The organism is Paenibacillus sp. cl141a, assembly GCF_900109305.1.
Lineage (GTDB): Bacteria > Bacillota > Bacilli > Paenibacillales > Paenibacillaceae > Paenibacillus_AQ > Paenibacillus_AQ lautus_A.
Genome location: NZ_FNZO01000006.1, coordinates 1 through 57,671, shown reverse-complemented (window position 1 = coordinate 57,671; position 57,671 = coordinate 1). Strand labels below are relative to the sequence as shown.

Genomic DNA, 57,671 nt, shown 5'->3' with positions numbered 1-57,671 from the left:
ACGGACGAAATGAGAATCCATCAAAAAATAAACATATCCCCAAACAGGAAATGCCCAGAATTTTACATTTCGATCCATATGAAATTGGGTTAGTTAAGAACGACCACCGACATCAAAATCTCTCCTTTAGATAAGAGTATGGGTTAACTATATCCATAAACAAGGTCGGAAGTCAAGATTTAAATGAGGATGCGTTTCCCGTAAAAAACTGTGATAAGATGGAAGGGTGACGCTGCTGCTAATCCTTAAGCCGTGCAGCAGCCAATGATCGCTTATGACAGGAGAGGAGCTGTATCCATGGGGAAATTGCTGACACGAAGTGAGGTTCCAATCGAGGCTACCTGGAATCTGGATGATTTGTTTGTCTCGCAAGAAGATTTTGAAGCGGGTCTCAAAGCGCTTGAATCGCAAGCTGCTCGATTGACGCGTTATAAGGGCAGGCTAGGCGATGGTGCATCTGTACTTCTCGAATGCTTGAATGAACAGGAAGCGTTGATGGAGAGCATCGGCCGAGTCGGGGCGTATGCCAGACTGCGTCAGTCGGAAGACGGAACCAACCCGTCCAACCTGGCGAATTCGGCCAAGACGGGCGATGTGTTGTCCCGCATCCAGTCCTCCTTAACTTTTATTGAAGCGGAGCTGTTGGATCTCCAGGACGGAACCATCGAGCATTACATAACGAAGGAAGAAGGGCTGGCACCTTATGCCCGAAGCTTGACGCTGCTGCTGGAGTCCAAGCCTCACCGCTTGAGTCCTGAGACGGAGAGCGTGCTTGCATCGCTGGGCGAGGTGCTCGGTTCCCCTTACCGCATCTATTTGCGCAGCAAGCTGTCGGATATGACCTTTGATGACATTCAAGTGAATGATGAAACCAAGCCGGTCTCGTTCCGTCTGTACGAGAATTCCTACGAAATGTCCGAGGATACGGAGCTTCGTCGCGAAGCCTATGCGTCTTTTACGAAGTCGCTGCAGGGGGCCCGTCACACTTTTGCCGAGGCGTATGCCACGGAAGTGAAGAAGCAGGTGGTGCTGTCCCGGCTTCGCGGGTATGACACCGTTACGGACATGCTGCTCAAGCCCCAGCAAGTGACAATGGATATGTACACTCATATCCACGATACGATTCTGAAGGAGCTTGCTCCGCATATGCGCAGGCTGATGAAGCTGAAGAAACGCGAGCTTGGTCTGGATCAGATGCTGTTCTGCGATTTGAAAGCGCCGATGGATCCGGATTTCAATCCGAGCGTAACCTATGAAGAAGCTTGTGCCACCATTTCCAGCGCCTTGTCGGTTCTTGGTCCCGAATACGGCGAGATCGTTGAATCTGCGTTCTCCAAGCGCTGGGTGGACTATGCCGATAATATCGGCAAATCTACCGGAGCGTTCTGTTCCTCGGTTTATGGTGTGCATTCCTATATCCTGATGGCATGGGCAGACAATATGCGCAATGCCTTCACGTTAGCACACGAGGTAGGGCATGCGGGCCATTTGATGCTCGCTGCACGCTATCAGCGCATCACCAATGCCCGTCCGTCCATGTATTTTATCGAAGCACCGTCAACGATGAACGAGCTTCTCTTGGCGGATCACTTGCTGAGTCAATCCGCGGATAAGCGGATGCGGCGCTGGATCATTCTCCAGCTGCTGAGCACCTATTACCACAACTTCGTGACGCACCTTCTGGAAGCGGAAATGCAGAGAAGGGTATACCGCCATGCGATGGCCGATGAACCGATTACGGCAGACAAGCTGTCCGAGCTTAAAGGCGTAGTGCTTTCCGATTTCTGGGGAGACGCCGTGGAACTGGACGAAGGCGCGAAGCTTACCTGGATGCGGCAACCGCATTACTATATGGGACTTTACCCTTACACCTATGCGGCAGGTTTGACCGCTTCAACAGCTGCGGCGCAGCTGATCCGCGAGGAGGGCCAACCGGCCGTGGACCGCTGGCTTCAAGTGCTTAAGGCCGGCGGCAGCAGGAACCCGCTGGAATTGATGGCCATGGCGGGCGTCGATATGTCCACGTCGGAGCCGATCTCCAAAGCGGTGGCTTACGTAGGCAGGCTGGTAGACGAACTGGAGTCCCTGTACCAATAGAACGAAACCGACACGCAGTGCGAAAACGAGAAGAAAAGGTGGTCCCCAGCATAAGAAGCTGTGGACCACCTTTTTTTGACGCAGATCAATTGAGAACGAAAAGTGGACCGAATGTCACGGGTCCGTGTGATCATCCTGCAGCGTATGGGTTGGAATAGTAAAATAGAAGGAAGAACCGGCATTTTCACGGCTCTCGACGCCAATGACGCCGCCCATCAGCTCAACCAGCTTTTTACTGATCGCTAGCCCTAATCCGGTACCGCCATATTTACGGTTCAAGGATGGATGCAATTGCGAGAAGGAAGTGAACAGCTGATGCTGGAGCTCAGGCGCTATGCCGATTCCCGTATCCTTTACTTGAAAAGCAATCGTGAACTCCTCGGTGCCCGTCCTGCGAAGTCCTTCCACGCTCAACGTTATGCTGCCCTCATGCGTGAACTTGATGGCATTGCTGATGAGATTCACAAGCACCTGCCGCAGCCTTAGGGCATCGCCGATAATGACGTCGGGGACATTGGCGCTGTTGATGTTATACGATAAGGATAACCCTTTTTCCTTGGCTTTAGCCGAGAATAAATCAACAACGAGTTCGAGCAAGGAGCGCAAATCAATCGGTTCATGATTAAGGGTCATATTGCCGGTCTCGATTTTACTGAAATCGAGAATCTCGTTCAGGATATGCAGCAGCGAGCCGCTGCTCTCCATGAGAATATGGATGTAATTCTGTTGGTCCTCGTCGAGCTCTGTCGTGCTTAACAGCTCGATCATTCCGATAATGCCGTTCATCGGAGTCCGGAGCTCGTGGCTCATCATGGTGAGAAACTCCGTCTTTGCTTGATCCGCCCGTTCGGCGTTCTCCTTGGCGCGAATGATCTCTTTCTCGTCCGTAATATCGCGGAATACCATGACGGCGCCTTTGTGCTCTCCTTGATCCCAAATCGGATTAACCTGGTAATCGGCCAAAAAGCTGGTACCGTCTCCACGCCAGAGTACGATTTCGGCTCTGGACAGGGGTATGCCTTGTTTGACTGCCCGAACGAGAGGAGAATCTTCCCCGCGAAAGAAAGTGCCATCATGGCGGATTTCTTTGATGATCTGGTCGCAAGGTCTTCCAATGGTCGTTGCGGGTTCGTAATCCAGCATGGCTGCCCCGGCCGGATTGATGAAAGCGACTTGCCCGTGAATGTCCAGACCGATAATGCCCTCGGATACCGTGTTCAGCAACAGGGAGAGCTCCCGGCTGAGCTTCTTGATCTCTTCCATCGTCCGGATGCGTTCGGTGATGTCCCGGGTAATGCCGTATACGCCGACGACTTCGTCATCCACAAAAATCGGAATGTTGATGGTATTGATTTCGATGGGACGCCCATCCTTATGAATGATAGTTAGATCATAGCTTTGAGGTATGCCTTCCTTCGCCTGATTAAAATGAAACAGTGTTCGGGCCATGTCCTTTTCTGCTACAATCGGCCCGAAATACATCCCGATGAGCTCATCTAACGTATATCCCGTCAGTTCCTGCAGATTCTGGTTGGCCGTTATATAATCACCGTCCAAATTCATGGAGTATACGGCGGATGGATTGTACTCGAACAGGGAACGGTAGCGCTGCTCGCTTTCCTTCAGCTTAAATTCCATTAATTTTCGCTCGGAGATGTCGCGCGCAATCGAAATAATTTCATTCTTCTGTCCGTCCTGGGTGCTGATGTACTTGCAATTGACCTCAAACCAGATGTGCCTGCCATCCTTATGTATATATCGGAAGGTGATCGGCGCGAGCATTTTGCCTTCCAGGCAATTCTCTAAATACTCCTGCAGCGGCGCAATATCTTCAGCGTAAACGTAGTCAAAAGTACTAGTGCCGAGCATCTCCTCGGGGCGATACCCGAGCAGTGCGTAGCAGGAAGGCGAGCAGTAAAGAAACGTAAAGCAGTCGATGGTGCTTCGCGATATGAAATCGAGCGAATTTTCGGTGATGAGCTTGTACTTATTCTCATTCTCCAGCGACTGCTGCTCGATCATCACCTGTTCGGTAATATCCTGTGCCATGCCGACCATCTCCATGGGCCTTCCTTCGTTCGTAACGGAGACTTCCCACTGGGCCCTGATGGTACGGATTTGTCCGTCTTTAAGCAAGATCCGGTATATGATTTCGTCTGCTTTGCCCTGTATGGCCGTTCGCACAACCTGTTCAAGCCGCTCGCGATCCTCCGGAATGACTAGGGACATCAGTGTGTCATGATTTGGCTCGGTGGCATTGATCTGATATCCGTAAATTCGCCTCATTTCATCGCTATAGGTAAGCGTATGCGTGATCAGGTCCCAGCGCCAGGAACCGATCTTGGCAATCCGCTGCGCATGGGCCAGCGTATCCTCATCCGTTTTTCGTTTGGTTATGTTTCGTCCTATGGCCAGTACCTTGTCAACTTCACCTTGAGATCCCAGAATGAGCTGAAACGACGTTTCAAACCACAAATAATGTCCTTCTTTGTGGCGAATGCGTCGAACGAAACTATCTTTCTCCGAATATAGTTTGCCTGGTTCCTTCATTTGCTCGGAATCGACTTGATGGTAATATTTACTGCGATGTTGACCGATCATTTCCTCTTGGGTGTACCCCAGTATGTCAGTGGCAGAAGGTGAGATGTATTCGATAATGCCGTCAGCGCTGCTGATGGATATGAGGTCTTGTCCGCTTTTTGAAATCAGTGCCAGCAGCTCGTCATTCTTGATGATCGGCGGCAAAGTCGACTCCACCTGCACGGTCCCGGATTCCAGGCAGCACATGATCCACGGCGCCCTGTCTTGGGTGGGGGGCTCAAGCAGGGAGATACTCAAGGTGACATGTACTCGGCGTCCGTCATGGCGGATAAAATATGAATCTCTCGAGAGAGTGGACGTTGGGTCATATATGAATGATTCTAAAGTTTGTTGAATAGGTAGGTTGGATAGAACTTGGATTTCGGAAGGTTTGAGCTGAAGAAGGTCAGAACGATTGGTTTCCGTTATTTCGCAGAATCGGTCGTTCACCATCGCAACAGGCACGTCAACCGCAGAAATCAGGATCGCCCCAAAAGGCAATTTGTCAAACATCTGTTCCCAGACCCAATTCTCCGTTGTTTGCATCATGTTCATAATTGCCTCCCTAAACTAAGCTATACCATTTGATCATAGAGGATAGGATTGCTCTATCGCAATAGAAAATACCAAAGTTAAGTATTGACTGGAAATCCGGGCGCGTGAAAGCCAACCGATAAGGGGAGTATTCTTATGGCTGGCCGAGTTTAAGCTAACAGATGCTTCATTTTTGCATGCATGTTTGCGATTGTTGTTTAGCAGCATATTTACTTGTGCAGAAGTACGCGATCGTCGAGGTTTTTATCAAAATAATGCCCGGCATAGGAGCAAGCGGGGATGATTTTCAAGTTTTCTTCCCTGGCGTAGTCGATCACTTTTCGTACGAGCTCATCGGCAATGCCTTGCCCCCGAAGCCCGGGAGAAATATAGGTATGATCGATGCTGATCACTCCGTTCCCTTGTGGGGAGTAGGAAATTTCGGCTACTTTTTTACCGTTGTCTTCAATATAAAAGCTGTTTGACTCCGATTGTATATTTCGTTTGTCCATGATGTTTAACCTCCTTCATCTGGTTGTACTATACCCGTATCGACGGTGCATTAAACGGATTTGCGGATAGGCGAACACCCTTGAGAGGGCATTTGCATACAATGCGGGTAGAAGAGAATGAAGGAGGAGCAAAATGAACCATTATTCAACTCAACCGCAAATGCTGTTTCAATGCGATCACCAGTTGGTACATTCCATGAAGAAACATAGAGAAAGCGCCCATTCGGCCATGAAAAACGTGGTGAATCGCAAGGTAAGAGTGCATACGATGGATGATGAAGCCATTGAAGGTGTCGTCATCAATGTCGATGCAAAGAATGTGTACATTCTTGTAGAACAAGGCAACAGAGGTTTTTACCCGGGATTCTCTCCATTTGTGCCATATGGCCCCAATCCTAATGTCGTATTGCCGTTAGCCTTGTTCAATCTATTGGCAGTCAGCTTGTTGTGGTAGCAAAAAAAGAACCTGCGGTCCGCAGGTTCTTTTTTTATGATAATTATATGCCCAATGCTCCCTGTGCGGACGATGCGTGGTTCGGGGCATGCTTGAATGGCTGTCGACCAAAAAAAAACATTTACATACATACTGTATGTATGTTAAATTGAGATCATTCCATATACAAGGAGATGTTTTCCATATGAAACTACAAGGATTTTATCCCGTCATCATGACAGAACAGATTGCCGAAAGCGCAGACTTTTACACACGGTTGTTTGGTTTTGAGGTTGTTTTTGAAGCGGATTGGTATGTAAGCTTGAAGAAGGGAATCGAGGGACCCAACGCTTACGAGCTGGCGATCCTGTCCAAAGATCACCCGACGGTTCCCTCTGCCTATCAGCAGCGTGTACAGGGGTTGATTCTCAATTTTGAGGTGGAGGATGTGGACGCCGAGTACGAAAGGCTGGTCATCCAGGAAAAGCTGCCGCTTCATCTGGACATTCGTGATGAAGAGTTCGGCCAGCGGCATTTTATTATCAGTGACCCGAATGGGGTGTTGATCGATATGATTAAGATCATTCCACCTTCCCAAGCCTTTATGGAGCAGTATAATGAAGAGGTGTGGTCCACGAAGGATGACGGCGCCGGCGAATGAGTACATGCTCCACGCAGAAGGATTACTTTGGTAAGAGAGCTTGCGGAATTTCTGTCTCATCGAGGCAAGCCGCATGCACCAGAGCTTCCTCGGGGGCATTTATTAAAAGCCGCAAGCCGCTGACTTTTACATTCGGAATCGTCTGATTATACGGTCCATGGGTCCGTCAGCATTCGCTAAGCTTCATGGTGAAGGGTGTAAGACCAGGAAGTGCTGGGGCTTCCGTCGTCCTTGAGAACTGCATCCGAATGATGCATAGGAGAGAATAACGCAATTATGAGAAGAACCAAAAGCGAAGCGAACGAAACCATACAGCTGCTGCTAAAGGTGGCGAGGGCACAGTTTACGGAAAAAGGCTATGCCCATGCGGCTTTAGAAGAGATTGCCGACGAAGCTCATGTTACCCGCGGCGCGCTGTATCATCATTTTAAGAATAAACAAGGGCTGTTTCTCGCCGTGCTCGAACTAGTGCAGACGGAAATCGGGCAGCGCGTGGAGGCGGAAGCGGACCGTTACGTGGATCCTTGGGATCAGCTGTTGTTTGGATGTCGGGCTTTTATTTCGACCGTGGTCGAACCGCAGAATAAGCGCATTATGCTTGTTGACGGCCCGAGTGTCGCAGGCTGGGAGTCATGGCGCGAGATGGACGAGCAGAATTCAATGAGTCACCTGAGGGAACAGTTAGTCTCAATGCAGCTTCAGGGAATGATGAAGACCACTCCGGTGGATGCTTTGACGCGTGCCCTGTCCGGAGCCTTAAACGAATGCTCGCTGTGGGTGGCACAAATGCCGGAAACGGATAAGGGGATCGAGGAAACCATGCATGTGATTGCCGGCATGCTGCAGGGATTCAGGGTTTAAAGCATATGAGAAAGTTAACCCCTAATATGAGCCGGAATACCAGCAAATCTTACAATTTGCATGAATGTTGTAAGCTGGAGAGGTACATCCAAAAATCCATGAAATGGAAAGGGGTTAAATATGAATTCATTGAAACCACTGCAAGCATTTTTGGAAGCACAACAGGACAACCCAATCGAAGCTATCGGAGACTATATTTCCGAACACATTGAACAGAACTGGGAAAAGGTGCTTACCGATAACCGGGAAAAACTGCTAAGAGCATACAACGAGGGTGGGGATATGGCGTACGGGACGTATTTAAACCTGTTGTTCTTGCCGGTACACAGGCAGTTCAAGGAAATGGGAATACGTCCCGCACCGAAATTCCCGGGCGACTTTGACATTTCAAGGGAATGGGGAAGCGAGGAAGGAACCGACCAGCAGCGCTGGATGTGGAGCACCGTTCTGTCGCTGGAGGAAGAGCCGCTAGGTACCATTGTCACGATCATACCCAGTTTCGCGTCCCAAGGCAGCCGCGTATTCTAGCCTTGCATGAGACATGCAAGGAAGACGTCGTTGCGGTCCTATCACTGAAGTCGGCGGACTTTAGCGAGGCGCTCGAATTTACGGCAGAATATGAAGAATATCTGCGGAGTTTGCAGGAGTAGGGGGAACCTGGGAACCACGGATTCATCTATCTGATTACAGAGTCGGTTTCCATGCCTGAGTTGATGAAGTTAAAAAGAAAATAGAAGACGCCTTGAGCCGGATGACGTTATCCTGGCTCAAGGCGTTTTAATCGTTTGGAATCAAGATCTTTGATCAATCGTCAGGTCTAACCAGTCTAATTCTTCCTTAGTTAGGCGGATGTTCGAACCCTCGTCGCAGGATTTCAATTCCTCGGCCGATTGCGCGCCGATCAGCGCGCAAGTAGGGAAGGGCTGGTTCAGTACGTAAGCGAGCGCGATCTGTATGGCAGTCACATTCTTCGAAGCAGCCAGCTGTTTGGCACGCTCTAACCGCTCCCAGTTCGCATCGCTGTAAAATACCCGCACAAGATCCGCGTTGTCCCGAATTTCCGGAGTGAATCGACCAGTGAAGAATCCTCGCGCTTGGGAAGACCAGGAGAGCAGTGGAAACTGCTCGGCTTCGTGCCAGGCCATCGTCTCCGCATCGGCTGAGACGCAGCCTTTCCAGAAAGGTTCGTTCGGTTTGGCCAGGCTGAGGTTCGGACTGCTGAAGGAAAAGCCGACCAAGCCGTTTGCGTCGGCATAGGCATTGGCATCCCGAATGCGTTCCCAGGTCCAATTGGATACCCCGATGGCGCCTACACTGCCGTCCGCAATGTATTCATTCAGAGCCTCGATGACTTCCCCCGCCGGAACCTCAGGGTCGTCACGATGCAATGCGTACAAATCGATGAAATCCGTCTGGAGTCTTTCGAAGCTTATCGTGATATCGTGTTTGATGTCCTTTTTGCTGACGCGAGGGCCGTTTTGGTCATGATGGGCACCCTTTGTCAGAATAACGAGCTGATCCCGGTTCCCCCTTTCCTGCATGTACCTGCCGATGACTTCTTCGCTCTGACCGCCGCAGTAGATATGAGCGGTATCAACGGAATTGCCGCCGATCGCAAGGTAAGCATCCATATTGGCGGCAGCTTTCTCGTACGAATCATGATAGAAATAGTCAGTTCCTTTCATGAGTGCAGAAACGGGTTTGTTTAATCCCTTAATTGATATATATTTCATGTACATCTCCTCCTTGAGTGAATTACAGCACGATTCTCGTACGTTCGTGGGCAGATTGCAGGCAGGCATCGATGACTCTCATGTTGCGAACCGCATCCTCCGTCGAGTAACGGAGAGACTTGCCGTACAGAACGGCTTCTGCTATCCGGTCGCCTTGCTCGCTGTATGCGTTTGCATGAGGAACCTCGATTTCTTTGCGTCCATCGCCGGTCGTTAAGAAGAAGTTTGCGCCGTTCTCAGGCAGGCTGTAGGCGTATGGGACTTCAATCAGGCCATCCGTGCCAACAATTTCAAGGGGATTCCGATTAGCCGCCCACATGCCGCAATCAAAGGTCAGGGAAACATTGCCATCAAATTCGATCAAGCCGGAGGCCATCATGTCGACATGATCATGCTCAGGCGAGAAGAAGGCTTGCACGGTAACCGCTTCCGGTTCTTTATCCAGCAGGATGCGGGCGGCATTGATCGGATAACAGCCGACATCATAAATCGAACCGCCGCCCCAATCTTTGCGAAACCGGACATTTCCATGATTAGCCGAGCTGTTAAAAGTAAACGCGCTGCGAATGCCCCGAATTTCCCCAATGGCCCTGGAGTCGATCATTTCCTTCAGGACATCGTATCGCGGATGATAGCGATACATAAAGGCTTCGGCGAGAATCACGCCCGCTGTCGCGGCCGCGTCAGCCATTTCGGCCGCTTCTGCTTCCGTCAGCGCCAGCGGTTTTTCGCACAGTATATGTTTGCCTGCTTTCGCTGCACGGATGCTCCATTCTTTATGTAGATGGTTAGGCAGCGGGATATAGACAGCATCTATGGAAGAATCCTCAAGCAAGGACTCATAACTGCCGTATGCAGTCGGAATCTTCAGTTCCTCGGCGGTTTCCTCTGCTTTTGCCTGGTCACGGCTGGCAATGGCAACGACCTCATTGAAACGGGATTGCTGCAGACCGGGTATGACCGAACGTTTGGCAATGCTGGCGCATCCAAGTATCCCCCAACGAAGTTTTTGAGTCATGTTCATCAGCTCCTATACAACTTATTAAGATTATATTGCGATTATAAAAGACAAGAAATAAAATTGATATAATATTATTTTGTAGTGTAATACAACAATATTGTCATTGTAGGGGGATGGAGATGAAACGACAAAGCCATCTGCTGACACTTCCGCAAATGCCGTTCTTCTGTCTGCCGGAATCGGTAGGGATCTATCGGGATGAGCCGGATCACACGGTGACACGGGCAGCCGGTTCTTTAAACAATTTCAATATTCACTATGTTGCTTCCGGGAAAGGGCATGTTGAAATCGACAATGTCGTTCATACGCTCGGCCCAGGGGAAGCCGTGCTGTATTTTCCCATGCAAGCTCAGCATTATTACAGCAGCGAGGACGATCCTTGGGATGTCCGCTGGTTCCATTTTTATGGCAGCGGCCTGCAGAATTATTTCATCGAGCGCGGTTTTCATAAAAGCCAGCTTTGGAGCATTCGGCAGCCAGCCGTCTTTGAGGAAGCGCATGAAGCGCTCCTGATTGAGGCGGAAACCCATCGCATGCTGAAGCCTGCGCAATTGTCCACCTTGACGTATTCCTTGTTAGCCGTATTCGTGGAACAGGCGTCCTCCTTATCGGACAATAAATCCAACAATTCGGCGAACCGCATTCACGAGCTGCTGCCCATCATGCAGCAGGAAGCTGCACAACCGTTTATTTTGGAAGAGTGGGCGGCTAGGTTAGGCGTATCCACGTACTATTTTTGTAAATTATTCCGCAACGTCATGGAGATGACGCCGATGGATTTTGTGACGCGCTGCCGTCTTCAGATGGCTAAGCAATGGCTGCTCGATCATAAAGATAAAACGATCGGACAAATTGCAGTGGAAGCAGGTTACCCGAGCGTCAGTTACTTTAACAAGCGATTTATGGAGCACGAAGGCATGACGCCATCTTCCTATCGTCGCTTGTATGGGGTATAGTTATATGGATTACGTCGTCAGGTCAGGTAAGAACTCGACTTAGGTCCAGGTCCTAATCACACCTATAGTCGGTTATGGAAACGGCTTGCCTCAACTACAATGAAATTAACGAAGGATTTGACGAAATCCGGATTCTATGAATAGTTCATCAATGTATGTGGGGGAAAGCCAAATGTCCGATAACAAAAATATATATGTTCTACTGACTGATACGGGAACGATGTTTACGAAATTGATCAAACGAATCACTGCTGCGCCTTATAATCATGCCTCGCTGGCGCTCGACGAGAACTTGAATGAAGTGTTCAGCTTCGGACGAAAGTGCGCCAACAATCCTTGGGTCGGAGGATTCGTGGAGGAGGATGTGTATGAAGGAACTTTTCGCCACTTCCCCGGCACGCGATGCGCTCTGCTTCGTCTCGAAGTCACCCCTCAGCAATATGAGGCGGCAAGACGCGTGATCCGGCATTACCAGGATGAAGAGGAAGCCTATGGCTATAATCTCATCGGCATGTTCGGCGTGCTGATGAGACTCGATATTACGAGGGAACGATCCTATTTCTGTTCGCAATTCGTCGCCGAAGCGATGAAGCAAAGCAGAATCCATTTATGGGATCGGCCTTCCTCGGCAGTAACGCCGAATGATTTTTTTCAGCATCCGGCGTTTGAGGTTATCTATGAAGGGATGTTATATGATTATCCGCTGCTCGATCAATCCAGATTGGCCGGATGCCAATACCCTCTCCAAACGGTTGCTCGATGAATTATAAAATGCAATCTTTATGTTAAACATCGCCCCCTTCTACCCATCGTGGAAGGGGGTTCTTATATCATCGCATTGCCGAAATGTCTCTATATGCTAGGATGGACTCGGTAAAAAGTTACCTTAATTGTGCATTAGCGCGCGCGATGACGGACTCGATTTTTTGTTCGTAAGTATGGATGCTTTTCTTTTTGGCCAAGATCTCCCCTGAGAGCGTCAGCAGCCTGGACAGGGCATCGCTGGTTCTGGCGGATTCATTGGCCTTTACGGCGGCTTTGAAATTTTTCCACTCGGTTGTCATTAGTTTATTTGGCGTAGTAATAGCGCTTTTATCGCCTTTGATCTTGCTTTTGTACGGATCGATTTCGGACAGGATGGAACGGACTTTAGCCGCTTTGGAAGTTCTCTCTTTTTTGGCCGCCGTAAGCGCAGCCTGCTTGTTTCGTATATCCTCACGTCCCAAGGCAACCAGGAGCTTCATGCCGCCGGCCTGCGACTGCAGCATTTTGGATAGCGATTTGTCCTTCAGTTTTTTGGCTGCGGCGATCTGTTTATTGAGCGCGGAATAGGCATCAAACAGCGGCTGGTATTTGGATTTGGCTGTTTGGAGCTGATCCTCCAGCCTGCGGATTTTGTCCTTGTCGATTTCGCTTATTCGTTTGCGAGTTTCCGAAGCTTTGGCTTCATTGGCATAACGAAGGGAAGAAATTCGATCGTCCCAATCCATGACCTGTTTCCGTTCCGATTTAAAATCATCGTACTGCTTCTTCAGTTTCGAACGAACGGTTCCGCCGGCCCGGTCTGCTGTGGCATTCAATTGAGCTTGAACCGAATCGGTGAACTCAATGGCTGCAGCATTCGCGAAAGGAATGGGGGTAAGGGTGAGTAGCAGTACCATCGCAAGGATAGAAAACCATAATCTTTTCAACATCATAATCGCTCCTTCTCTTATTATCATTCCAGCCCAGAAGATCAAGCTGGGGAGCCTCCGCTAACGACAAAAAACACCCGTTAGAAAGGCGTAATAAACGCCAGACTTACGGGTGCTTCCTTCGTAAGGGTTACTGATATGCTTTTTTGTAAATATACGGGAAAAACCTGGTTTTGTCAAACGTTTATTCCCCTTTCGTGAGCGAAAACCCACCAAGAAGGCTCTTCCACGCATCCGAATTCCCTTCCCAGGTCGCCCCCTTCGGGATTTGTATGATAAGCACCCGATCCGAGAACGAGGGAAGATTTACGATTTGTTCACGGTTGCCAAGCAGGACAAATAACAGGGTTACGTTCGGGTTGGCGTATGTTTCGCGAATAACCTGGTCTATCGTTTCGGCATCCTTTATATGCGGGATGATGCGTACGAGAAGCGTCTTCCGATCCGAATTCAAGCAGCGGTTAAAACGCCCGATTCTTCGATCCAGCCGTTCGCGGAAAGCAGGGTAGTCATATAGCGGCTGCTCCTTCGGGTCGTTCCGGAAGTCGTGGAAGGATAAACAAGAGGATCGTTTGTCGCGTACATAATAACAGTTGACGGATTTACCGTAGATATCCAGGTTTTCCCGGAGCATGAATTCGCTGAATCGATGATGGATGACTTTGCAAAATTCTCGGGTTGAAGCGAAGTTGAACCAGTCCCATGGACCTGCCATGCGACGCAGGTTGTTTCTTCTAAGCTGAGCGGCAACCTGACAGTTGTGCCCCAGGCTGAAAACGGCATCGAACTCCATTTGGGTTGTCATGCTACCAGACCTCCTCCAATCTATCATTTGATATCATATGCAGCTTGATAGAGTTGGTATGGAGTAGTGACCAAGGGAAGGCTTAGGGACCGCCAAATCAGCATTGATGTAAGCCGAGGAGCGGAACACCGCACCCAAAAAACGAAGCGAAAGATGGATGCGCCTCGTTTTTTTCATATATTCATATTTTCCGCGAAAGATGTCATTTGCATCAAAGAGTCCATGGTTTCAACCTCAAGAGTTCAAGCTGTATTTGATATGCAGCTGCCAAATCAATTCCCTGCGGCTGTTGAGGCCGGTTTTAAGAAAGATGGACTTCAGATGATCCTGAACCGTGTAGGGGGATGCAAACAGGGCCTGAGCCATCTCTTTGTTGGAAAAGCCTCGCAGAATTCCGCTGATTACTTCGTTCTCTCGCTCCGTCAAGCCCAGCGAATCCGAGATTAACGGCAGCATATCCGTTGTATGGGCAGGCTCTAAAGTAACGGCCTGTTTCGACCGGGACCGTTCAGACGACATGCCCGAATGGTGGCGTAAGTGTCGTCTCGGAGCCGAACGTGTGTACATGCGCTCGAAGTCAAGTTCGCAGTTCCGTCGCCTTCAGCCAAAGCCCGGAAACAGACAGCGCGTAGCGGGCGGGGGAGCGATTCAGCCTCCAATCCCTCTGCGTCTTGCAGGGATGACAGCCAGTACCTAACCGCATGATTGTACGAAAGACTATCAAGCGTTTCGGACAGCAGCAACAATCCGGTTTCAGTCCATGGACTCGTCCGATTTTCAGTCGATCGCGGAAAGCTTCGATCACGGAGCGCGGCAGCCATAAATGGGACGAGGGAGGAGAGGAGCTGCCGTTCCTCTTCCTTAAAAAATGGTTGGTCACTCCGGCGGAACAGCGTCAGAAATCCCCAACACATGCCACCGGCCAGCAGAGCGGCTCGCATTTCAACATGAAAACCTGCCGGCTGCAGCACGTTCTGATAACGGGGGGCTTCTGCTCAGTTCCCCGTTCGCAGCTCCGCTTAATGTGGCTACCGTATCCCCGGATTTCGCCTATATGATAGTGATTGTACTCGCTGTGCAAATATTCGTATTCGAAGAGGCGATTATAAATCGCCTCAATGCTGTCATCCGTCACAGCGCCCGTCGAGAGCAAGGTGCGAGGATCTACCGTTGTAAAGCAAGCCGAGTCGAAGGGAATCCAACCGCGCAACTGCCGGATCAGTCCGGTTCGATAGGCACGCGAGGTGGATCTAGCTCCGGCAAGCGCCGTTATTCTATCAATGAGGCCGTTAAGCTGTGTGTCCATATACAGTCCCCCGTTTCATCCGTCCGGAAAACCTCACATTTCTGGGCTAGGTCTATGGCTTTCCATCCTTATAATTGAGAATGATTCTTATTATGTCATGTTTGCGAAACGAATGAAAGAACGAGCAGATTTTCACCGTGAAGAAAAAGGGAGGCTTGAGCATGGACGAAATGAAGACTGAGCTTATTCCGCTCGATTGGAATCAAGCTCATACCGGACGATACCTGGAGACGATCGCCCGGAAAATACCGGGATATTCCTTGATCTATGACATGGCAGAACGACTGATTACAGCTCAATTAGGAGATGGTTACGGCGAAGCGCACCTTATGGTCGTTGGAGCAGGCGGAGGGGAAGAAATCGTGTGTTTTGGCTGCGACCATAAAGAGTGGCGCTTTCAGGGCGTGGATCCCGCATCATCCATGCTGGAGATGATGCGGCAGCGTGTAGAACAGAACCGAATGGCCAAGCGAGTTGCATTCTTCAGAGCACGGTTCACGAGCTTGCACAGGAGAAGATTTATGGCGCAGCTTCATGTTTACTTGTGCTTTCTTTTTGTGGAAGAACTTTCCTAAAAAAGAGAACTACTGCTACAAATCGCATCTCGCTTGAAACCGGCCGCTCCCTTCGTGCTTGCGCTCATTAGCGGTGAAACAGATTCGCTCGCTCGGATCCAAATGGAGGCATGGCGAAAACATATGCGGAGTAACGGCATCCCGGAGGAAGAATGGGAGCGTTTCTCGCATTCGATGGGGGACGGCTCCCGTCCCGGATTACGTTTTGCGGGAGCTGCTCCAAGCGGCCGGTTTTCAGGAAGTTACCCGCTATATCGGCGCTTTTCTGGTCGAGGGATGGTTTGCAGTCAAGGCTTAGCTTAGCCTTCTATAATTGTCGCCTTAAGATCCTAGAGACTTTCCAGTTCGAGTTGGCTCTACTATGTACTAGAATTTTATAAAGTTGGTGATGAAGCATCATGAAGGAACGGATTGTGGTTGTAGGCGGATACGGACATGTCGGGAGTATGATATGCAGGGAGCTCGGAGAGAAATATCCAGGGTTTGTGTACGCTACAGGCAGAAGTTTGGAAAGAGCGGAGCGTTTCAGCCGTGAGACAGGCGGGAATGTGCTGCCGATGCGATTGGATTTGGATCAGCCGGTCATGGAATGTGAATGGGAACGGATAAAACTTGTGGTCATGTGCCTTGATCACTTGGGTAGCGGCTTGCCTCCGGAGCGGGACGCATTATGTGGATATATCGGCAAAGGCAGAATTTCTGTGTCAAGTGGCGAAGTGGCGGAGGATTCCTGATCGACCGCGGTTCTGAGTGTTGGCCTGGCCCCTGGATTAACGAATCTCATGGCGAGCTTGGCGGGTCAAAGTTTGGATGTGACGAAGTCGGTTGATATTTCCATCATGCTCGGTTTAGGGGACCGCCACGGCAAGGCCGCCGTGGAGTGGACCGTGGATAATCTTCTGTCCACCTATCAGGTGATGGAGAACCATTGCCTGCGGACGGTCGCGAGTTTCTCCGCTGGAAGCTCGGTTCCTTTTGGCCGCAAAATAGGACGTAAAAAGGTGTATCGATTTCCTTTTTCGGATCAATCTACACTGTCGCACACCATGGGTGTATCCACCGTGTCCACGCGGCTGGGCTTTGATTCTATCCCTCTAACTTCCATCTCTAGCAAGATGCCGTGCATCCGGATTGCACCGCCTGCTGAAAGTCAAATGGATACGGAATGCTGCGGTTCGGGCGGGATCAGTCCCGGTTGACGGCTAAGGTGGCGATCATGGTTGCGGAGGCTGTGTATAACGGGAATTTGTCGTCCGGGGTATTCCATATTGAACAATTATTTGAGTTAGCGGACAACAAGGATTGCATGGAGAAGGAGGTCAGCTTGGAGGTAAGGAGGGATGGTGAGAGTAATGCATGTGCAGTCTAATTTAGATAGTCGAAAAAAATACCCTTAAGAGAGTCATATCTCTTAAGGGTATTTTTTAGCCAAATTTAATATAGGAATGAATCCGGATTACGGTTATCTTCTTATCTCTTATCGAGCAAACCGGCACGGTACAGGACTGTAATCAAAGAGTAAAAATCAGCACTTCTTCCATGTGGAGTATCAATGACTGGACTGCCGTACTGATCACGCAGCTGGATTAGGGCGCTAACTGCTTTCTGAGCATATGAAGGAATCTGATTTAATTTTTCGCGGTGTTCCAATGCTTTTACGCGATCACTCGTTTTCTTCAGTGAAGATCCTTGTTCGTGGACTCCTTTTTTCAAAATATTTTTACTATGGGTGAGAGCTTTAATTTCAGATTTTAGTATCGAAACCGATTGCTTTAGCTGTTCAAATTGTTGTTTCTCGCTTGGCGTCATTGGTTCATCATCCTTTGCTGTAAAATTGTTGAAGTTCTCTTGAATAAGAGGAATAAAGTATTTCTGAGCGTGCAGAACGGTATTGCCTTTAAAGAAATTAGACCCTGGACAAGATTTTGCAGACAAGCCAGGTAGGTTGGAACCGGATTTGAAATTATATATTCTAGTACCGTTCGGGCTGTACCAATGATGGTATACGATATGTTCCGTATCGATGGGAAGATTGAATGTCTCGCACAGAGCAGCATTAACAAAGGTAATTGTCTGTTGGTGTTCTGGTACCATTACGTCTCCGTTCATATCGAAGTTGCCTATATGTTCTAGGCACAAGGCGCCGTTATTGGCTCCTTTAATGCCGGCAGGCGTGGTGTCAAAAGGACGGCAGACGGCTATTAATCCGTCCGGAAATGTAGTGATGTTCTGTCCGATATCTGACCAACCGTTGGTTTTGACATGATAATTCTTCATCGCCTCTAAACGAACAAAATGATTCTTGCCATTGAACGAGGTATAATTAGGAGCCCATGTGTGGTGATTTTGAATGATGGAGATCTTTCGCGTGAAGGTTTGTTTTTGAAGCCATTCGTAAAATTCGTGACGAGACATGATAATGAATTGACCATTTTTATACATCTTGGTTTCCTTTCATTGGAAGACGAAAATAAAAATAAAGCCACCTAAATTAGGTGACTTAAAAAAATATTTGCTATATAGCTTCAGGAAATTTGCAATTGAACTCAGTTTGACCTAATTCATTAATCAAATAATCCTTTAGATCAAGTAGTGATAGCATATTTGAGATCGTTATCATGGTTTTTAACAATACTTGTAATAATCTGGACGTCATCAACAATAACCCATATCAACCTTCTTTTCGATCACTCTTATTTTTCAATTCACTAATCGCTGTCTTCATTTGTTCAGGCATCGGTAAATCAAGGCGCCCATAATTTTCAATCAAACTAAGTAGCTCGTTACTTATATAGAAAAATATAGCCCCAGTCATTAAACTCAGCGTACCATTTAATCCTAGCAATTTATCCACTTGATAGAGTAGGGCAATAACGGAGAACATTAGAACTTTTTTGAAGATCCCCCAGAATCCCTTATTGGAGTTCCAGCCTTTTGATTTATCCTCTGTTTTTTTTCGACCTTCATAATAAGAAGCAGCCAAACCTGTAAAATAGTCAAATACGACCATTGTTGCTAACACCGTTAAAGGTTGGCTCCAACCCCCGAACAAGAATGTAACAACTGATCCACCTAGGGTATAGGTTAAAAACTTGAATAGTGTAGAATCATACACTGAGTTTCCTCCAAATAATCATAATAAAAGGACTCCAATGAAAGAGTCCCTGAATGCAATTAAATAATAAAATAATAAGCGCCATTTGAAAGACCTTTAACTAAAATAAAACTGTCTAAGTCACTGACGTCTCTTTTCCGCACACTGAGTAAACTATCGAGATCAGTTTCTCCTGGAACTCTTGGATGGAGGAAGCCTCCTAGGTCAGGTACATTCACCGTAATTAGAGCTTCTGTTTCATGTATTTCCTTAGTGGTAATGGTGGCTTCCAGATCATTGATTTGTCTGACATCGATAACGGAGTCCAAGAATTCTTTCTCTTTAATCCATAATGTTGCATCAATTTCGTGCTTATATTTGATCACAATTTCGGAATAGAGGTCTGGAACAGAAGCGGTCATGTTGGCTTCTTTATCCTCATAGAAAGGAATCGTGATTTCTGAATCAAGATCCTCCTCACCCAAAGCCCGAACAACCAGTTCTCCCCCCAAATCTCTTTGTGAGATTAGGATAACGGAGTCTAGGTCTTCATCCTTGGTGTTCTGTACGACCAGTAATCCAAGTAAATCTTCCTGAATCTTCTTGTACTGTGAAACCGTTAAACTGCCCACCATATCTTGTTGAGAAATGATGATTGTGCTGTCGCAATCTTCATTTTTAACAATGGCAACCGTTAGCGTACTCTTGAGTGTCGCATTAGGATCAAGATTTATATATCCATGTAAATCAGGAATACTGGTAACAATGTTAAACTCAAGTTCTTTCGCTAATTTGTTCGCAACAGTAATCGTGGATTCAAGATTTGATTCTTCGCGCCTTGATACAACTAGTTCAGAGCGCATATCTGGTCGATTGACAGTTATGAAGGAAGGAACTTCATAAAATACGGGAACTTCGATTCGGTGAACATAGAGGAAGGAGTCTAAGGATTCAATGCCCACATCACTATGTACTTGCAAATAACCTGTAAATTCCTTATATCCCTTACCATAGATAAACAAAGTCGATTCTAACTCGCTTCGATTTATACTGTAAATCTGCGAAGTGATGTACTTTACAATTAGCAGCGGTGGGATACCGGATTCCTTAGTGAAGAAACTTATCGTTTCATTATTTGAGGTTTTTATCATAAAGCCATAGTTAATTAAATCATAGGATTCCCAGCGCTGTGCGATGTCTAAAACATCGTATTCAATATATCGCTCTCTGGTGTTTAATGTGTATTGATCACTCAATAATTCTAAGGAATATGGTCTATTAGCATGAGTAATCCCCATCTCCCGCCAAAGTGTATGAGGCTGATGAAGCTCAATATTGGCATGTAGAGGTAGGTTAATGTAGTAAAGCCTGAGTTTAACGCTCTCTAGAATTTTTAAGTCGGGGATACGATCCTTAAGTTCTCCAAATGAAACAAAAGACTCGAAATTCTCATCGGTGCCTACACCTGTAAGCATGCTTTTGGTGTCACCATAGTTAATGGTCTGCAGATCATCTCGACTACGGGTAGACGCATCAGCCAAAGGTGGCAATCGGACTTCAACTCTGGGAGCTTCATGCAATTCAAACTTACCAAATAAACGATTATGTGGTCGAACTTCGATGGTAGCATCTAAGAAATTAGAAGAAATGGCTTCGATTACGGAGTCTATCCCATCATTTCCTCTATATTTTACATCTAAAGAGGCATCGATTTGATAATGTTTTTGTGTTCGAACAGATAGCTGCCCGATTATGTTATCGTTGTCCCTAATTTTGATTAAAAGCGATGATTCTAGATCGCTCTCGCCGGAACGATATAGGATAAATCGTCCGGATATTTTATTTTCTAATCGTCTTCGAATGATGACCCCACTTTCAAGGTCATTAAATTCATACAAATCATTCACATCCTATCTCATTGTATTGAGATTATACGGAATCTACTTTAACTCTAATTTCAAACTGCCCGCTTGGAGCAGGAGGAGCAGTTAGAGATGTTGTTATACGAACATAGAACTCCATTTCATCATTGGGGTATATATATTTGTTAAAGAGCAAATAGTCCTCAGGAACAAATACCGGTTTATTGTCATAAGACAACTCCACTTCTACTCCTGGAGGAAGTTGGTCTTTCATGACTTCTAGAATGAGATTCTGTACATCTTGCCCGAGCTGGTTTTTTACGATAACCTTTTGTTCCATGGTAGTTTGTCCAGCGATAACGATGCCAAAATCTAAGTACTTTAAGATGCCTCCAAACGAATTGGAGTAATACTGCCCCGTCTCATCCATAAACATAAGGCCAGAGTATGTTCCAATGAATGTAGTGGACCAAGTGTCTAATTGTCCCCATGCGTCTTGAAACTCAACCGTTAGATCATTATTCTGACCAAATAATATATCTTTTTCTGAGATATTAAGGCTAATATCAATAGGGGAGGGGGCGATAGGGGTAAATTCGCCATTGGAAGGATAGTATGGTTTATTGTTTAGAAACACCCGATATTGGACTTTGCCTTGATCCGCATCTTCAAGTTGACCCATTAATTTATTGCCACCAAAAGTCAGTTGGATCGTGGCGAGTGTGTTCAGTAAGTAGAAAGCAACATCGGTAAACTTAACATCCTCGATTGGAGCATTCGAAACAATTTTCAAGTTGTCTATCTTCGTATATTCCTGTTGCCGAATGTTATCTTCAAGATAATACGCAATCCGTAATTTGTTTTTTCCTTTCTTGTTAAAATCGTTCATCGTTAGGCCAGTTAATGAGTTAATATCCATAGCTTTATTTCGAATCAAATTCTCGTTAGTTATATCGATGGATCGCCATTCATTAAACTTGTAATATTCCCACGTCTTACCCTCATCAAAAGAAAGTAGAACCTTAATTGATCCTTGATCGGATATCTTATTAATGAGTATTTGTTGCAAGTCGCCATAAACCTGAAAATCTTCATCCTGGATAATGAGCTGGGAAAAGGGAAGGGCAGACATATTTATTTTAAACTCGTCAATGTCTTCTTTATCTGTCCATGAAACAATGTCAAAGTCCCGATTTAATTCATCGAGCGGACTATAATTTGCAGTAAGCTCTATATCGGCTTTGGTCTTAAGTGGATCGTCATTAAAGTAAAGTACATCCACATTCCCATTAAATTTATCGTTAAAATAAAAATCCTCGGTTTCAAAATGGACATACGATTGATTTCGAGCAGATTCGTCAGTGTATTCGATGACCTTAACGATCTCATCTTCCCATTCCTCAGCGAGTGTGAATGGCTCTGTTTCAATATTAAATAATAATTCTGTTTTGTTTACAATGTCAGTGAAGTGCGCTATTTCTACATTGCCGAGCAACTGTTTCCATGCATCTTCAGGTAAACTAGAAATATCTTCCATCCCATAATTAACATAATCACTTTCGGTTACGTTGGAGCCCATACTAATCCAGGAATTATTAAAATATTTATAATCCCCTTCATGGAAAGCAAAAGATCGGTTAATGTCGACATAATAATAGAAATCAAAACCAAATGACATTAGATACGTTTTATTATACGATGTTGGGATACTGTCACCACCATTTACATAATATCCGTTTAAAATTGTAAAGGTAGTTTTATTGTCACTTGTTGATAATTTTGTTAAATTAACGTCTGAATATCCACCCTGAGAACCGATTGCGCAAGTGCCATCATAATAGAATAGGATTTTGTATCCTTCATCTTTTTTAATGGAAACTGGATTATCAAGTGTAAACTTGATCCACCCCATATCACGGGTAGTCGAAATACTAGGTGCTGTTCCGATTAGTTGATTACTGGAGTTGTAAATTCTTGGTGCTACATTTACTGTTTGAGATACGTTACTTCTAAACATATACATGGAAGTTATAATGATATCTCTATCAACTTTCATTAAATGTCCCTGTGTGTTATTGACATTACCGAAAGAACTAGCAGACTCGGCACTTTTGTAGCTTACATCAAACCTCACGGTACACACTCCTTTCTAACATTAGTCAATCATTACTCTTTTAATTTTCACACTATTCGTATCGATAGTTCTTTTGAAGACTTTTCCAGTCCCTAGATTGGTTCCATTCTTATCAAGGAATGATTTTGTATCAAGTGTTCTATCCAGATCGATAATTGTAGCTTTATCTATCCCGAATTTAATGAAATCATCTTCATTCGGGGCTTGAGTAACTAGGTCGATTGTTGTCGAATTTGTTTGCATCATTTCTATTTCTGAAATATAGATTTGATACAACCCACCATTATTTTCTGACACATAAATTCTGTAGTACATATAAGCCTTTTTATTATAAAAAACATATTCTCTCGTGGAATACTGAGCCCAATTTGTCTCATCGGTTCTCGTATCAAGGATAGTCCAGTTATTCGCATCGTTAGAGCCCTCAAAGGTCCAGCTTTTAGGAGCAGTATCAACTGATGTATGCGCAAAACTAATAGTATATTTACTAATCACCTTCGGAGTTGGAAATCTATAAGACAACCATTGAGTTTTAGCTTCGCTCCTTAGATTAATTAACCAGCCGTTACCCGTTTTGTTTCCGTCAAATGCTTCCCAGCCAGTTGTAGAAATCGTTGAATGGTTCACTATTCCGATTGATTCTGCATTACTTTTTACTGGAGTAATCACATTTTCCTCAGAATCGGGCATCTTTATTGAGTAATAGTTTCCTGCGCTGGAAACTAAATATTTCTGCTCGAAGACACGCTCGAACATCATGAGTTGCCGAATTCCTACCCAGGACGCATGTCCGTTATTTTCCGAGATATTCAATCGATACTTTAAATATCTCGTGTTGTTAGGGATCGTGCAAATAACAGCGGCTGTCCATACAGTTTGGTTATTCCTGTTATCTAGCATTGTCCAATTAACCCCGTCATTTGAACCCTCAAATGTCCATGACTTTGGGTTGACACCTACTCCACCAGTACCACCGAAAGGGACAATGGTGTATTGACCTATAGCAACTGCTCGTGGGAAATCATATCTTATCCATCCTGATAATTGACCAGCAACCGTTCTCCAATCATTTGTACTGTTGGTAAATGCATTCCATGCAGCACTAGCAGCTGAACTTGCCGTTGAAATGCCCGAAGGCGTGGTATCACTAGTCATCAATGGTATTGCATTATCTTTATTCAAATATGCCAAAACAATCTCCCCAATCTATTGAAACTTAATTTTCTTTAACTTTTGCTTTGAAGTGTCGAATGATTGTTCGAAAGTCTTACCATTGCCTAAGACACTACTTGAATAAGATATCTTTGTATATCGGTCGAATACCCCTCCTATATCTATCGATTCAGAACCATAGGTTAGAAAATCGCTCTCGGTTGCTGTTGATTTATCCAACTCAACAATTGTTCCAAGGTTATAATAGAATAATTCCATTTCCTGAAGAAACACCCTAGTATTATTGCTATCTAGAATATTTAATCGATACATAAAAAAGCCTTTTTTATTGTTAAATGTGAATGTCTTTGTCTCAAGTTCCAACCAGTTAACTTGATCAACTCTCATATCTAACACCTCCCAAGTTGCCCCATCATTTGATCCTTCAAAATTCCATGATTTCGGCATATACCCAGCTCTCGAAGATGTATCACTTGTTAAGCTATACACGTTTATGACTTTCTTAACGGGAAATTGGTAACTAATCCAACACTGAGCGGTTGTAGATTGCCAACTGTTCGTAGCCCCCTTTATTCCGTTAAAAGCTAAATAAGCTGCAAAGTTGGAAGCAGATTCGCTACTTGCATTAACGATTCCTGATGGAGCAATATTACTAGTCATAACTGGAACTAAGTTCTCTGAACGATACGGATTAACTACAGCCTTTATTTTCCCCTCATTTATAAGTAGGATTTTACGGTCATAAATGAGTTCATACATCCCTAACTCGTTTAACGATAAATAGGTGGCATCCCCACTATTTGCTGAAATGTTAAGCCTATAATATTGTTTTTCTTTTGGATTTCTGATTGTAAACTCTTTAGCAACATTTGTTGTCCATCCAGCGATATTAGTTTGTGTATCTAAAACTTCCCACCTTGTACCGTCATCACTACCTTCGAAAGTCCAACTTTTTGGCGCTCTGTTTATTAAATTAGTTTGGGGATATATATCATACTTCGCTATTATCATTTTGTATGGAAACTTATATTGAATCCATCCAGTAGTTCCTCCAGCAGCTGACACCCAAGCACCTGAAGAACCATTCTTATCAAAAGCCATGTATGCAGGATTACTAGAGTTACTGCTACTCGCAGAAGCTTCACCACTTGGCGCAGTGTTCGATGTCATTGTCGGGATCGCATTCACTGTTGATGTATAAGCCATGTTTCCTCACCCTCCATTTCTTGATAAAAGCATTCTTTTTAACAAAACAAAAGAAGTAGAGTGGTATGCTCTACTTCGCATTGATCTTCTTAATATCGATATATTTATTCAGATCGATTCGTTCCTTAAACATTTTTCCTTTTCCTAGGGACACACCTGAAGCAGTATTATCATTCATAGGAATTGTTATTGTTGTCAGTTTTCTATTAAGAATAGAAATGTCGTCTATGCCGGTGTTAATAAAGGTATCCAAAGCAGGTAGTGTTGTCGATACAGTTTCCAAGGAAAAAGCGTTTACTGTCTTAGTTACGGTCCCATACTCCAGCAGATTTAATGCTCCTATGGTTAAGTAGGCACTGTTTTCACTGATAACTACATTCACCCTGTAATACCTGAAACTCATTGGATTTGCAATCATATACGATCTCTTTTCGCCATTAGTCCAATTAACTTGATTGGTTTGTGCGTCTAGTATGGTCCAGTCAGTATCGTTATTACTACCTTCAAAAGTCCATTCTTTTGGGGCATCGTCAGCAAATCTATGTCCCTTTTCTATTTCATAATTTCCAACAACTATCTGCGTTCCCATATCAATTTTAAGCCAACCTGAATTGGATTGACATATCCAGCTGTCTGTAACAGTAGCATTAACTCCATCGAACGCCAAGTATGCTGGATAATTGGGAAGGGCGCTTGATGCACTTGCAACAAAGGGAGAAGGAGTATTATCTGAAGTCATTTTAATACTGATCGGAGTTGCAGTTCGCTCAGTTACTGTATAGGAGTCGTTCAGTTTTTTGTATTCACCATTTGATAATATCAAAGATCTAATCCGGAAATTCGCCTTTATCTCTAGGATTGGACGAAAACCAAAGTTTACTGTGGTAGTTGGTGATTCCGAAAATCCACTTGATGTATTTTGTCCTCTTCTCGATCTGTAAGTCGCAGCTGTTGATGTAGAACTCCACGAAAAAACACCCCAATTCCAAACTGCATTGTCACCTGCTATTATTTTTCCGTTTAGAGTAGAATTGACGATGTAGTTATCCCATTCATTATCTTTATCTCCGCTTTTGGTTCCACCTGTGAGAAGACGAATGTTTGTTTCAATATTGCTTAACTTATTTTCGCTTTCAAACTCAATCTCTCCAATTTGCACTTGACTTCCACCATTTGTAGAAAGAACTGTGAAGCGATAATAAGAATAAGCTTGTTGGTTGTTGAAAGTAAATCTTGTTCTCGATGCACCAATCCCTGCTGTATATTCGAATAAATCAACCCAACTACTCCCATCATCAGAAGCTTGTAGCTTAAAATGTTTAGGGTGATCAACTGAATTTGCTGAAGCTGATGGAGGGGGCGTGATTGTGAAGGCATTTATTATCGGTTTTCTCTTCTTAAACCTTACAGTTAATTCAGCAGGTTTACTTGCAGATATTGAATTTGCCCACTTATCACCGTTACCGTTCTTTCCATCTAGCGCCTTCCAACCAAAATAGTCTCCGTTAGCACCAGAGATGTAACCATTATCCGAAACTTGAACTTCATCATTCTCATATCCTGATAGAGTCCCTTTAAATGGTTTAGTAGGCATTTTAACTCCACTAACAATACCAGAGCTATTGAGCGTGTCCCATGAAATACTACTTTGGATATTTCGATCAGCAATTAATATTTTCTTTTTATTAAAGTCTTCCACCATAATAAAGTAGAAGTCGCCACTAGGGTTAGCAGAACTAGAAATCGGGATAAAGTCTGCGCTTTCTTCCCCAAGACCGCTAAAAGTACCAGTATAACCAGAAAGAGCAGAATAGTTGCATCGGATTCGTTTGCCTATCGCAAGGTCTTTAATGTCTGTGACTTCATCAGGATGAAGCATGCTACCAGTTGAATCAATATCAATACCTTGTATGGACTGATACTCGTTGGTGGCATTAAAAGTTAAAACAACTGTGTGAGTATCTTCAACTAATCCAGTCTTTTCATATACTAGTACCGAATTAATCAATGTATTAGACAGAAAACTTATCTGTTCAGTTACACCATCAATTGATATAGATAATGGTATTTTAGAAGTTGTGTTGTATTGCCCGATGTATCTTAATTTTGTTCCCCTAAAAGTGAATGAAATGCTGTCACCTGGAGTACTAGTGTATTTATTTATCCCCCCTGAGTAAGCAGAGTTTGTTTGTGTTATCCATGATCCCTTATAAGACAGTAGTGAGTGGTCAGCATTTATCCTCTTCCAACCACTCTCCGGGGCTGTTAATGCTTGTCCTATAGTTGCCAAAACTTACACCTCCTTATATTCAAATATTGGGCGAAAACCAATATAATTGTATGACTGCGAAGATAACGTTGGACTTACACTAGTAATTGGATAATCACTATTATTATAGGCTTTTGGATTCCCCCTTCTAACCCTAGCCGCTGGTGTAGCGTGAAATACGTGAGGTCCCGTTAAACCAGTGACAGGAGTTTCCTGACACCAATTTTGAACTTCTCTCCAATGAAATACATCATCTAAACTCTTTCCGGTTTGTATTTTAGTTACTGGGAAGTTAGCAATATATGTATCCCACTCATTGTTAGTAGGCCAAGCGCCGAATCCTTGATCAGTTGAAGACATATTACCATTAGCATCAGCATAAGCAACTCCTCCAGTAAGGGAACGAAAAATACCACTTACACCATCGAATACTTCAGGTCTTCCTTGTATAACTCTGCTTGACCCATTTAAGGTATCCCAAGATTGAGTATTTTGAACAATACGGTCAGCGATTAGAAGTCCTGTGTCTACTTTAACGTAATAAAAAAATCCCGTATCAAAAGTAGACGCTGGCATGCCAGTGACTGGGAACTCTACACCTTTTTGTTGTCCTACGCCCCAACTTGAGGTGGATTTGTCATAGTAACCATAGATGTAATCACCAATCTGCATATCTTGAATTCTTGTTTTCAATTGTCCAGTAGTTGCAGGCATTGTCATCTATATCACCTCGATTTTGTTGATGGCCTTAAAATTTGATTTATTGATTCTGGTGATGAATAGTTTTCCTGGATCATTCCAATTCATATCCTGTGTACCAACAAGAGGATATTGTGTTTTTAGTTCTAAGATTCCATCGGAACTATTTATAAAAGGATTTGAATATTTATCTGGAATATTGAATTCATCAACGGTAAATATGGCGTTGGCTTTTTGAGCAAACACTTCAATTTTGATTTTTGCATAATGATCGGGAGGGCTTGTGATGCTTCCGTCGACGTAATTTATTTCTTCCCAGGGGGACCACGAAGTTTGATCGGGAGAGGAGGAGGTAAAGATTTTATAGGATCCATTACCTTTAACATTTATTGTTTTGGATACACGTTTAAATGAAGTAATTTTATCTTTGATCCAGATTGGTTCAGAAATCCACGTTCCCGAATCAACAAAGACAGGATTTAGATTATCATCCGTAGCCATGTCAATTAACTGGAGGGCGTTATTTTTATATATTAATTTGTCAAATACACCTACAGTTAAATCTATAGGTATGCCGATTTCTTGAGTAGCCATGTTATTTCACCTCATTACAGATGCCATTAAGCAAAGTAGTTATCAAAGAACGAGCCCGATAAATCTGCAATATCTTTACCATTCGTCATTCTAAGGACAACGACATTATATTTTTGATCCTTGTGGAAGCCCCCCAGCAACGCTTCAATAGGGAGGGGACTTAAGGATATTTGATGATTTATTTCCTCAACTAGATCGGAAACGTTGGTTGTATACTCGGTCGTGTATTTGCGTGGAGGTAGGGTAATTGTATACGATTCAGTGTCAGTAAACACATTCAATACATCATTTGCTCCAAGGATGATATCGATCTCACCATTAATTGATGCGTTCCCCCAAACTCGTTTATAGTCATCCACATAAAAGTTATTCAAATTCATTTCACCTCTCTATTTAATTTCCCAATTGATAATGCCTGCCATCTCTTTAATCAGAGGTGCCTCAATTTTATCAACGATGATTCCATCTCTTCGAATGATTAGAGAACCATTTAGATCTTGGTCAGCGGAGATTTTAATTTGTAGATAAAGGGCTTCATTGCAAGGGATGGTTAATATATTTTGAAAGTTAATGTTTACTCCTTCGAGCTCCATTTTCTTTTTGTATCCGATATTAAATGACGTTATAGCATGATGGAATCGGCCGTTTGCTGCTCTTTTGGTAATAAAATCAGCATCCGATACGGCTTCTTTGTAGGTAATGATGTCGTTATACAAAATGGTTCTTCCTGTAAGGGGATATTCTTTAGTGTCTGTTTTATAAGAAACCATAATCCGATGACCGTTGATCGAGAAGATGCCATTCGCAACATCAAAGTAAACTTGAGAGCCCGATCCAATCAAGCCAAATTGAATAAGTTTTTCTCGCTGTATATCATAAAAACTATTGCTTTTATGGGTATCAAAACTGAATTCTGATAGATAGGTGTTGTCATAATAGTCTGCAACCCAAATAAAGGATTGATTGTGTACGGGAGAACGGTTAAACTGCCTATTTCCTAAAATCATGAATTACCCTCCATTGTATTGTGAGCATAAAAAGTAGACAGGCACGAATGTACCTGTCTAAAATCAAACATATAAATTTATGGATTATACATAACGATACGAAACCCTGACTTTAAACTGCTGTTTACCACTTTTTGCATCCAGAGGAACAGCAGCTTGCAATGTGACAGTTGCATAATTTCCGGCAGCGTCTGTTGGATCACCATTATTGTTTACTCCAAGAATCTCTTTCGCAGCTGGCGTAAATGGGGTAGGGTATGTTGCTCCCGTATGGTCCTTTGTTGTTTTTCCTGTGGTTCCAATCGGCTTTGAGAAGTCTTTTCCGATGATTGAGGTTGGCTGACCCAAATCCGTTTCTTGTAAAGAATCCACCTGTGCATGAAACCAATTGTTTTTCACAACTTCGACTTCGTTACCCACTGTATTTCCTAAACCACCAGACATGTCTCGGGTGGTGATGGTGCAGTCTTCCATGGTGGAGACATCCGTTGCTTCACCTTTGTTATTCCAGATGTTGAAGGTATACGGTGGACTTAAGTCTCCAGCATCAATAACTCCAAAATCAAAGGGAGCCGTTACTTGTTGTGTGTGAGTACTATTCATCCATGTTATTACCGGTGTTGGCATATATAAATCTCCTTTATATTTTTATTTTAATTTCAATCGTAATTCCTTGAATATTAACGCCTGATTTTATGACGTTAATTCTAAACATATCTCCTTTATCAACTTTTGGCGAAGCGACGGAAACGGTTTTATCATCAAAATTACTCAAAGCACGAAAGTACAAATTGCTGTGTAGGATATTGGTCCAATCGACAATATTCCTGCTTTTTTCAATACCGATTTCAGTCTCGGTATCCCCGTGTATTTTACAAATGGCTTTTACGGATACAATCTCTCCGTCAAAATCAAAAGGAACAATAATCTCCTGAACTCCCTGGAAAATATACGAGGGAAGACAGAAAACAATGATTCGATCCTTGAGGTCCATGGGAAAGGATTTCAGTTTGAGGTGTTCCGCAACGGTCATTAAACCGTCTCTAAATTCATTGACGGGTTGGATATTCTCGCCAAAGATATCAATGGGAATCCAATCACTTCCATCACAACGATACCGAACACCGTCTTTATATGTTTGCACTGTCCAACCAACAGAGGGATAGGGATATGTTGCATAAAGTTCTTTCATATCAGCAACAGGTGGTTTAAATACAAGTCTCGTTGACTCGTAGGCATCGTGCGCCTTGTCTCTTGCACGATCAGCTTCCTCTGCAGCACGATTTGCATTGTCAGTTGATTTTTTCGACTCTTCAATGACAAGTCTTGTTTCACTAATTAACTGTTCGACTCTGCCGATCAGCGATTGATTTTCAGCAAGTTTTCTCTCAATCTCCATGATGTAATCTTGCAAGGTGATGACGACATCTGGATTTCGACTAACCAATGCATAAATTCGGCTAGCTGGATACATAATCAAGCCTCGGCCTTTGTAGCGACATAAAAGTGTTCTGCCCTCTAAAGAAGGGTGAACTTGAATAGAGCCAATTGAATAATTAACTAGAAATTCATGAAGCTCGAGTTTTTTACGCTGCTCGAAAATTTCTTGATCAATTTCATTCATTCCTGCTATGAGAACTTTGTCAGCCAAGGAGGGGATTTCTAGAAGTGTAATAAGGCCATTAATGACGGGGAGTGAATCCGAGCGGTCTTTATATGGATCTTCAGGTGTACCATTTCTTGCAATAATCGTAAGGGGATCATTGTATTGTAATTGGGTTATTAAATTGGGCAATTAATCACCTCCATGTTAGATCATTTTGAATTGATATCTTAATCGAATATCCGCCTTACCCTTGATTCGGAGAATATTCTTACCCCTTGGGAAAGCGAGATAATTATCATTGAAATTTGAATAGCGGTAGGTTATGGGGAGTGATGTTTCAATATCTTCTGCATCATTGTTCACGTAGATCGTCTCATCATGAATGAGATCCATAAATTTAAATTCATCTAAATTGTGGGTTAAATTTTGGATACTGAAATCGCCATTTTCTTTTTTGGTGATCCATATTTCTGGTTTACAATGAAGATCCCCTTTGTTATCGAACACCAGAACAGGTTCAAATTCAAAGGTGATATGCTTAAATTTCGGGATTATATGATATGAGTTAGAACGTATAAGGACCCGAAACATAAATTTTGCATTGTTTAGATGAGAATCTTCATTAAGGTCTGGAACTTGCCCACCGTTTAGACAATTCCTCCATTCCGACCACTCATAACCATTTGTAGAGACTCTGGTTTGAACCACGATCTGACTTTCCAGGGGTTGTTCCATTTCCCAAGATATTTTACTTAAAACTCCGTCAGTGATTAGGGGCAAAGACTGAGCAGGTGATTTGTACATTCCTTGTAAGTTTATGATTGATAACCAATTAGCCAATGTATCGCCTCTATTCTATTTTGCCGAAGGGACGAAAGTGGACTGCAGTTCCGCTTTCCTTCCACCTAGCAATGCGATAACTCGCCCAAACTGCGTTTTTATCATAGGTTGTGGCACCATCTACAGTAATCCAATTAGGCTCAACGTCCCCTGATTCACCAGCCTGGATACATACATAGAAACGTCCGTTATCTAGCAGAGGAAACACAATATCATCGACATTGTAGTAATGGTTAGAATTCCATTGGTTAGCGCCGCGAGTATCTTGAACTTCTCCGCCATTGGATACTGGGAATATGGGTTCAGTCAAACCAGAGTAACCCGTCTGAATACAGGTGTAATAATGTCCGTTATCTTTTTTGGGAACAATATGCGACCCGTTGCTGTATGATTTTAATCTTTCCCATATAGGTGCTGCAGTGCCAGCTCTGATATTTACCCAACCTAAGTACCCACCAATGGATAGCTGGTTGGCATGCAAGATAAGTTTGGAAGGCCAAACGCCTGAAGTGGGAGGAGTGTTAACATAGGTTTTGGAATCATCATCTAATTTTTGAAAGTTCTCTGCCAGTGCGCTAATAGTGTGTTCAATTTCATCGCTATATTCCGGTTTGATTAGCGAAAGTTTAGTTGTTGTCTTAGCCATTTCATACTCCTTTCTTAAGGGTTTAGTTCATACCACTTCATTGGAGAAGGGTAATCAATCCAGCGTGGACGATGTGGGTTTAAGGCAAGATATCCGTTTGAGTCTAGAACGATAGATTTTTTTTCACCGAGTGAAAAGTCTGTTACTTTTAGAGTAATAGTTCGGTCGTCCCATTGATATAAACGTGAGGTCATGGTGGGGGAATATGCAGTAGCACTGTCGCAACGAACGGTCAACGTTATGTAACCTTGCTTTAATCCGTTATGGACTAAAACGGGATCATCTACAAATAAAGCATAGTAAATTTTTTCAGGATCTCGTCCTATTTCATTGGTAAAGTAGAATTCCTGATAATAGTCGTGATCCGTTAGCCATCTAGCGACTTCACGAATTTTTTGGGTATCCCATACATCCTCAAAAGCAAATGAAACCTTAAATTGCAAAGTTTCTTTCTTTATATCTTGAAAATAGGGACGATCTCGACCACGGATGGACACTTCTTGGATTGACCTAGACGCACCTAGGGGTTCTTCTTGCATGCCTGAGCTTATGTTTACGTTGATGATTCCGAAGTCAACTGATTTTTTCCCAGCATATGAGAAGTATAATGAATCGCGTATAGTTATTTTTACCACCTCCTTAAATACAAAAAGAACGCCCATCAAAGACGCTCTACAATTTTGTTAACTTTAACCCTTATGGACTTTCCCAGATTAGCAATGCTTGAAACAGGGTAATATTATGGTACAATATGTATATAATAAAGAGGAGCGAAGATGCGCTAACATCTTTACTCCTTGACAACAGCCGCTTTTAAGGGCGGTAGGCTGTATTGGGATCTGAAATAGGTCGTCACCCTAGCACGGGCGGCCTATTTCTTTTTGCTTTGGTGTAGTGCAATGACTATCGTTACGACCAACCCGATTAGCGTGACAAGCAGCGAACCGAATTGAATCATTAATGTCAAAGCATCTTTAACCTCCACAGGCATCACCTCCCTTGCAGGAGACTAGCCGACCGCCCATATTAGCCATTCTGTTGTCTGGTATATTATACCATAATAACGAAAGAGCGCCTGTAGTAGACGCTCTCCTCATTTACATGTTAATTCACGAATACATTGTTGCTTCCTCTAGTGATGGAACTTGGTACAGCTAAGTGAGTAGTTATAGTTGAGCCGATGGAGGCTAAGGCTTTGCCATTCACAAAGACATTGGAACTACCATTGAATACTTTTCCACTACCACTATCAGAAGTTCCAGGATTAATGGATATAATTATCCCATCCAATTTAGGGCTTGGAGAAGGATCAGCAATCCATTGTTCCTGTGTGGCATCCCCAACGGTTACAACTGAAACCCCATTAACTAGGACGTTATGAGAAGAAGATACACTCCCTGTTATCTTGGCGTTGGTGTAATGAGTTGTAGTTGTGTACAGTGGATTCCAGCCTGTACAGTTTCCAAATTGGTCATAATCTGTACATTCACGGTCGTACACATACCGCTCAACGTATGAAACATGGCTTGATTTGTTTACTTGCTGAATTGGTGCGTTATTTAGTGCTACTCCGGGCATTTAGTCCCTCCTTTTAAATCCTTGAGTTCAGAAAAGAAGAATATATTTTTTTCGGTTACACTAATATGTAACGGGGTCTGCCCCTGCTTATTTTGAATGTCAACGTTTAGTGCGTTTTGCTTTACGGCTGTGTAAGCACTGAAGTTATTTTCTAGAATCACATAATGAAGCAACGTGTTACCAGTTTCTTCATCCTGAGCATTAACATCGAGCTTTCCACTGTTCAACGCTTCACGAATTTTTGTTGCATCTACTTGCCATCTGTCGAGTATGTCACTTTCAAATTTTGAACGTACACTCCCTTACTGTTGTTGGGCTTGCTTGTATTATCGTTACTTCCTGTTTGAGTTTCGGTATTGCTACTTTCTGTGCCTGTGCTGATGGTTTAATTAAGTTTAATTTGCTGACCGTTAATAGTAACAGTTCCTGTAGCCTTAATGTTAATGTCTCCTTGAACATCCATATTCACACCAGTAGGAGAGACTTCAAAAATCGTTCCATTAGTAAGTCCTATTTTATACGTACCCTCATCTACTATGAAGTTAAAATCCTTACTTTTTGCATTAAATTTTCCTGCCTCTGAGACAACTGTGATTTCGTCATCTCTTAACCTCATGCTTCTTTCACGCCCATAATTTGAAGAGAAGTAAAGCATATCATAAGAGCCGTTAGGCTTTGACAAGAATCCTCTGCCTGACATATTCTTTCCAGCCATACTAGGATCAATTGGATTGTTCGAATCGAATTTTTTCATGCCATCGCCTTCACCAGACATGGTTACAGGAAATGCACTACTACCGCTTCCGATAAATGTTTTATTTTCCTTAATCTTTTCATCCATATCATAAACCAACACAGGCCATGCCGTAGGTTCAACGCTCATTAGCCCTGTTTGTTCTGCAGAGACCCAATATAAAGGACGACCATCTGGGAGTTTTTTGTGTATTCCGCTTCCAGGCTTCACTTTACCTGTAATGAACTTTATACTATTTCCCTCGATCCGAATATAGTCTGACCAGTCATCAAGTGCCGTCTTCGTTAAAGTAGATAGTTTGCCAGCAGTAAGGTTCGAGATGATACCGTCTTGTACAGAAAGCATATTTGCCGCAAGAAGTTCAGCGTCAATAGCTCCAATTCCTCGAACATCCATACCGTTAAAATCAACGTATCCATCTTGGGTATTAATAAAGAATTGTCCATTAGGCCCTTTCATAAGCAATTTACCATCCATAGTGATATAAATGGATGCATCAATTGGATCTTCTGCATTTAATCCAGCCCAAAATCCAATGCGAGGGAACATCTTCATTACTCCACCAGCATCATGCAGAGTGAGAGAAGAACCTTCAATAGCACCGTTTATAAACTTTGAGTTTTGAATGTAAGCGTTAGTAGCCCACAACGATTCTAACCATGCTTCGCCTTTATAATTAACACGGAAAGGTGCTAATGCCCATGTTTCCGAGCCCAATCCCAGACCATTTTGATCTACTATCATTACCTCATTGTTATCACCTGTTCTTAGGCGCAGGTTCCCATCCTGAGATAGTCCAAACACGTTGGAAGTGATACCATTTCGGATTTTATCGATGTAAAAACCTTTGTCATTATTCATTCCTGTTACATTGGTAATAGTTTTATTACTGCAGTTAGGGGAGGCATATCGATTTACATACATACCAAATATGTCTGGTCTTTCAGAGAGGAGACCAAGTTTCAAAACTGCACGCTCACATCGATCCTGAATGGTTAGTTTTGGTCCCTCGATAGTAAATATGCCGTCATCGTCACCAATCACAACTCTTGAACCAAGGATAATCTTCCCTAATACCATTTCTGCAATTACTCCATCTGCGGAAATTGCGGTCTCGTACCGGAGTCCACCTGAGCGAGTTAAACCCAATACACCATGTGTAGCTCTCAAAAATCGGAGGGGGTCATTGGGATCAATAATCGTAATGCCTTTTCGGTCAATCGTAACGAATTCATTCGATGCCATATTAATGTCGTTCGTCACTTTGTTCCAAAAGTTATCAAACAGTTTGCTCATCTCTGAGGTATCGACGACCGCCTTACCCCATTTGGTCTTATTGAGATCGACTACAACAGCTGTATTTTTGGCATCATTAAGGAATTTCTCGATTCGGGTGGATTCATCATTCACGCTTTTGGCGTTGGAAAGAGTCAGATTGATGTTGGAATTTTCGTAGTTGTAAGCAATCTCAGTTATTCTAGCTGTTACATAAGTGTTCGTAGGCTCATATTTGATGTTGACGAAGTCACCAAGCTGAAGTTTATTCCAATTTCGTTGTTCTTCCACAATTTCGAGAAAATTGACGATATCGATATCTATGGATAATTGAGGCTGCTGTAACTCTTTGAACTTTTCTAACGCTGCTTGATATAGGTCTTGTTCATCTACGTAGGTATCATCGTTAAACTCTCGCTCAATAACATAATAATTCAGCTCCTGAAGCTGTTCCGGAGTAAAATTATTCTCGGCAGTAAGCCTCGTTTGAAGAATATCGATTTCATTGTTAATCTGTTGGATTGTAGCGGTAATAGAACTAATCTCAAGCTCCTTTAGTTTCACCTGATTTTCTTTATGATCCAGGCTATATCGATCAACAATAGCAGCATCATTATTGTTAGTATTGAATTCTCCAAGACTGATGTTAACTAACTGTATAAAAACACCTGTACTCCCACCGTTAATTGCTACTTGCGTGCTCGATTGATCTTTAATCTTCCCGAGAAGCACCCACTGATTAGAAATTATAGACCTTGTTTGTCCATCAAGACTCACGGACACACCGGCTGTGTTATCCACTTTGATCATGACTGCATAAGCATAGGTTTGATTAATGACAAAGGATCTCTGACTCGAACCTTGATGTCCATACTTCTCGAAAAACATCTTGCCATCGAATTGAAGCGAAATCATGGTGCTGGTCACGTTAGCTTCATCTCGCTTTAGTCGATCAAGATCACCTTCTAGCTGAATTAATTGATTCTGAAGCTTTTGACGCTCCGTATAATGGGTGTTGAACAATCCCGAATGAGCTTCAACGAGTTCTTGGTAGTCGAGCAGGGCATGACATAACGAATCACTCATATGATGGCTGGAGGATAGAATATTGCGCTGAGCATCTCTTTCGAAAGGGTACATAAAATAACCGAAGTTCTCGATATAGTTCTGACCGGTAGGGTTAACTTTCTGAATACCTAATCCTTCACTGCCGGTGGCCGTTAGTCGGGTAACCATCTCATCAGTTTGTATTGTCTTGCCTAAGCTGTTTAAGTACTTGCCATAAGAAAAGGTTAGCCCTCGATTTAGCCCTGTTAATTCAGGTTTTGTCAGGCTTAGTTCCCGTTTATCCGTATCAAAATGTACAATTGCGTTATAAGTTTCAGCGACAGAAAAGATGGCATCAAGCACATTAGTGGAGGGGAAATCAAAAGTTCTGTAGGTCAATTCGAAATCTGCATCGATATAAGCAGGTGTCCAGGTCGTGTTAGCTGTCAGATCGTTTAATATTTGCCTTGCGTGGATAGACTCGCCTAAATACATTCGAATGGCCTTATCTGTTAACTCATGTGCTAAGGACACGCAACGAATGGTTTTTGAAGTTTCTGAATCGCTGGCGTTATCATTTATCTCTTTGATGATGAACCAATCCGTTTGTCGAGCTGTAACCACCTTTAATAAGTATCGTTCTTTAAGATTATTAATATTTTTATTTTTGATTAGTTTATGGTTAACATCTAGTTGATATGGAACAGTAAGATCGAGTTCATCGATATCATTTAATTTATTGGTTCGACTTACATTGTATACTTCACTCAGTTTACCTATAATCTCGCGATTGGGTTTAGCGATGAAATATTGAGGTTTGACTGGTTTCAAATTATAATCGATTTCACCTAACAAGGAATACACTCCTTTCTTTGGAGAAGAGGGGAGAAGCATTAAATTTATATCGTCCGGTGCTTAAGCTTAGTATGAAGGGCAGTTTCAAATTTCTGCAGAAGGCTTGTACCGGTATCTTGGTTGTCAGCATGTATGGATACATTGTCAATTCTGATACTGTTGTCTGTTACGGTTGAGGTAGAGGTTGCTTTGAAGGTATCATGATTAAAGCTTCCTTTAATGGAATCAATAATCTTTCTAGTAAAGCCAACAATTTTAAGGAGATTGGAAGTATCTGATTTATTTAGTATCAATTCTTTTTCATGAGCAAGGAGGAACTTGCCTTCCGAGCCCCAGGCAGGGGTCATGCCGCCAGAAGCTGCATTGAATATAGATGAGCCGGTAAATCCCTTTAATTCTTCATAAGAACCGTCTTTAAATTTATAAGTGTTCCGGTACTTTTGGTTCTCCTCACTTAACTCTTTAATCCGATTGGATATTTTTTCATAGTCGGGGGAACCTTTTTTATACTTCATTCTTTCTCTCTGATGTTCTTCAGCCAGTTTTTTGTTGCCAAGATAATTTGACCAAGCTTTAGCTACGTCTGGTGTGATTGTAGAATCGGCTGCATGTCCATTGGTACCGCCTGTAGTGCCACCGTTATTACCGTAATGATCGAGATTACCATTACTTTGGTTGAAGCTATCTCTTATGTTGTTATATTCTTGCTGCGTGATGGTTTTATGGTTAATCAAGGCTTGCTCGAGCTCAGCATATAATAGCGTGTAAAATAGCTTTATTTCCTCTGTCGTTGCTTTGACAACAGCTTTGTCTTCACTAAGAAGTCCTTGCTTAATCCGGTAAAAATTCTTCTCATCGTTAAGCATGGAATTATATTTCCGTTCAATATCTTTTTTCTCTTGTTCGTTTTTCTCACGTGATTCTTCGTATTGATCGTCTTCATGGGTCCGCACCTGATCCAGATATTCCTTGCGGTCATCCAACAAATCTTGGAGAGTTTGCTTTGACGTTTCCCGATCACGTTGTAATTTAAATTCGTCGATTTCCTCATTTTTGGCATCCAGTTGCCCCTGTAAATCCTTACGTTTCGCCTTAGCTTCCATTGAATTGTCGAGCTGCAGAACGTTTATTTTATCGATAATTTCTTGTCTTTCTTTGAGTTTCTTGGCTAATTCCTTATCGTAATCGTCCGAGGCGTTTTGTCGGTCCATAGCCTTCAGTTGGGCATTTATATACTTTTCAAACGTTTTAAATTCATCGTCCAGATGTTTAATCGCTTCTTTATGGCGTTCGTCCTCAGCCTTCATCTTTTCGTCTATAGCGGAAAGTTCAAGCTCCTTCTGCTTATTGATGGCCTTCTTGTAATCCTCGATGATTCCATCGGCAATTTCCATTCGGATCGATCTTTCGTCTTGCATCAGTGAACGATTATTCTCTTTAGCCTCTACTAGCAATTGGTTATATTCTTTTCGCTTAGCAATGCTAATATCCGTTCTTTTCGTTTGAGCTTCCAGATAGGCAATCTCGGCTTGATTCAGCCTGATTTTGTCTTGTATGAGCGGGATTTGTTTCATTAATTCTTGCGTGTATTCGGGGGTGCCTTTTTCTAAATTACGAAGGTTATCCTGAATGATCTTGATCTCAGCATCTTTATCCCTAATTTTATCGGAATATTCTTCAAGCTGGCTTTCTATGATATCACCTTTAATGTCATCTATCTCGACTTGGACCGAAAGTTTGTGTCCTTCAAGCAATTTCAATCTTTCTTTAAGAGCAGCGACATCTTTGGGGAGAAGTTTTGTATTTTGTAACTTTTCATTAATGGTTTGGATCTCGGCTTCATTTTGTTTGTTAATTTCTTGCTTCAACGTTAGTTGATCTTCAAGTTCTTTGCGATATGCAGGAGATGCGGAGTCTAACAAGGAACTCCTCGTTTCAGATGCCTCGATCTTTAGTGAGGCTTGTTTCCGTTTTTGCTCATATTGATCAAGGCTGCTGACTAGAACGGCGTAACGTTTTTCTTGAATCTCCGTTTCAATTTTTTCTATCTCGAGATTGTTTTGATCGATTTGTTGTTGGAATTCTCCGCCTGTAATCTTCTTTTGTTTTACTAGTCTGGAGGTCTTCTCATTTTGATTAAATAATTCCTTCTGTCTTTGTTCCATATAGCTTATTTGGGACATTTCTTCTTTTCGCCATTCTGTTGAGAGGTTATCATGTGTGGATTGTTTATTCTTAGACTTAGCGATATTATTATCGATCTTTTCTAATCGGTTGTCTGATTCTACAATTGTACTTTGAATGAACTCCACTCTCAATTTATAGATTTCGGAATCTTTCTCTTTAGATTTGGCTTGAAGTTCAGATACATCGTCCGAAGAGTCTTGGGTTGCAGTAACATGATTAGTATTGGTGTTATATTCATTAAATGCTTTCAGTACCTTAGGAGCATAGGCTTTAGTTTCTTTGAAAGGGATGTTGTTGATTTGTCCGCTCTTTATCCACTTATCAACGTTTCCTTCTCCAGCATTGTACGCATATAGAGCTAGCTCGACATCGCCTTTATATTTGTTCAAAAGTCGAGCAAAATGCCTTGTGCCGCCTTCTATGTTTTGTGCAGGATCATAGCTGTTATTAACACCGAGGGATTTTGCAGTGGCTGGCATAAGCTGCATTAATCCTTGTGCACCAGCTGCTGATCTGGCAGTTGGATTAAATGAGCTTTCAGTTTTTATAATTGCTGCTATCAGATTAGGATTTACGAGATATTGTTCAGCATACTTATTAATTTGATCATAATATTTCGTTTGTGTTAAAGAATTAGTTTTTGTGGTAGATTTAGTGTTCTTAGTTGATTTTTCTGATTTTTGAACACTAACAATCGACTCATCAATGATCTCTTTTTGTCTTTCCAACAGTGTGATTTCTTCCATTAATGACTTTCGATATTCTTTTGATCCTTTATTGTACTTACTTCGTTCGGATTGCAGCAGATTTATGCTGCTCTGTATTTTTTGTATCTTTACATTGGTTGTTTCGAGTAGGGTTTTTGTTTCTTTGAATGTATTATTTGACTCATTCGTACTTTTATTTGTTTTTTCGGTTGATGTCCCAACATTATCTAGTGAGCTCGATAATATTCCCAATTCCTTGGATAGAAGATAATATTGCTCTACAAAATCAAGAGCTTTCGTTCTCTGTTTTTTATTGTAATTGTTCAGATCTTCAACGCTATCGTTTCTACCTAGACTATCTGGACTTATGTCTTGCCAATTCGAAGGTTTATGGTCATTGATGGTTGCTCTTGCCTCTTCCAATCCAGCAAGCGTATCTAGTGCTGAGAACTCAATTCCCCAACTTTTCAGTTTATCCATCAACACACTATTTTGATCAGCGAGGTCTTGTTTACGAGCCGCAGCAATTTCTTTGAAGGCTTGAATTTCAGTATTTCTCTTTTCATTAACTAGTTTGGTATTCAGTTTAATATGCCCATTTTCAATTTCGAAGAGATCAATTAACGACCTGTCCTTCTTAATTAATTCCTCTACTTCTTTGGCATTTAACCCAGTCTCAGATGAATTATCTGCCAATAACTTGTTGTAAACTGATACTTTATCTGCTGCTGATTCATATTTTTGATTGATTTCTTCCATCGAAGCTGAAAACTTATCATTATATGTTTGGCTTTTGAATTGATCCAATAATTGCGAAACATCTATCAATTCGCCAGCAACATTATTGAGTAGGGGGGCAAGTTCAGAAACATTGCCTGTCTCAAACATTTTTGATAAGTCTATTTTGTTTGTGTCTATTTGTTTAGCAAGCTCTTTTGATAGATTCTCATATTGTAGTATTATTTTTTTAAAATTATCTTTATTAATTGAGTTTGCATTTTTAGTTAGGAAAGCATCGGAGAATTTATTCATAAACAACTCAGTCGTTTTATCTGTATTCCCCAAGTTGTAAAGTGCAACTTCGTTGGCTGCGTTAAATATTGTCTTAAAGTTTTCTAACTCTGATTCAATTTTTTGATTCTCTGAAGCTATTTCAGCTGATGTACTTTTAAGAGAGGTTCTTACTCTTGATAAAGTCTCATCAATTTTATCTTCTCTTAGAATATTATCTACCCAACCTGGATCTGGAATTGAATCATGTTTTGAGAATATTGATTGAACTTTGTCTTTAAGTTCCGCTATACGATCGTCATATTCACTCGAGTCATCAAGTTCTTTAAGACTAAATGATAATATTATAGGTAGAGCTTCTGCCTGAGCTGAAAATTCATTGAATTTCGGTTCTTTTTTTTTGATTTCTTTTCGGCTACTTTCAATATTATCAATTGGTTCAATTAGTGATTCAAAACCACCATCGACAAGATTTTGCTTTCTCTCGGCGTTTAATGTACGTTCTTTTTCAATTAATTCATCTATTTCTTGTGCTGTTTTGTATACTGCCTCGCCCTCGGAAGTATAATAAGATACGATTTCCGGCATTATTTCCTTCATTTGTTGACGGATCGATAGCAGCTCTTCCTGCGATTTGTTTCCCGTTTTATATTGTTCGTTTAGACCCTGGAGCTGTGTTAAGTTTTGAGTTGATTCCTCAATGCTTTGTTTAAGATTTTCAAATTCCTCGGAGCTTTTGGAAGCACTGTTGCTAATTTGATTAAAAACTGAGAAAATGAGTGAACCTACTGACATTAATACACCAAAGATTCCGAGTGCTCTCTGTATACCTGTTAGAGCAACGGCAGTTGTATTGGCAGCAACTCCGGTAGTCTCAATCGCTTTGCGAACTCCAAATAGGGCTAGTACCGCTTGTCCGGCACCGACGATTAAATCTCCAATGGCTTTATGCCTAAAGGTTAGAAGGAGTCCAGTAACTAATACGGTTGTATTACCCAAATTATCAAGAAATTTAATTAATCCTGTTCCCACATCCACGACACCTTTTAGGAAGTCTGAAGATAAACTGTTGCTCCAAAAAGAGTTGGCTGCATTCGTGAAGGCAGCAATTCGGCCTTGTAATGAGTCCAGATAAATTTCATTTTCACGAGCAGCGCTGCCAAAGGATTGAAGTCCGGCTTGTAAAGCTCCCTCTGCGTCTTGCCAATTAGCAAGAATACTTGCAGCAACTGCTTGCTGATCCTCACCTATGAGCTGCGTAATTTCGATTTGTTCAGTGGAGGAGAGGTGATCCCATACTGAAGAGAGTTCTTGAAAAATATCGAATGTACTTTTGTAGGTGTTGTCACTTTTTTTCAAAGTGAGACCAATGGAAGCAAACTTGGAATCAAGTGTAGGGAGAATCTCTGTCAACGTTTCACCATTTTCGCCGATGCCCCTTAAACGTTTTGAGATGGTATTTAACCCTTCACCAATCTTCCCCGGATCCTGAATAGAAGTGTTAGCGGCTGTTATCATGGCTACGGATTCTTCTATCGTGTTACCGGCTGCGTTCAGACTCGTAGCTGAGCTATTCATGGCTTCACTGATACCTTGAGAGGTGATGCCGAATCTGTTTCCTACTTCATTATAGATATCAACGATATTCGCTACGTTCTTTCCTTCATTATCGACCTCAATCCCGAAACCTTTGATTGTGGACAGAAGAGCTTTGGAAGCTTGCTCAACTGAGTCAAAGTCCCCGACATTTTGCAGCACCAGTGTTTGTTTAGCAAGAGCCTTTGACTGATTAATAGAGTATCCTAAATTCGCCCATTCCGTGGCTGAATTGATGACATTTACAGTTAGACCGCCGATTTCGTTCGCTACGGCATTAGCATCTCCAAGGAAATTTTGAATTTCAATGGATGAAGCATTCGTGGCTCTGGTTAGATTCGACATGGCGGTATCCAGCTCATTAACATACTTGGCACCACTTTGTAACAGTTGTAAGGGAATTCTAAGAGCTTCCGTCGCAATATTCCAATTTTCCATTCTCCTCACTAGCGACGGTCCTGTGTTTTGGACTACTCCACCTTGATTATTTGGGTTACTGGCTGAAGATTGACCCGGAACTGAGCCATGATTTGCAGATGTGGTAGCTAAGGTTCTTCGGGTAGCTGCTAATATTTGAGTTTGTTTATTGAGTCCCTGAATTGTTCGTTTTTGCTTCTCATATTGTGTAGTTTCGGATTGTAAAGCATTTTTATTCGATTCACGTGCCATTATTGATTTTTGGATCAATTCATTTTGAGAATGCATATTTCTATTGATGCTTCCCAGAACCGTTTTAAGACGCTTATATGCAGATACATTGTTTGAGATTGCTTTGTTTTGCGAGAGCAGTACTGCATTAAGTTTGTCAGTTGCAGTCGTAATACTTCTTATTGTTTTTACTATAGCGTTATCGAGCGCTATGTCGATTTGCAATTTTCTTAAGTTTGGATTGGTGGATAGCGCTAAGATTTGCTTGTTAATATCTTTTATTGACTGGTTCATATCCAGGCGTGCTGAAATAAAAATCTTCAAATCATCGGCCATAAATCCATGTTCACTTCCTTCGTTAAAATAAATATCGATTATGCAAGGGAGGAGGCTAGGGCTAACTCGCCAAGAATTTCTCCTAGGTTCTGGTTTGTTGATTTGAATTTATCTTCTATCTTCCGTAGCTCCTCTGGAATAAAGGATTCGAATACTTCATTCATGATCCCGGTATCGAGTAGAACGTGTGAGACCTTGATGTGATCTTCTATCGATTTGCATTGTGGATAAGGAATGTTGGTGAATTCCTTGATAATGAGACTGTTCAATAATCCGATCGTTCCTGCAATAAGCATGTCATTCAAATCCGATCGGTTTTTCAACTCTTGCAAAAGAGCGAGATACTGGATGACTACAGCTTCTACATGAGATTCACGAAAAACCTGCTGAATATTGACCTCGTACGTGTCATTCAGAATAGAGATGGTTTTATTCGTGTTCAACTCGCCCTCAAGTTTCTTTAACGCCTGTGCCGTTAGTTTTTTAGTTGGCTTTTTTGCTGTCATGTTATGATTCTCCCTTAAGGTTCATTTTTGGTGTCTATTAAGACACTTGGTACAGTGTTCTTGTTCGAAGAAGACTCTATGAAATGTCTTATAAATAGGGAAGAGACAAGGCGTAAGCCCTGTCTCCTTCCAGTAACGGATTAGTCTTCGTAAATTACCATATCAATGATGGTATCCACATCTTCAATTTTCTTAGGGAAGAGGTCGAATACCAGGCTCAGAGAGCTAGGATCGCCTGTTGCCGACATACTGATTGTAAAGTTCGGATCAATTTTAGCCTTGTGATATACGATTTGTGCACCAACAATTTCACCGGTTACTTCGTCGGTGTAGGAAGTATCTCCAACCATATAGACATATTTAGGGAATCCAGTAGCTGTAAAGGAGAGCGTATTCGCCTCTGCTGCTTCAAATTGGTAGTAAACCTCAACTTCATCACCAACAGCTACGGTTGCAGAAGCATCGAGTTCTACGACATTCCCGGTGATCGAAGCAATCGTTTGGGCAGCATCCGTGCTAATTCCATTGATATATGGATGGACGCTGACTTCATTAACGGTTCCAACCGGTGGCTTGGATAGCGTCACTTGTTTTGTACCAGTACCATTGTCTTGAACGGTTATCACTTCTGTTTTGTAGATGTTTTGTTTACCTTTACGGATTTCCTCGCCTGCCAGCATCGCAAGATGCTGCATGGAGAAAAGTTGGGTTTCCATGGTTAATTTTGCCGTTTTCTCACCATCCCAGGCGATACGACGTGCGCCGGCACCCATCGCATAAACTCGAGAAGAGGTCATTTCTTGGGAAGCTGTATTTGCGTAGTCAAACGTCATAATCGGCTTTTTTGTAGTGTAATCGAAGATTTGAAGTTTAAGAATATCACGGGAACCGTATTTACCAAGATTTAGCATAGTTATTTCCTCCTAAGGATCATAAATAGATTTTTTATTAGAATTTTGTTCTTACTAACCATTCAGGTAGCTGGGAGTTTTCCTTGAGATAGCCGTTAGCCCAGACGGGCAGCAGCCTGTTATGGTTTTCCTTTAAGTTAATTCGTTCAAAATGCTCATACATCTGATAGACGGTGAGATTGGATGCATTGAAAACATGAATGCCGTTACCTTCTGCGCAGCAAATAATGGAGAGGATATCTTTGATATCCAACCCCGTATTTTTAGCGTTTTTTGTTTTAAGGGCATTCATTTTCTCAAATAATTCTTTAGCCTTATTATTCTTGAACTTTGCAGGGGATTCTTTCGAATCCTTTAAACCATTCAGTTCTTTAATAACGTTGTACATTTCCATGTAATTGTCTGAGTTAACCAGAACTTTGTCACCTATATTAAAGGTTTTAGCAACCGGATGATAAGAAACGTTATCTTTGACAAAGAAGGAGTAGGCTTTCGATATGTACTTAGGAATCGAAGGATGGCTTGTAAGCAAGTCGTAAGGATCTTCATCCATAAGCCTGATGATATCCGTTTCAGAAACTCCAAATAAGTTAACCAGAATGGTTCGGGTATTGAATGAACAGAGGGTCATATGTATGGAATATTCAATTTCTCCGATGTCTGCTATTTCTGAAAGGGTAGGGGAGTAAACAGGAATATCAGAATTGAACAGATGAGGTTTACCAAGAAATGCTCTTAAGCGATCGATGATCATAATTCCTCGAAGTATATATTTATTTTATTGTAAAAAATAATCACTATAGAACTGCGCTTTTCAGTTTTTGAGCTGGTCTAAACACAGGGACGTTGGCAGCTGGAATGTCCATGATTTCTCCAGTCTGTGGATTACGGACTTTTCGGGTGGTCCTTGTTTTTACAATGAACTTTCCAAATGAAGAAATATTTACTTCCTCACCATAGTACAGAGCATTTGTAATCTCATTAAAGACACCATTTACGATGTCTTCAATGTCTTTTTTGGGATATTCGGTATGGGACTCTACGGCTTGAATCAGATCCTTTTTGTTCAATTTAGGCTCAGCCTCCTTTCGTAAACGATGATATGGAATATATGAATAAAGGGAAAGCGAGTGAACTGAAATCAGAATCAAATCGAATTCAGTCATTCACCTGCCCTCCCTTAAATACGATTAGGAAAATGAGGACAAATCGTTAAATCCCTTGTAGTACGGGAGAACATTACATTTTCCAAAATTTATTTTGCGGAGATGCACGGCTCAATAAGCCAATGTCCATACGGGTTTGTTGATATTATTTTATTTCGCTAGTGTTATTATATTTATTTTTATATTTGTGCCATGCGATTCTTTTACGTTCCTTTTCCTTCTCCAATGAACAGGCATCGCAGTAGGTCTTTCGGTGATGGGTTGATTTTATTCTTATACCACAGCTATCGCAAAGTATGGATTCATCATTATATGTAGTGATGATATTGTTTTTCAAATTTTGAACCAGGATGTCTCCAAAACTTGACCATAATGTAGTTTTGTAGCTGCTGTTCTTGTGCTGGTATAAATATTCAACAAGCATATCGACCAGTTCTTTTGGATTATTGTTTAGCGCCATAAGCTGCTCTCGAATATCTAAATAGACATACAGATTTTCAGCAGAGTCATAATGATCCAGGGTGCCCAGTTCCATGAATCTTTTTTGCAAATCCAGTTCCGTGTATTTTCTAATGATTTCTTCATTTAAAGGAATGATTTGATCTTTATTATGTAGCAGCATTCTATAATCGAAACTGCCTAGATTGAGTGCTTTGAATTGGAGTCTTGGGTTAGGGATATACTCAGCGAGCCTGTTCATTGTGCTTTTGTTTACGCCTTCAACATGATGGGGCAATTTATCTTTGGCAAACCTGAAGAAGTAAGGGACCTTTGATGCAGTGTAAGCCGTAATTAACTCTTTTTTGATTTTCGGTCTTTCAGGTTTGTAGAGTGTCTTTGCATAATCGATTGTAAAATTATTCTCCATACATAATAGTTTGATTACATCAAGATTGATAGTTTCACTGTTCCAAATTTTGGATATATCATTGCTTATAACTCCGATATTTCCTCCAGAATAAGCATCTGTAAGGCCGCGGTAGATATTCTGATTGTTGATGATTTCTGCACTCGCATTAGCCATTCTATAGTATAAAGGATAGATATCGTTCATATTACGCTGGGCAACTTTAACCAAGGTTTTATCGTTGCACACGAGGCTTTTATCACCATCAACATCAAACATCAGCAACTTGCTGATGGGATCATGACAGCTTGTATATAGGTTATTGGTTGTGAACCAACGTCGAAGCTCTTTATTGTTGATGTTTTTTCTGATGGCATGCTCTCGATATAGATGAGGGCTTCTTAAGCAATCCAGAGTTTCTTCATCATCGTAAAGAGAACAGAAGACCTCGCCATCATCTAATAAGCCTTTTGGATTCTTGTCGCCCAGAAATAAATATTCGCAAAAAGCATAGAGGTCTGGGCTAATAAAAGTATACTTTCCACTGATGTCCATTTTGCCGGCTCGTGCATTTTTGACGATACTCTTCTTGACCTGTTTCAATATTTCTCGACTATAGGTGTCGTTCAGAAGTTCGGGGTAAATCTCCAGGGCTTGCTGGAAGTAATTTTTGTTCTGGTTAGCACCGGTGACACCCAGAATCTTCAGCATGGTATTTCGATTCGAGCCGATATTCATAATTTTCTCTCTGGTTCTGCTGCTTAATTCCATCAATTCATCATCTGAAAAGTCAGTGAGGGTTTGCAATATTTGATAATTCGATTTACCGTTTACAATCTGTTCTTCTTCCTCGTTACATTTACTGGCACGACAATGATGCTGAAGAAAATGATGTTTGTACTCATCCCATGATGTATAATACTTCCACATTTTGAACTGGCTTCTTGTAAAAATAATGTGAATGTCGTCTTTTAAAATATCGTATTGTTTCCCATAGATATCGGTCACAATCCCGCACTTCGCTCCCTTCTTATTGGCTTCGCGAACAAATTTATCGAAAGGGAAAGGGACCAGGAGGCCCTTTACCCATGGCAGTCTGATCATCATGCTTTTTTTGCTGATTTTGGGCAGGATCATACCACAGCCGTCCGTATGTTCAATGGGGATATCCATTTCTTGTCTTGTGATTTCATACGTTTTGTCATCGATAAAATCAACCGTGCTCCGGAGTGTTGTTTCCATGTCATCTACTACGATGGCCTTGTTTATGTCGAAATCATGCCATTCATCTGTCGCGCTGTTACAAAGCGCCAGATACGCTAAGTATTTATTGATATTAACGCCACCCTGGAGGTTTATTTTATCTGTAGTTAACCCACACATTAAAGACTCACGGTATTGATTATATATAGATTCCTTAATGAAGAGTGTTTTCTTTGTACGTATTTGTCCTGCACTAGCTGTGAAGCATATGTATTTATGGCCGTTATACATATAGCCATCGTAAATTAGACTTCTTAAAATTTCAAAATAATACGTCTGGACAACCATGATATCTTCGGAGAGCAAGTTTTGTTGCATTGTTAAAGTGCGAGTTAAAGTCGACTCAAATACAGAGATTATGTTTTTTTTGTTAGTCAAAACTTCCGGCCTTAGCTGCCTTATTTCTTGATGACTTGTCATGAGGCTTTTTAATAGTTCTTTAAGTTGATTGATCTTTGTGTTTACTTTCGATAGAAGAAGTGTAACTTTATTTTGATACTCGCTTTCTTCGATGCATTGTGACTTCATCCTAATGAGTATTTTCCTTAATCTATAACGTTTGTTAAGTCTACGATGTATTTTGAATTCCTGGTCTGTATAAAACGAACTAGTGTCCACACTATAAATAAAAACTTGTGTATCCATCAAATATTCTCCCCCTAGATCTATGTAATCAAAATTTATTATATCATCGTTATTATATTTATGTTAATATATCTTCGGAATGATCCATGCAATTATAATTTAGGTTGTGAACAGATGAAATGTAGATACAGATTACAGAAGCTTGTTGTTTCTTACCCCGATCAAAGGCTTGGGGTGTGGAAGGAAACGAATATTACATCCCATACTGCAAGTTTGCTTGACAATTTCTTGACCCATGGATATAGAATATTTGATGCAGAATTCAACCAGGTGATCAAATCAACTAACCCATATCCATACATAGAAATTCAACGATATATATTAATCTACCTTATGTATTATTTTATTTTTAGTGTATAATAGCGAAGATTAGGGAAATATCGGTCAAGATTGTGTGAGGTGAATAGGTTTGTTTAGGGATCGGGAAGAATTGGAAGAAGCATTGGAAAATGTAATTGATGAAATAAAGCATAAAAGAAAAGTGCTGGAGCAAATAAATGGGGAATTAAAAAAATACAATATTCCAAACGGTACGATTAACTCCATAGCCCGCGGCGATGATCGGATAGCTTCATTAGATTCTCCTCTCTTGTGTCTAATATGTATAGCTGTATACACCATTACTGGCATTCAGTCAATATCCCCGTATGAATATTACTCGGATCGTGAGATCGAGCTTTCCAAAAAAAATCTAGGCACTTCAAATAGATTTCATCTTCTGCAGCTGCCGATTCAATTGGCAGATGTAACTATGATCGATTTGGAGAATTATATTACAAAAATAAAAATATCTTATCTCGTCCAAATGTATCATTCTCAATTGATTACCTATGATTATGAAACTCAGAGAAGTCCAAAATTCAAGAGAGCGAAGAACGGTGTAGTACCTGTTCCGGATATTAACAAGAAAAGCGTCGAAGACATCTCGGATCATATGTTACGAGAAACATATTTTTCGGACATGATAACATTAAATGTGTATTCAACGGACGTCGAACCCCTACATTATAATGAAAAAAACAAAACGCTAACCATAAACAGCAGAGCGACAATCTCAATTCTGGATGGGTTCCACAGACTTCAGGGTGGAGTGCGAGCTGTAGCCATAAATCCGGATCTTGATTTAGAAATGATTTTATCTGTTCGCAGTTATGATACAGACTCAGCTAAAAAATATTTTGGGCAAATCAACACCATCAACGTAGTGAAGCCCCAACGATTAAAGGAACTCAAGTCTCAGAAATATTCTGACATTGTGGTCAGGGATCTTCAGAAAAAGACAGACTTGAAAGGAAAGATTGCCTCTAGCTCCAAGATAAGCGAGGTTGCTGGGCAACTGACAACGTTTGATATTTTGTCGTATGCCATTGATAAAGTTTTTGACCCCAAAACAACCTTGGAGGCTAAGGAAGTTTCCAGCTATTTAGTGGATTTCTTTAATTATCTAACCGGTTTATTCGCTCAGGAGTTTATAATGAATCCGAATGAATACCGAAAAGGCTATATTAATCATCCATTGATGTTTGCCGCATATATCCGGATTGCAAAAGATTTTAAAGATCAACAAACCGACCTGAATAAAATAAAAGCCAGAATAGATAAAATTGATTTCCACAATCGAGAGCTGCTTGAGATTCTCGAAGATCGAAGAGGTATAAACAATAATAGAAATCGCAACGCGATGATTCATTATTTCAGTTAATTTTATTAATTGTTGATAAGAGGGTGACGAAGTGTCTAATAAAATATACGAAAGCGGCTTCTATAACGAAGAACAGAAGCAAATGTTTCTTAAAGGGTTAAGATCAAACACTTTATCCACCTTCTCGAGAGTTTTGAACAGAGCCAAAATGCTGGAGGAGCAATTCGAGAAAGATCTTTATGATTTTAATATCTATGAAATCGAGAGCTTGATTAGTTATTTGAATCCGAAAACCATGAATTCTGTTTTGTCGTCCGCTTCCATTATTCAAAGCTATATTCGTTGGGCGATAGAGGAAGATTTAAGAGCCAATAATTTAAATCCGTTAGATACCATATTTGGTCAAGAATATTATTCAAAGTTTGTGGATAAAACGAATAAACTGATTTTTTCCAAGGAAGAAATTGATGATATAACAGGGGGATTAGTCAACTTTCAGGATTCTGCGATTATTCAAACGATATTCGAAGGAATACTAGGGAAGGGGTATAGTGAAGTACTTAATCTGACCATTCATGATATTAGCAATGAGGATTCCAAAGTGTTATTGAGAAATAATACAGATATAGATCAGTATTCTGAGCGGAAATTAGAGGTATCACAGGAACTTATTTTAATGTTAAATAGAGCTTTTAAAGAGAAGATATATTATAAAAATAACGGAAATCCGGCAGCGAATATTAAAGCCCCAACCTCAAAATTAGTAAGTAATGAATACGTATTTCGGAGTGCCGTGTTAAATACAAAGGCTAGTGGTAAAGCAGATCCACATTTAATTCTGAGAAGATTGAAAAAAATCGGAGAATGGTATCAACAGCCCTTCCTAACGGCTATTAATATACGTAATTCCGGCATGGTGTATATGGCCAACCAATTGAGAATAAGAACAGGAAAGTTTGACAAAGAAACGTTTGATATCGTATGCGATCGATTTAATATCTCCAAAATCAAAAATAGTAGCGACTATAATGCATCAAGAATACGAAATGACTTTTTGAATATCGATAAAATAATAGAAGTCTATGGTGAAGAATAAGTGTAAAGAGCTTATTCTTTTTTTATGTTCATCACCCCCCTTGGAATCATTTTTTTCCCGTGATCATTGATACTGTATTGAAGGAGTCATTGTTTGCTCGAAATACGAAGAAATTATAAGGGGGAGTGTTTGTAAAATGAAATCGATCGTTGTAATACGAAGAGAGGGTAAGGTGCTCCATGATCAAGCGCAGTGGCTGAGCATCGAAGATATTAATTTTACGGAATCGGGAAAATCAGGGGAGAGATTCGAACCGTCTTACATACAGATAATGGACAATTTGTATATTGTACGACAAAATGATCAGATTGCGGAATTGAATGTCAAAACTAAAGATTCTAAAACAGCATATGCGTAATTATATAAAATGATTAATAAAGGAAATATATAAAAAAAAGTCTTGGGAAAATTATCTTGTTTCGCAAGGTGATTCATCGTATAATTGAAAAACAGGAACAAACGTTCGTAAGTGTAAAGTGAATCTACAATAAACGACACGAATTATTATTATTATTTCCAATTCATGCTAAGCCAAGTATATTTCAAGGGCAATTGTAATGAGTTTTCTTAATTTACCAACCACTTTAATATGACTTATCAGAGAATTACTATGACAACATGATGATCGAAGGAGAATATATATATGAATGATGATTTGTTTATGAAATTACGAATAAGTCCGGCTGCTATAGAATTAATATCCATGATTAATTTCTTGTTTCTACTTGAGGATGAAAAAATAAAGCTGGTTAAAGATTGTGAAGGTGAAGAGGGTAAGGTGATTAATAGGTATGTCAACAATAAACGCAGAGAGATCATAACCAATCGGCTGTATACACTGGATGATTTTATAAGAGATTGGCAAATGAATCAGAAATCAGCATTGGAAAGATTATTTCAAGAACCACTTACCGATGTGAAATTGGTTAAGTTAAAAGTTAAAGACCCCATACTCATTTATAAGATACATAATACCCAGCCACATATGAGATTTATGAAATTTATTATGATCATATGATCTATACGAGCCTTCACTAATGCTCGAAGAAATTCGTAGAATCAAGTTATTTGGAGTGGCTGAAAAATACATAAAAGGAGAAAGAGTATGCGATTAACCGTTGTATCATTAGTAATGTGCACTATATTTGCCATTTCGTTGATAGAGGATCAACGCTCAAATAGGCAAGAGGAGGTACGGTTTATTGATAGCTATGAATATAAAAATAAAAATAATAAACCGAATGAATTGATTGATGCATCAGTCGAAGAGAACATTAATAGTGCGGAACAGTATATACTGTTTACTTTAACTGCGTATACCAATGGGCCTGAATCAACAGGGAAAAATCCAGGTGATCCCGATTATGGTGTTACAGCTTCCGGAAAGCAAACCAAGGAGAATTGGACGATTGCAGCTGATCCGAAAGTGCTTCCTTTTGGAACAAAAGTTTACATTGACGGTGTAGGTGAGCGGGTGGTAGAAGATACAGGATCTGCGATTAAAGGTCATATAATCGATGTATTTATTAACGATCTAAACGAGGCAAAGCAATTCGGAAGACGTAAGAATGTTAAAGTTTGGATTATACAGTAACTAAAACTAGAAAGAGCGTGATTATCATATGTGTAAAGTCAACATGATAGTTTTCAGAGAATTACTGGATTTATATGAACAAGAGGATCTCATGTTTAGTGAGAAATTAGAGCTAAGGGACAAACTTCAAGATTTTCTGGATGATATTGAGAAGAAAATCGATGAGCACTATATTTAATACGTTAATAAAATAAAAATAATGATAGAGGTATTATAAAATGATACTTAAAGAAACGTTGGATATCGATAAAGCAAGGTATATTCTTGTCCATGAAAATAGATTTTTGGATCAGGGGTGTCATGTGAAAGAAGGCAAAATGTATAAAATTGAACGGAATTTTTCGAATACCCTTTTCCACAATGGTGAAGCATACATAATGGATGAAGATGGAAAGGAGAATGAAGCTGTCTTTTTGGTTTGTAGATCGCAACTCTATATTTGACTGTATAACAAAGTAATGAATGACCGTACCCCAGCCGCACCTAAAGTCTTACCATTCTGGAGGGATAAACATGTTTCACTATACGGTAGAAACGGATAAGTCAGTAGACGATGCCATTGCTGCATTGGAACAAGCGTTGGCCGAAGAGAAGTTCGGTTTGCTGTGGCGATTCAGCATTCAGGACAAATTGAATGAGAAGGGCATCGAGTTTGATCAGAAGTACGAAATACTGGAGGTATGCAATCCGGTTGAGGCGAAAAAAGTGTTGAGCGAGAATAACTTGGCCGGGTATTTCCTGCCTTGTAAACTCGCCGTTTATGAGTTTGAAGGGGGAACGAAGATCGGACTCCCGAGACCCTCGGCGCTTATTGGTATGGTGGAGAATGGATCCTTTGAATCCCTGAGGGGCATTGTCCAGGATGTGGAGTAACGGCTTATCGATTGTATCGATAACAGCAAATAAATTCTCACATTTTGCGTGAGTGAAAAAGGAGGCCGACACGTTTGCGCTCTGAACGATCAATGATTACATCCATGGCATTTTACAGAAGAGGTCACCTTCTAAAGGCTCTGACAGAAGGTGAAGCCTCTTCTGCTTCTATATAAAGGGTTACAACCTGCAGGCTCAAATGAAGCTCCGTTTATCAGCGGTTTACGGTCATTTCCTGTGCCTTGCATTCGTTGACAGAACCCGGGTCTGGTGATATCCTCCAATCAAAGACGGGGTTTATCCGGGATCAAATGAATCCATCCGTATCGGTCCCCCTTGGCGAGGGAGTGAGCTCTCCCAAGCGACGGTTACGGCAGCCATTTCTAAATACCGTAAGCCTGAAGCTCTTCGCATGAAGAGTTTTTTCTTTTATATTACAACGAAAAGAATGTGATGACAGATGTTGGTTCGATTACGAACCCGAATGAACGGTTTGCTCAGCAATCATTTATCCGGAGAGTCGATGGACTACCGGCAGATCTTCACTTTATTTTTCCCGATTTTGATCGACCAGGCGTTTATTATCGGTTTGAACCTGGTTAACACGGCCATGATCAGCTCGTCGGGCGTATCGGCGGTCAGCGCCGTGAACATGGTGGACTCCTTGAACATCTTCTTGATTAATGTGTTTGTGGCAGTGGCAACCGGGGGCACCGTCGTTGTGGCGCAGTACAAGGGAAGCGGCAACGCGATGATGGTATCCCGGGCATCCGCCGCCACGGTAACTTCGGTGGCGATGATCGCTTTAGCGATCGCGCTGCTGATCATCGGGCTTCACCAGCCGGTGCTGAATCTGCTGTTCGGCTCAGCGTCGCCCGAAGTGCTGGAGAGTGCGCGGATTTATCTGATCGGAAGCAGCACTTCCTTTCTCGGGATTGCGATTGTGCAGGCGGTCTGCGGCGCGCTGAGGGGGATCGGCAAGACCCGTGCATCACTGGCGTTGTCGCTGATCATGAATCTGCTCTACGTTCTGCTGAACATCGTGTTCATCACGCTGCTGAATATGGGCGTTATGGGCATGACGCTGGCCATCAACATCGCCCGTTTTGCCGGAGCGGCCTGCGCGCTTTATTATCTGTTTAAAGTAGACGCGACGCTGCATATCCGCCTGCGGGACCTGTTTCACTTTCCGATATCGATGCTGCGCAAAATTATGTTTATCGGGCTTCCGTTCGCAGCCGAGCAGATGTTCTTTAACGGAGGAAAGCTGTTAACCCAAGTGTTTATCGTCAGCCTGGGCACTTACGCCATTGCAACAAACGCGATCGGGTCATCGCTTGCGGCCGTCTTCCAAATTCCGGCCAGCGCGTTGTCCTTAACGATCGTGACCGTCGTCGGTCAATGCATCGGCCGCGGTAATATAGCGGATGCCCGGAAGTTCATCAAATCTTTTTTGTGGTTTGGCGCTATCTCGCTGGCCTTGATGGGTTTGATTTTGATGCCGCTCTACCGCCCGCTGGTCGGGTTGTTCAACCCGCCGCCGGAAATCGTGAACGTTCTGTTCGTGGTGCTGTTGATCAACACGCTTGTGCAGGTTCCGCTGTGGTCGATCAGCTTTATTCTGCCATCGGCCTTGCGTGCGGCAGGTGACTCGCGTTTTACGTCGATCACCTCGATGCTGACCATGTGGCTATTCCGGGTGATTCTCGGTTATATTATGGGGATCGTTCTGGGCTGGAGCATTCTTGGCGTATGGCTGGCCATGAACTGCGAATGGGGCGTGCGGGGAGCGATCTTCCTATGGCGCTTCCGCGGCAAGAAATGGTATGCGCATAAACTGATTTAGCCATTATCTATTTCAAATAAAGAAAAAAAGCCCCGCATTGTGAAGAGACCCCCAAAAGTTAGACACGGTTATTTCATTAGGCAGCTTTCTCAAAATGAGTTCGGTACTGTACCGGACTCATTTTTAATTTTGCCTTTAACCGTTTGGTATTATAGTATTCAATGTATTTTTTCAGTTCTTTCTTAAAATGCTCCACACTTTCAAACTCTTTGTAGTACAGAAACTCCGACTTGAGGATACCGAAGAAATTCTCTATGACGGCATTGTCGTAACAATTCCCTTTTCGTGACATGCTTTGGAGAATGCCTCTCGACTTAAGCGCATGCTGATACGGCTTCATTTGGTAATGCCACCCTTGATCTGAATGAAGGAGAAGATGGTGTCCTTCCG

52 protein-coding genes and 1 pseudogene are annotated in these 57,671 nt (G+C 42.1%); 18 read left to right on the top strand and 35 right to left on the bottom strand.

Annotated features, from left to right (window positions below):
- Window positions 1-297: 297 nt before the first annotated feature.
- On the top strand, window positions 298-2,097 hold the full coding sequence (pepF, locus tag BMX45_RS17690) for an oligoendopeptidase F (RefSeq protein ID WP_090910834.1): 1,800 nt from the start codon (window positions 298-300) through the stop codon (window positions 2,095-2,097).
- Between the two features lie 114 nt (window positions 2,098-2,211).
- On the opposite strand, the gene BMX45_RS17685 is transcribed toward pepF, so the two are convergent.
- Both BMX45_RS17685 and BMX45_RS17680 read right to left on the bottom strand, forming a co-directional pair.
- Window positions 2,212-5,226, bottom strand: a complete 3,015-nt coding sequence (locus tag BMX45_RS17685; protein ID WP_090911036.1) for a PAS domain S-box protein — start codon at window positions 5,224-5,226, stop codon at window positions 2,212-2,214.
- 215 nt (window positions 5,227-5,441) lie between these two features.
- Entirely contained in the window at window positions 5,442-5,723 is a 282-nt protein-coding gene (locus tag BMX45_RS17680; protein ID WP_090910833.1) for a GNAT family N-acetyltransferase, read from the bottom strand.
- Between the two features lie 133 nt (window positions 5,724-5,856).
- Between BMX45_RS17680 and BMX45_RS17675 the strand changes: the two genes are divergently transcribed.
- The 4 genes and pseudogenes from BMX45_RS17675 to BMX45_RS31860 all read left to right on the top strand — a co-directional run bounded on the left by BMX45_RS17675 (window position 5,857) and on the right by BMX45_RS31860 (window position 8,328).
- Window positions 5,857-6,177 (top strand): hypothetical protein, encoded by a 321-nt coding sequence (locus BMX45_RS17675; RefSeq protein ID WP_090910832.1) that lies wholly within the window; start codon window positions 5,857-5,859, stop codon window positions 6,175-6,177.
- A 184-nt stretch (window positions 6,178-6,361) separates the two neighbouring features.
- Window positions 6,362-6,817: a VOC family protein gene (locus tag BMX45_RS17670; RefSeq protein ID WP_090910831.1), complete on the top strand. Its 456-nt coding sequence runs from the start codon at window positions 6,362-6,364 to the stop codon at window positions 6,815-6,817.
- A gap of 276 nt (window positions 6,818-7,093) precedes the next feature.
- Window positions 7,094-7,678 (top strand): TetR/AcrR family transcriptional regulator, encoded by a 585-nt coding sequence (locus tag BMX45_RS17665; RefSeq protein ID WP_090910830.1) that lies wholly within the window; start codon window positions 7,094-7,096, stop codon window positions 7,676-7,678.
- Between the two features lie 120 nt (window positions 7,679-7,798).
- Window positions 7,799-8,328: pseudogene (locus tag BMX45_RS31860) on the top strand (DUF6022 family protein).
- 141 nt (window positions 8,329-8,469) lie between these two features.
- Here the strand turns inward: BMX45_RS31860 and BMX45_RS17655 are convergent.
- Window positions 8,470-9,411, bottom strand: coding sequence for an aldo/keto reductase (locus BMX45_RS17655; protein ID WP_090910829.1), 942 nt, complete (start codon window positions 9,409-9,411; stop codon window positions 8,470-8,472).
- A 22-nt stretch (window positions 9,412-9,433) separates the two neighbouring features.
- Complete coding sequence (locus BMX45_RS17650; RefSeq protein WP_090910828.1) at window positions 9,434-10,429, bottom strand: Gfo/Idh/MocA family protein; 996 nt, start codon at window positions 10,427-10,429, stop codon at window positions 9,434-9,436.
- A gap of 122 nt (window positions 10,430-10,551) precedes the next feature.
- On the opposite strand from BMX45_RS17650, the gene BMX45_RS17645 reads away from it, so the two are divergent.
- Window positions 10,552-11,388: a helix-turn-helix transcriptional regulator gene (locus tag BMX45_RS17645; protein WP_009591404.1), complete on the top strand. Its 837-nt coding sequence runs from the start codon at window positions 10,552-10,554 to the stop codon at window positions 11,386-11,388.
- Between the two features lie 172 nt (window positions 11,389-11,560).
- Window positions 11,561-12,151: a hypothetical protein gene (locus BMX45_RS17640; protein ID WP_015734621.1), complete on the top strand. Its 591-nt coding sequence runs from the start codon at window positions 11,561-11,563 to the stop codon at window positions 12,149-12,151.
- A gap of 118 nt (window positions 12,152-12,269) precedes the next feature.
- Here the strand turns inward: BMX45_RS17640 and BMX45_RS17635 are convergent, their stop codons facing one another.
- From BMX45_RS17635 to BMX45_RS17620, 4 genes are all read right to left on the bottom strand, one after another.
- Window positions 12,270-13,082, bottom strand: coding sequence for a hypothetical protein (locus BMX45_RS17635; protein WP_254778125.1), 813 nt, complete (start codon window positions 13,080-13,082; stop codon window positions 12,270-12,272).
- Between the two features lie 184 nt (window positions 13,083-13,266).
- Window positions 13,267-13,887 (bottom strand): DUF1796 family putative cysteine peptidase, encoded by a 621-nt coding sequence (locus BMX45_RS17630; RefSeq protein WP_090910826.1) that lies wholly within the window; start codon window positions 13,885-13,887, stop codon window positions 13,267-13,269.
- A gap of 234 nt (window positions 13,888-14,121) precedes the next feature.
- On the bottom strand, window positions 14,122-14,406 hold the full coding sequence (locus BMX45_RS17625; protein ID WP_254778124.1) for a response regulator transcription factor: 285 nt from the start codon (window positions 14,404-14,406) through the stop codon (window positions 14,122-14,124).
- A gap of 376 nt (window positions 14,407-14,782) precedes the next feature.
- Window positions 14,783-15,193 (bottom strand): hypothetical protein, encoded by a 411-nt coding sequence (locus BMX45_RS17620; RefSeq protein ID WP_090910824.1) that lies wholly within the window; start codon window positions 15,191-15,193, stop codon window positions 14,783-14,785.
- Window positions 15,194-15,354: 161 nt separating this feature from the next.
- On the opposite strand from BMX45_RS17620, the gene BMX45_RS31855 reads away from it, so the two are divergent.
- The 4 genes from BMX45_RS31855 to BMX45_RS31840 all read left to right on the top strand — a co-directional run bounded on the left by BMX45_RS31855 (window position 15,355) and on the right by BMX45_RS31840 (window position 16,967).
- Window positions 15,355-15,768 carry a hypothetical protein gene (locus tag BMX45_RS31855; protein WP_254778123.1) on the top strand — a complete coding sequence of 138 codons (414 nt, stop codon included), beginning with the start codon at window positions 15,355-15,357 and terminating at the stop codon, window positions 15,766-15,768.
- Between the two features lie 73 nt (window positions 15,769-15,841).
- Window positions 15,842-16,066, top strand: coding sequence for a hypothetical protein (locus BMX45_RS31850; RefSeq protein WP_254778122.1), 225 nt, complete (start codon window positions 15,842-15,844; stop codon window positions 16,064-16,066).
- A 100-nt stretch (window positions 16,067-16,166) separates the two neighbouring features.
- Window positions 16,167-16,502 (top strand): hypothetical protein, encoded by a 336-nt coding sequence (locus BMX45_RS31845; protein ID WP_254778121.1) that lies wholly within the window; start codon window positions 16,167-16,169, stop codon window positions 16,500-16,502.
- Window positions 16,503-16,550: 48 nt separating this feature from the next.
- Window positions 16,551-16,967, top strand: coding sequence for a hypothetical protein (locus BMX45_RS31840; RefSeq protein ID WP_254778120.1), 417 nt, complete (start codon window positions 16,551-16,553; stop codon window positions 16,965-16,967).
- Window positions 16,968-17,238: 271 nt separating this feature from the next.
- Here BMX45_RS31840 and BMX45_RS17605 read toward each other — a convergent pair whose 3' ends face one another.
- From BMX45_RS17605 to BMX45_RS17490, 26 genes are all read right to left on the bottom strand, one after another.
- Complete coding sequence (locus BMX45_RS17605) at window positions 17,239-18,183, bottom strand: peptidoglycan recognition protein family protein (RefSeq protein WP_217648121.1); 945 nt, start codon at window positions 18,181-18,183, stop codon at window positions 17,239-17,241.
- A gap of 256 nt (window positions 18,184-18,439) precedes the next feature.
- Window positions 18,440-18,883: a phage holin family protein gene (locus BMX45_RS17600; RefSeq protein WP_090910822.1), complete on the bottom strand. Its 444-nt coding sequence runs from the start codon at window positions 18,881-18,883 to the stop codon at window positions 18,440-18,442.
- A 59-nt stretch (window positions 18,884-18,942) separates the two neighbouring features.
- The gene (locus tag BMX45_RS17595; protein WP_175495138.1) at window positions 18,943-20,769 is read right to left on the bottom strand and encodes a DNRLRE domain-containing protein; all 1,827 of its coding nucleotides are present in this window, start codon (window positions 20,767-20,769) and stop codon (window positions 18,943-18,945) included.
- A 22-nt stretch (window positions 20,770-20,791) separates the two neighbouring features.
- The gene (locus tag BMX45_RS17590) at window positions 20,792-22,858 is read right to left on the bottom strand and encodes a DUF4082 domain-containing protein (RefSeq protein ID WP_090910820.1); all 2,067 of its coding nucleotides are present in this window, start codon (window positions 22,856-22,858) and stop codon (window positions 20,792-20,794) included.
- A 21-nt stretch (window positions 22,859-22,879) separates the two neighbouring features.
- A complete protein-coding gene (locus BMX45_RS17585; RefSeq protein WP_090910819.1) occupies window positions 22,880-24,049 on the bottom strand; it encodes a discoidin domain-containing protein in 1,170 nt (389 codons plus the stop codon).
- Window positions 24,050-24,064: 15 nt separating this feature from the next.
- On the bottom strand, window positions 24,065-25,237 hold the full coding sequence (locus BMX45_RS17580; protein WP_090910818.1) for a discoidin domain-containing protein: 1,173 nt from the start codon (window positions 25,235-25,237) through the stop codon (window positions 24,065-24,067).
- A gap of 70 nt (window positions 25,238-25,307) precedes the next feature.
- Complete coding sequence (locus tag BMX45_RS17575) at window positions 25,308-27,527, bottom strand: discoidin domain-containing protein (RefSeq protein ID WP_090910817.1); 2,220 nt, start codon at window positions 27,525-27,527, stop codon at window positions 25,308-25,310.
- Between the two features lie 3 nt (window positions 27,528-27,530).
- Window positions 27,531-28,199, bottom strand: a complete 669-nt coding sequence (locus BMX45_RS17570; protein ID WP_217648120.1) for a hypothetical protein — start codon at window positions 28,197-28,199, stop codon at window positions 27,531-27,533.
- Between the two features lie 27 nt (window positions 28,200-28,226).
- Window positions 28,227-28,799, bottom strand: coding sequence for a hypothetical protein (locus BMX45_RS17565; RefSeq protein ID WP_090910815.1), 573 nt, complete (start codon window positions 28,797-28,799; stop codon window positions 28,227-28,229).
- Window positions 28,800-28,825: 26 nt separating this feature from the next.
- A complete protein-coding gene (locus BMX45_RS17560) occupies window positions 28,826-29,158 on the bottom strand; it encodes a hypothetical protein (RefSeq protein ID WP_217648119.1) in 333 nt (110 codons plus the stop codon).
- 30 nt (window positions 29,159-29,188) lie between these two features.
- Complete coding sequence (locus BMX45_RS17555; protein WP_090910813.1) at window positions 29,189-29,806, bottom strand: hypothetical protein; 618 nt, start codon at window positions 29,804-29,806, stop codon at window positions 29,189-29,191.
- 84 nt (window positions 29,807-29,890) lie between these two features.
- Entirely contained in the window at window positions 29,891-30,433 is a 543-nt protein-coding gene (locus BMX45_RS17550; RefSeq protein ID WP_090910812.1) for a hypothetical protein, read from the bottom strand.
- Between the two features lie 13 nt (window positions 30,434-30,446).
- Window positions 30,447-31,601, bottom strand: coding sequence for a DUF883 domain-containing protein (locus BMX45_RS17545; RefSeq protein ID WP_090910811.1), 1,155 nt, complete (start codon window positions 31,599-31,601; stop codon window positions 30,447-30,449).
- A gap of 15 nt (window positions 31,602-31,616) precedes the next feature.
- Window positions 31,617-32,252: a phage tail domain-containing protein gene (locus tag BMX45_RS17540; RefSeq protein ID WP_090910810.1), complete on the bottom strand. Its 636-nt coding sequence runs from the start codon at window positions 32,250-32,252 to the stop codon at window positions 31,617-31,619.
- A gap of 10 nt (window positions 32,253-32,262) precedes the next feature.
- The gene (locus BMX45_RS17535; RefSeq protein WP_090910809.1) at window positions 32,263-32,898 is read right to left on the bottom strand and encodes a hypothetical protein; all 636 of its coding nucleotides are present in this window, start codon (window positions 32,896-32,898) and stop codon (window positions 32,263-32,265) included.
- Window positions 32,899-32,912: 14 nt separating this feature from the next.
- Complete coding sequence (locus BMX45_RS17530) at window positions 32,913-33,560, bottom strand: phage tail domain-containing protein (RefSeq protein ID WP_175495137.1); 648 nt, start codon at window positions 33,558-33,560, stop codon at window positions 32,913-32,915.
- Between the two features lie 209 nt (window positions 33,561-33,769).
- Complete coding sequence (locus tag BMX45_RS31835) at window positions 33,770-33,883, bottom strand: putative holin-like toxin (RefSeq protein ID WP_254778119.1); 114 nt, start codon at window positions 33,881-33,883, stop codon at window positions 33,770-33,772.
- Window positions 33,884-34,002: 119 nt separating this feature from the next.
- The gene (locus tag BMX45_RS31030) at window positions 34,003-34,476 is read right to left on the bottom strand and encodes a PAAR domain-containing protein (RefSeq protein WP_139212463.1); all 474 of its coding nucleotides are present in this window, start codon (window positions 34,474-34,476) and stop codon (window positions 34,003-34,005) included.
- Window positions 34,464-34,703, bottom strand: a complete 240-nt coding sequence (locus tag BMX45_RS31360; RefSeq protein WP_090910808.1) for an ankyrin repeat domain-containing protein — start codon at window positions 34,701-34,703, stop codon at window positions 34,464-34,466. Before BMX45_RS31360 ends, BMX45_RS31030 begins: the two co-directional genes overlap by 13 nt.
- 158 nt (window positions 34,704-34,861) lie before the next feature.
- Complete coding sequence (locus tag BMX45_RS17520) at window positions 34,862-38,407, bottom strand: phage tail spike protein (RefSeq protein ID WP_139212462.1); 3,546 nt, start codon at window positions 38,405-38,407, stop codon at window positions 34,862-34,864.
- 44 nt (window positions 38,408-38,451) lie between these two features.
- Complete coding sequence (locus BMX45_RS17515; RefSeq protein ID WP_090910806.1) at window positions 38,452-44,892, bottom strand: phage tail tape measure protein; 6,441 nt, start codon at window positions 44,890-44,892, stop codon at window positions 38,452-38,454.
- Between the two features lie 38 nt (window positions 44,893-44,930).
- Complete coding sequence (locus BMX45_RS17510; RefSeq protein ID WP_090910805.1) at window positions 44,931-45,398, bottom strand: hypothetical protein; 468 nt, start codon at window positions 45,396-45,398, stop codon at window positions 44,931-44,933.
- A gap of 140 nt (window positions 45,399-45,538) precedes the next feature.
- Window positions 45,539-46,309 carry a hypothetical protein gene (locus tag BMX45_RS17505; protein WP_090910804.1) on the bottom strand — a complete coding sequence of 257 codons (771 nt, stop codon included), beginning with the start codon at window positions 46,307-46,309 and terminating at the stop codon, window positions 45,539-45,541.
- Between the two features lie 37 nt (window positions 46,310-46,346).
- A complete protein-coding gene (locus BMX45_RS17500; RefSeq protein WP_139212461.1) occupies window positions 46,347-47,063 on the bottom strand; it encodes a hypothetical protein in 717 nt (238 codons plus the stop codon).
- 43 nt (window positions 47,064-47,106) lie between these two features.
- Window positions 47,107-47,475 carry an HU family DNA-binding protein gene (locus tag BMX45_RS17495; protein ID WP_254778118.1) on the bottom strand — a complete coding sequence of 123 codons (369 nt, stop codon included), beginning with the start codon at window positions 47,473-47,475 and terminating at the stop codon, window positions 47,107-47,109.
- A 145-nt stretch (window positions 47,476-47,620) separates the two neighbouring features.
- Entirely contained in the window at window positions 47,621-50,230 is a 2,610-nt protein-coding gene (locus tag BMX45_RS17490) for an RNA dependent RNA polymerase (RefSeq protein WP_090910802.1), read from the bottom strand.
- A 430-nt stretch (window positions 50,231-50,660) separates the two neighbouring features.
- On the opposite strand from BMX45_RS17490, the gene BMX45_RS17485 reads away from it, so the two are divergent.
- The 7 genes from BMX45_RS17485 to BMX45_RS17450 all read left to right on the top strand — a co-directional run bounded on the left by BMX45_RS17485 (window position 50,661) and on the right by BMX45_RS17450 (window position 57,281).
- On the top strand, window positions 50,661-51,932 hold the full coding sequence (locus tag BMX45_RS17485) for a DNA sulfur modification protein DndB (protein WP_139212460.1): 1,272 nt from the start codon (window positions 50,661-50,663) through the stop codon (window positions 51,930-51,932).
- A 31-nt stretch (window positions 51,933-51,963) separates the two neighbouring features.
- A complete protein-coding gene (locus BMX45_RS17480; protein ID WP_090910800.1) occupies window positions 51,964-52,968 on the top strand; it encodes a phage lytic cycle repressor MrpR family protein in 1,005 nt (334 codons plus the stop codon).
- Window positions 52,969-53,611: 643 nt separating this feature from the next.
- A complete protein-coding gene (locus BMX45_RS17470; protein ID WP_090910798.1) occupies window positions 53,612-53,986 on the top strand; it encodes a hypothetical protein in 375 nt (124 codons plus the stop codon).
- Between the two features lie 87 nt (window positions 53,987-54,073).
- A complete protein-coding gene (locus BMX45_RS17465; RefSeq protein ID WP_090910797.1) occupies window positions 54,074-54,562 on the top strand; it encodes a 3D domain-containing protein in 489 nt (162 codons plus the stop codon).
- 218 nt (window positions 54,563-54,780) lie between these two features.
- The gene (locus BMX45_RS17460; protein ID WP_090910796.1) at window positions 54,781-55,005 is read left to right on the top strand and encodes a hypothetical protein; all 225 of its coding nucleotides are present in this window, start codon (window positions 54,781-54,783) and stop codon (window positions 55,003-55,005) included.
- Window positions 55,006-55,075: 70 nt separating this feature from the next.
- Entirely contained in the window at window positions 55,076-55,435 is a 360-nt protein-coding gene (locus BMX45_RS17455) for a DUF302 domain-containing protein (protein ID WP_090910795.1), read from the top strand.
- A 460-nt stretch (window positions 55,436-55,895) separates the two neighbouring features.
- Window positions 55,896-57,281 carry an MATE family efflux transporter gene (locus tag BMX45_RS17450; RefSeq protein WP_090910794.1) on the top strand — a complete coding sequence of 462 codons (1,386 nt, stop codon included), beginning with the start codon at window positions 55,896-55,898 and terminating at the stop codon, window positions 57,279-57,281.
- A 76-nt stretch (window positions 57,282-57,357) separates the two neighbouring features.
- Here BMX45_RS17450 and BMX45_RS17445 read toward each other — a convergent pair.
- A partial coding sequence (locus BMX45_RS17445) for an IS3 family transposase (RefSeq protein WP_139212459.1) occupies window positions 57,358-57,671 on the bottom strand: 314 nt, incomplete at its 5' end.

Bases quoted from the DNA above. Each gene is read 5' to 3' on its own strand.
- pepF (WP_090910834.1), top strand. From the start codon at position 298: ATGGGGAAATTGCTGACACGAAGTGAGGTTCCAATCGAGGCTACCTGG.
- BMX45_RS17685 (WP_090911036.1), bottom strand. From the start codon at position 5,226: ATGATGCAAACAACGGAGAATTGGGTCTGGGAACAGATGTTTGACAAA.
- BMX45_RS17680 (WP_090910833.1), bottom strand. From the start codon at position 5,723: ATGGACAAACGAAATATACAATCGGAGTCAAACAGCTTTTATATTGAA.
- BMX45_RS17675 (WP_090910832.1), top strand. From the start codon at position 5,857: ATGAACCATTATTCAACTCAACCGCAAATGCTGTTTCAATGCGATCAC.
- BMX45_RS17670 (WP_090910831.1), top strand. From the start codon at position 6,362: ATGAAACTACAAGGATTTTATCCCGTCATCATGACAGAACAGATTGCC.
- BMX45_RS17665 (WP_090910830.1), top strand. From the start codon at position 7,094: ATGAGAAGAACCAAAAGCGAAGCGAACGAAACCATACAGCTGCTGCTA.
- BMX45_RS17655 (WP_090910829.1), bottom strand. From the start codon at position 9,411: ATGAAATATATATCAATTAAGGGATTAAACAAACCCGTTTCTGCACTC.
- BMX45_RS17650 (WP_090910828.1), bottom strand. From the start codon at position 10,429: ATGACTCAAAAACTTCGTTGGGGGATACTTGGATGCGCCAGCATTGCC.
- BMX45_RS17645 (WP_009591404.1), top strand. From the start codon at position 10,552: ATGAAACGACAAAGCCATCTGCTGACACTTCCGCAAATGCCGTTCTTC.
- BMX45_RS17640 (WP_015734621.1), top strand. From the start codon at position 11,561: ATGTCCGATAACAAAAATATATATGTTCTACTGACTGATACGGGAACG.
- BMX45_RS17635 (WP_254778125.1), bottom strand. From the start codon at position 13,082: ATGTTGAAAAGATTATGGTTTTCTATCCTTGCGATGGTACTGCTACTC.
- BMX45_RS17630 (WP_090910826.1), bottom strand. From the start codon at position 13,887: ATGACAACCCAAATGGAGTTCGATGCCGTTTTCAGCCTGGGGCACAAC.
- BMX45_RS17625 (WP_254778124.1), bottom strand. From the start codon at position 14,406: ATGTCGTCTGAACGGTCCCGGTCGAAACAGGCCGTTACTTTAGAGCCT.
- BMX45_RS17620 (WP_090910824.1), bottom strand. From the start codon at position 15,193: ATGGACACACAGCTTAACGGCCTCATTGATAGAATAACGGCGCTTGCC.
- BMX45_RS31855 (WP_254778123.1), top strand. From the start codon at position 15,355: ATGGACGAAATGAAGACTGAGCTTATTCCGCTCGATTGGAATCAAGCT.
- BMX45_RS31845 (WP_254778121.1), top strand. From the start codon at position 16,167: ATGAAGGAACGGATTGTGGTTGTAGGCGGATACGGACATGTCGGGAGT.
- BMX45_RS31840 (WP_254778120.1), top strand. From the start codon at position 16,551: ATGGCGAGCTTGGCGGGTCAAAGTTTGGATGTGACGAAGTCGGTTGAT.
- BMX45_RS17605 (WP_217648121.1), bottom strand. From the start codon at position 18,183: ATGTCTCGTCACGAATTTTACGAATGGCTTCAAAAACAAACCTTCACG.
- BMX45_RS17580 (WP_090910818.1), bottom strand. From the start codon at position 25,237: ATGGCTTATACATCAACAGTGAATGCGATCCCGACAATGACATCGAAC.
- BMX45_RS17565 (WP_090910815.1), bottom strand. From the start codon at position 28,799: ATGGCTACTCAAGAAATCGGCATACCTATAGATTTAACTGTAGGTGTA.
- BMX45_RS17555 (WP_090910813.1), bottom strand. From the start codon at position 29,806: ATGATTTTAGGAAATAGGCAGTTTAACCGTTCTCCCGTACACAATCAA.
- BMX45_RS17550 (WP_090910812.1), bottom strand. From the start codon at position 30,433: ATGCCAACACCGGTAATAACATGGATGAATAGTACTCACACACAACAA.
- BMX45_RS17535 (WP_090910809.1), bottom strand. From the start codon at position 32,898: ATGGCTAAGACAACAACTAAACTTTCGCTAATCAAACCGGAATATAGC.
- BMX45_RS17530 (WP_175495137.1), bottom strand. From the start codon at position 33,560: ATGGGCGTTCTTTTTGTATTTAAGGAGGTGGTAAAAATAACTATACGC.
- BMX45_RS31030 (WP_139212463.1), bottom strand. From the start codon at position 34,476: ATGCCCGGAGTAGCACTAAATAACGCACCAATTCAGCAAGTAAACAAA.
- BMX45_RS17515 (WP_090910806.1), bottom strand. From the start codon at position 44,892: ATGGCCGATGATTTGAAGATTTTTATTTCAGCACGCCTGGATATGAAC.
- BMX45_RS17510 (WP_090910805.1), bottom strand. From the start codon at position 45,398: ATGACAGCAAAAAAGCCAACTAAAAAACTAACGGCACAGGCGTTAAAG.
- BMX45_RS17505 (WP_090910804.1), bottom strand. From the start codon at position 46,309: ATGCTAAATCTTGGTAAATACGGTTCCCGTGATATTCTTAAACTTCAA.
- BMX45_RS17500 (WP_139212461.1), bottom strand. From the start codon at position 47,063: ATGATCATCGATCGCTTAAGAGCATTTCTTGGTAAACCTCATCTGTTC.
- BMX45_RS17495 (WP_254778118.1), bottom strand. From the start codon at position 47,475: ATGACTGAATTCGATTTGATTCTGATTTCAGTTCACTCGCTTTCCCTT.
- BMX45_RS17490 (WP_090910802.1), bottom strand. From the start codon at position 50,230: ATGGATACACAAGTTTTTATTTATAGTGTGGACACTAGTTCGTTTTAT.
- BMX45_RS17470 (WP_090910798.1), top strand. From the start codon at position 53,612: ATGAATGATGATTTGTTTATGAAATTACGAATAAGTCCGGCTGCTATA.
- BMX45_RS17465 (WP_090910797.1), top strand. From the start codon at position 54,074: ATGCGATTAACCGTTGTATCATTAGTAATGTGCACTATATTTGCCATT.
- BMX45_RS17460 (WP_090910796.1), top strand. From the start codon at position 54,781: ATGATACTTAAAGAAACGTTGGATATCGATAAAGCAAGGTATATTCTT.
- BMX45_RS17455 (WP_090910795.1), top strand. From the start codon at position 55,076: ATGTTTCACTATACGGTAGAAACGGATAAGTCAGTAGACGATGCCATT.
- BMX45_RS17450 (WP_090910794.1), top strand. From the start codon at position 55,896: ATGTTGGTTCGATTACGAACCCGAATGAACGGTTTGCTCAGCAATCAT.